Source organism: Bradyrhizobium sp. NBAIM01 (genome assembly GCF_020194115.1).
Lineage (GTDB): Bacteria > Pseudomonadota > Alphaproteobacteria > Rhizobiales > Xanthobacteraceae > Bradyrhizobium > Bradyrhizobium yuanmingense.
Window position 1 is genome coordinate 169592 of record NZ_JADYVU010000007.1, and the last position, 53772, is coordinate 223363.

At 65.0% G+C, this 53772-nt stretch carries 59 protein-coding genes and 2 tRNA genes (2 of these 61 only partly in view); 48 read left to right on the plus strand and 13 right to left on the minus strand.

What is annotated here, in order from left to right; all coding sequences use genetic code 11:
- The 5 genes from I6F31_RS23020 to I6F31_RS23040 all read left to right on the plus strand — a co-directional run.
- Window positions 1-248 carry the end of an enoyl-CoA hydratase gene (locus tag I6F31_RS23020; RefSeq protein WP_225147302.1) on the plus strand. It extends 523 nt beyond the left edge of the window, so the window shows 248 of its 771 coding nt (coding positions 524-771); the start codon falls outside the window, past its left edge; its stop codon occupies window positions 246-248.
- 110 nt (window positions 249-358) lie between these two features.
- On the plus strand, window positions 359-2440 hold the full coding sequence (locus tag I6F31_RS23025; protein WP_225186156.1) for a methyl-accepting chemotaxis protein: 2082 nt from the start codon (window positions 359-361) through the stop codon (window positions 2438-2440).
- Window positions 2441-2565: 125 nt separating this feature from the next.
- A complete protein-coding gene (locus I6F31_RS23030) occupies window positions 2566-3504 on the plus strand; it encodes a dihydrodipicolinate synthase family protein (protein WP_036026912.1) in 939 nt (312 codons plus the stop codon).
- Window positions 3505-3858: 354 nt separating this feature from the next.
- Window positions 3859-5259, plus strand: a complete 1401-nt coding sequence (locus I6F31_RS23035; protein WP_225147304.1) for a selenium-binding family protein — start codon at window positions 3859-3861, stop codon at window positions 5257-5259.
- An 83-nt stretch (window positions 5260-5342) separates the two neighbouring features.
- Window positions 5343-5936, plus strand: coding sequence for a hypothetical protein (locus tag I6F31_RS23040; RefSeq protein WP_109145408.1), 594 nt, complete (start codon window positions 5343-5345; stop codon window positions 5934-5936).
- 3 nt (window positions 5937-5939) lie between these two features.
- On the opposite strand, the gene I6F31_RS23045 is transcribed toward I6F31_RS23040, so the two are convergent.
- The 3 genes from I6F31_RS23045 to I6F31_RS23055 are packed head-to-tail and all read right to left on the minus strand — an operon-like array spanning window position 5940 to window position 8518.
- Complete coding sequence (locus I6F31_RS23045) at window positions 5940-6638, minus strand: DUF1045 domain-containing protein (RefSeq protein WP_109145407.1); 699 nt, start codon at window positions 6636-6638, stop codon at window positions 5940-5942.
- Between the two features lie 18 nt (window positions 6639-6656).
- Window positions 6657-7850 (minus strand): alpha-D-ribose 1-methylphosphonate 5-triphosphate diphosphatase, encoded by a 1194-nt coding sequence (locus I6F31_RS23050; RefSeq protein WP_225186157.1) that lies wholly within the window; start codon window positions 7848-7850, stop codon window positions 6657-6659.
- On the minus strand, window positions 7847-8518 hold the full coding sequence (locus I6F31_RS23055; RefSeq protein WP_225147306.1) for a chloramphenicol acetyltransferase: 672 nt from the start codon (window positions 8516-8518) through the stop codon (window positions 7847-7849). Before I6F31_RS23055 ends, I6F31_RS23050 begins: the two co-directional genes overlap by 4 nt.
- A gap of 174 nt (window positions 8519-8692) precedes the next feature.
- Between I6F31_RS23055 and phnC the strand changes: the two genes are divergently transcribed.
- From phnC to phnE (I6F31_RS23075), 4 genes are all read left to right on the plus strand, one after another.
- Window positions 8693-9508: a phosphonate ABC transporter ATP-binding protein gene (gene phnC / locus I6F31_RS23060; RefSeq protein WP_225144940.1), complete on the plus strand. Its 816-nt coding sequence runs from the start codon at window positions 8693-8695 to the stop codon at window positions 9506-9508.
- 75 nt (window positions 9509-9583) lie between these two features.
- Window positions 9584-10492: a phosphonate ABC transporter substrate-binding protein gene (phnD, locus tag I6F31_RS23065; RefSeq protein WP_225147307.1), complete on the plus strand. Its 909-nt coding sequence runs from the start codon at window positions 9584-9586 to the stop codon at window positions 10490-10492.
- Window positions 10493-10559: 67 nt separating this feature from the next.
- Window positions 10560-11447, plus strand: a complete 888-nt coding sequence (gene phnE / locus I6F31_RS23070) for a phosphonate ABC transporter, permease protein PhnE (RefSeq protein WP_225147383.1) — start codon at window positions 10560-10562, stop codon at window positions 11445-11447.
- The gene (gene phnE / locus I6F31_RS23075) at window positions 11444-12298 is read left to right on the plus strand and encodes a phosphonate ABC transporter, permease protein PhnE (protein WP_225186158.1); all 855 of its coding nucleotides are present in this window, start codon (window positions 11444-11446) and stop codon (window positions 12296-12298) included. The genes phnE (I6F31_RS23070) and phnE (I6F31_RS23075) overlap by 4 nt, the downstream gene beginning before the upstream one ends.
- A 136-nt stretch (window positions 12299-12434) precedes the next feature.
- Here phnE (I6F31_RS23075) and phnF read toward each other — a convergent pair whose 3' ends face one another.
- Window positions 12435-13166, minus strand: coding sequence for a phosphonate metabolism transcriptional regulator PhnF (gene phnF / locus I6F31_RS23080; protein ID WP_225151943.1), 732 nt, complete (start codon window positions 13164-13166; stop codon window positions 12435-12437).
- Between the two features lie 118 nt (window positions 13167-13284).
- Here phnF and phnG point away from each other — a divergent pair, with 118 nt between their 5' ends.
- The 9 genes from phnG to I6F31_RS23125 are packed head-to-tail and all read left to right on the plus strand — an operon-like array spanning window position 13285 to window position 20268.
- Window positions 13285-13749, plus strand: coding sequence for a phosphonate C-P lyase system protein PhnG (gene phnG / locus I6F31_RS23085; protein WP_225113388.1), 465 nt, complete (start codon window positions 13285-13287; stop codon window positions 13747-13749).
- A 4-nt stretch (window positions 13750-13753) separates the two neighbouring features.
- The gene (gene phnH, locus I6F31_RS23090) at window positions 13754-14362 is read left to right on the plus strand and encodes a phosphonate C-P lyase system protein PhnH (protein ID WP_225151941.1); all 609 of its coding nucleotides are present in this window, start codon (window positions 13754-13756) and stop codon (window positions 14360-14362) included.
- Window positions 14363-14366: 4 nt separating this feature from the next.
- Window positions 14367-15470: a carbon-phosphorus lyase complex subunit PhnI gene (locus I6F31_RS23095; protein WP_225151939.1), complete on the plus strand. Its 1104-nt coding sequence runs from the start codon at window positions 14367-14369 to the stop codon at window positions 15468-15470.
- Complete coding sequence (locus I6F31_RS23100) at window positions 15467-16363, plus strand: alpha-D-ribose 1-methylphosphonate 5-phosphate C-P-lyase PhnJ (protein ID WP_036014400.1); 897 nt, start codon at window positions 15467-15469, stop codon at window positions 16361-16363. The genes I6F31_RS23095 and I6F31_RS23100 overlap by 4 nt, the downstream gene beginning before the upstream one ends.
- Window positions 16356-17153: a phosphonate C-P lyase system protein PhnK gene (gene phnK / locus I6F31_RS23105; protein WP_036014398.1), complete on the plus strand. Its 798-nt coding sequence runs from the start codon at window positions 16356-16358 to the stop codon at window positions 17151-17153. Before I6F31_RS23100 ends, phnK begins: the two co-directional genes overlap by 8 nt.
- A 22-nt stretch (window positions 17154-17175) precedes the next feature.
- Window positions 17176-17874, plus strand: a complete 699-nt coding sequence (gene phnL / locus I6F31_RS23110; protein ID WP_057027587.1) for a phosphonate C-P lyase system protein PhnL — start codon at window positions 17176-17178, stop codon at window positions 17872-17874.
- A gap of 12 nt (window positions 17875-17886) precedes the next feature.
- Window positions 17887-19035 carry an alpha-D-ribose 1-methylphosphonate 5-triphosphate diphosphatase gene (locus tag I6F31_RS23115; protein WP_057027588.1) on the plus strand — a complete coding sequence of 383 codons (1149 nt, stop codon included), beginning with the start codon at window positions 17887-17889 and terminating at the stop codon, window positions 19033-19035.
- Window positions 19032-19628, plus strand: coding sequence for a phosphonate metabolism protein/1,5-bisphosphokinase (PRPP-forming) PhnN (phnN, locus tag I6F31_RS23120; RefSeq protein WP_225151937.1), 597 nt, complete (start codon window positions 19032-19034; stop codon window positions 19626-19628). The genes I6F31_RS23115 and phnN overlap by 4 nt, the downstream gene beginning before the upstream one ends.
- Before the next feature lie 28 nt (window positions 19629-19656).
- Complete coding sequence (locus I6F31_RS23125; protein ID WP_036026947.1) at window positions 19657-20268, plus strand: pyridoxamine 5'-phosphate oxidase family protein; 612 nt, start codon at window positions 19657-19659, stop codon at window positions 20266-20268.
- Between the two features lie 193 nt (window positions 20269-20461).
- Here the strand turns inward: I6F31_RS23125 and I6F31_RS23130 are convergent, their stop codons facing one another.
- From I6F31_RS23130 to I6F31_RS23145, 4 genes are all read right to left on the minus strand, one after another.
- Window positions 20462-20965, minus strand: coding sequence for a DUF6496 domain-containing protein (locus I6F31_RS23130; protein ID WP_036014392.1), 504 nt, complete (start codon window positions 20963-20965; stop codon window positions 20462-20464).
- A gap of 127 nt (window positions 20966-21092) precedes the next feature.
- On the minus strand, window positions 21093-21875 hold the full coding sequence (locus I6F31_RS23135; protein ID WP_036014391.1) for an alpha/beta hydrolase: 783 nt from the start codon (window positions 21873-21875) through the stop codon (window positions 21093-21095).
- Window positions 21876-21879: 4 nt separating this feature from the next.
- Complete coding sequence (locus I6F31_RS23140) at window positions 21880-23175, minus strand: O-acetylhomoserine aminocarboxypropyltransferase (RefSeq protein ID WP_036014390.1); 1296 nt, start codon at window positions 23173-23175, stop codon at window positions 21880-21882.
- Window positions 23176-23453: 278 nt separating this feature from the next.
- Window positions 23454-24254, minus strand: a complete 801-nt coding sequence (locus I6F31_RS23145) for an IclR family transcriptional regulator (RefSeq protein WP_036014389.1) — start codon at window positions 24252-24254, stop codon at window positions 23454-23456.
- A 129-nt stretch (window positions 24255-24383) separates the two neighbouring features.
- Between I6F31_RS23145 and I6F31_RS23150 the strand changes: the two genes are divergently transcribed.
- From I6F31_RS23150 to I6F31_RS23175, 6 genes are read left to right on the plus strand one after another with little or no spacing between them, the layout of a single operon-like run.
- Window positions 24384-25349, plus strand: coding sequence for a tripartite tricarboxylate transporter substrate binding protein (locus I6F31_RS23150; protein ID WP_057027821.1), 966 nt, complete (start codon window positions 24384-24386; stop codon window positions 25347-25349).
- A gap of 3 nt (window positions 25350-25352) precedes the next feature.
- Window positions 25353-25970, plus strand: coding sequence for a flavin reductase family protein (locus tag I6F31_RS23155; RefSeq protein ID WP_036026965.1), 618 nt, complete (start codon window positions 25353-25355; stop codon window positions 25968-25970).
- Between the two features lie 51 nt (window positions 25971-26021).
- Window positions 26022-26882 carry a fumarylacetoacetate hydrolase family protein gene (locus tag I6F31_RS23160; protein WP_225147314.1) on the plus strand — a complete coding sequence of 287 codons (861 nt, stop codon included), beginning with the start codon at window positions 26022-26024 and terminating at the stop codon, window positions 26880-26882.
- 4 nt (window positions 26883-26886) lie between these two features.
- Window positions 26887-27690, plus strand: a complete 804-nt coding sequence (gene hpaH / locus I6F31_RS23165; protein WP_225147315.1) for a 2-oxo-hept-4-ene-1,7-dioate hydratase — start codon at window positions 26887-26889, stop codon at window positions 27688-27690.
- Window positions 27691-27715: 25 nt separating this feature from the next.
- A complete protein-coding gene (locus I6F31_RS23170) occupies window positions 27716-28111 on the plus strand; it encodes a RidA family protein (protein ID WP_225133946.1) in 396 nt (131 codons plus the stop codon).
- 12 nt (window positions 28112-28123) lie between these two features.
- Complete coding sequence (locus I6F31_RS23175) at window positions 28124-28999, plus strand: amidohydrolase family protein (RefSeq protein ID WP_225147316.1); 876 nt, start codon at window positions 28124-28126, stop codon at window positions 28997-28999.
- 187 nt (window positions 29000-29186) lie between these two features.
- Here the strand turns inward: I6F31_RS23175 and I6F31_RS23180 are convergent, their stop codons facing one another.
- Complete coding sequence (locus I6F31_RS23180; protein WP_036026975.1) at window positions 29187-30194, minus strand: LLM class flavin-dependent oxidoreductase; 1008 nt, start codon at window positions 30192-30194, stop codon at window positions 29187-29189.
- Window positions 30195-30446: 252 nt separating this feature from the next.
- Between I6F31_RS23180 and I6F31_RS23185 the strand changes: the two genes are divergently transcribed.
- The 4 genes from I6F31_RS23185 (at window position 30447) to I6F31_RS23200 (ending at window position 33461) form a co-directional block, all read left to right on the plus strand.
- The gene (locus I6F31_RS23185) at window positions 30447-30950 is read left to right on the plus strand and encodes a twin-arginine translocation pathway signal (protein ID WP_036014379.1); all 504 of its coding nucleotides are present in this window, start codon (window positions 30447-30449) and stop codon (window positions 30948-30950) included.
- A gap of 13 nt (window positions 30951-30963) precedes the next feature.
- Window positions 30964-31602, plus strand: coding sequence for a ferric reductase-like transmembrane domain-containing protein (locus tag I6F31_RS23190; protein ID WP_225186159.1), 639 nt, complete (start codon window positions 30964-30966; stop codon window positions 31600-31602).
- 320 nt (window positions 31603-31922) lie between these two features.
- Window positions 31923-32711 carry a class I SAM-dependent methyltransferase gene (locus I6F31_RS23195; RefSeq protein WP_225186160.1) on the plus strand — a complete coding sequence of 263 codons (789 nt, stop codon included), beginning with the start codon at window positions 31923-31925 and terminating at the stop codon, window positions 32709-32711.
- A gap of 273 nt (window positions 32712-32984) precedes the next feature.
- Window positions 32985-33461: a cyclic nucleotide-binding domain-containing protein gene (locus tag I6F31_RS23200; protein WP_036014373.1), complete on the plus strand. Its 477-nt coding sequence runs from the start codon at window positions 32985-32987 to the stop codon at window positions 33459-33461.
- 126 nt (window positions 33462-33587) lie between these two features.
- On the opposite strand, the gene I6F31_RS23205 is transcribed toward I6F31_RS23200, so the two are convergent.
- The 3 genes from I6F31_RS23205 to I6F31_RS23215 all read right to left on the minus strand — a co-directional run bounded on the left by I6F31_RS23205 (window position 33588) and on the right by I6F31_RS23215 (window position 35113).
- Complete coding sequence (locus tag I6F31_RS23205; protein WP_036026980.1) at window positions 33588-33791, minus strand: hypothetical protein; 204 nt, start codon at window positions 33789-33791, stop codon at window positions 33588-33590.
- Window positions 33792-34593: 802 nt separating this feature from the next.
- Complete coding sequence (locus I6F31_RS23210; RefSeq protein WP_085969234.1) at window positions 34594-34944, minus strand: RidA family protein; 351 nt, start codon at window positions 34942-34944, stop codon at window positions 34594-34596.
- Between the two features lie 94 nt (window positions 34945-35038).
- Window positions 35039-35113, minus strand: a tRNA-Thr gene (locus I6F31_RS23215).
- 317 nt (window positions 35114-35430) lie between these two features.
- On the opposite strand from I6F31_RS23215, the gene I6F31_RS23220 reads away from it, so the two are divergent.
- The 13 genes from I6F31_RS23220 (at window position 35431) to I6F31_RS23280 (ending at window position 44818) form a co-directional block, all read left to right on the plus strand.
- Window positions 35431-35619 (plus strand): hypothetical protein, encoded by a 189-nt coding sequence (locus I6F31_RS23220; protein WP_036014369.1) that lies wholly within the window; start codon window positions 35431-35433, stop codon window positions 35617-35619.
- A 39-nt stretch (window positions 35620-35658) separates the two neighbouring features.
- Complete coding sequence (locus I6F31_RS23225; protein WP_036026983.1) at window positions 35659-37365, plus strand: FAD-dependent oxidoreductase; 1707 nt, start codon at window positions 35659-35661, stop codon at window positions 37363-37365.
- Between the two features lie 126 nt (window positions 37366-37491).
- Window positions 37492-37800: an EthD family reductase gene (locus I6F31_RS23230; RefSeq protein ID WP_036014366.1), complete on the plus strand. Its 309-nt coding sequence runs from the start codon at window positions 37492-37494 to the stop codon at window positions 37798-37800.
- 191 nt (window positions 37801-37991) lie between these two features.
- Window positions 37992-38501 carry a hypothetical protein gene (locus I6F31_RS23235; protein WP_036014365.1) on the plus strand — a complete coding sequence of 170 codons (510 nt, stop codon included), beginning with the start codon at window positions 37992-37994 and terminating at the stop codon, window positions 38499-38501.
- A gap of 150 nt (window positions 38502-38651) precedes the next feature.
- Window positions 38652-39476: an alpha/beta hydrolase gene (locus I6F31_RS23240; RefSeq protein WP_036026985.1), complete on the plus strand. Its 825-nt coding sequence runs from the start codon at window positions 38652-38654 to the stop codon at window positions 39474-39476.
- Between the two features lie 142 nt (window positions 39477-39618).
- A complete protein-coding gene (locus I6F31_RS23245) occupies window positions 39619-40062 on the plus strand; it encodes a DUF2948 family protein (RefSeq protein WP_036014359.1) in 444 nt (147 codons plus the stop codon).
- 139 nt (window positions 40063-40201) lie between these two features.
- Window positions 40202-41497: a histidinol dehydrogenase gene (hisD, locus tag I6F31_RS23250; protein ID WP_225186161.1), complete on the plus strand. Its 1296-nt coding sequence runs from the start codon at window positions 40202-40204 to the stop codon at window positions 41495-41497.
- On the plus strand, window positions 41494-41991 hold the full coding sequence (locus I6F31_RS23255; RefSeq protein ID WP_025032375.1) for a UPF0262 family protein: 498 nt from the start codon (window positions 41494-41496) through the stop codon (window positions 41989-41991). The genes hisD and I6F31_RS23255 overlap by 4 nt, the downstream gene beginning before the upstream one ends.
- A gap of 5 nt (window positions 41992-41996) precedes the next feature.
- Entirely contained in the window at window positions 41997-42464 is a 468-nt protein-coding gene (locus I6F31_RS23260; protein ID WP_225126905.1) for an arsenate reductase ArsC, read from the plus strand.
- 154 nt (window positions 42465-42618) lie between these two features.
- Window positions 42619-43248 (plus strand): Maf-like protein, encoded by a 630-nt coding sequence (locus I6F31_RS23265; RefSeq protein ID WP_057027605.1) that lies wholly within the window; start codon window positions 42619-42621, stop codon window positions 43246-43248.
- 166 nt (window positions 43249-43414) lie between these two features.
- Window positions 43415-43597 carry a DNA gyrase inhibitor YacG gene (gene yacG, locus I6F31_RS23270; protein WP_036027000.1) on the plus strand — a complete coding sequence of 61 codons (183 nt, stop codon included), beginning with the start codon at window positions 43415-43417 and terminating at the stop codon, window positions 43595-43597.
- A gap of 186 nt (window positions 43598-43783) precedes the next feature.
- A tRNA-Phe gene (locus I6F31_RS23275) sits at window positions 43784-43859 on the plus strand.
- Window positions 43860-44098: 239 nt separating this feature from the next.
- Window positions 44099-44818 (plus strand): hypothetical protein, encoded by a 720-nt coding sequence (locus I6F31_RS23280; protein ID WP_036027003.1) that lies wholly within the window; start codon window positions 44099-44101, stop codon window positions 44816-44818.
- Window positions 44819-44927: 109 nt separating this feature from the next.
- Here I6F31_RS23280 and I6F31_RS23285 read toward each other — a convergent pair whose 3' ends face one another.
- Window positions 44928-45869: a GlxA family transcriptional regulator gene (locus I6F31_RS23285; protein ID WP_225126902.1), complete on the minus strand. Its 942-nt coding sequence runs from the start codon at window positions 45867-45869 to the stop codon at window positions 44928-44930.
- A 147-nt stretch (window positions 45870-46016) separates the two neighbouring features.
- Between I6F31_RS23285 and I6F31_RS23290 the strand changes: the two genes are divergently transcribed.
- From I6F31_RS23290 to I6F31_RS23320, 7 genes are all read left to right on the plus strand, one after another.
- The gene (locus tag I6F31_RS23290; protein WP_225147319.1) at window positions 46017-47036 is read left to right on the plus strand and encodes an alcohol dehydrogenase; all 1020 of its coding nucleotides are present in this window, start codon (window positions 46017-46019) and stop codon (window positions 47034-47036) included.
- Between the two features lie 63 nt (window positions 47037-47099).
- Window positions 47100-47924, plus strand: coding sequence for an alpha/beta hydrolase (locus I6F31_RS23295; RefSeq protein WP_050996003.1), 825 nt, complete (start codon window positions 47100-47102; stop codon window positions 47922-47924).
- Between the two features lie 484 nt (window positions 47925-48408).
- Window positions 48409-49041 (plus strand): DUF1326 domain-containing protein, encoded by a 633-nt coding sequence (locus I6F31_RS23300; protein WP_036014350.1) that lies wholly within the window; start codon window positions 48409-48411, stop codon window positions 49039-49041.
- A 174-nt stretch (window positions 49042-49215) separates the two neighbouring features.
- Window positions 49216-49881, plus strand: a complete 666-nt coding sequence (locus I6F31_RS23305) for a DUF2182 domain-containing protein (RefSeq protein WP_345944114.1) — start codon at window positions 49216-49218, stop codon at window positions 49879-49881.
- 332 nt (window positions 49882-50213) lie between these two features.
- Window positions 50214-52781: an EAL domain-containing protein gene (locus I6F31_RS23310; RefSeq protein WP_225186162.1), complete on the plus strand. Its 2568-nt coding sequence runs from the start codon at window positions 50214-50216 to the stop codon at window positions 52779-52781.
- 173 nt (window positions 52782-52954) lie between these two features.
- Window positions 52955-53203, plus strand: coding sequence for a hypothetical protein (locus I6F31_RS23315; protein WP_225186163.1), 249 nt, complete (start codon window positions 52955-52957; stop codon window positions 53201-53203).
- A gap of 186 nt (window positions 53204-53389) precedes the next feature.
- Window positions 53390-53772, plus strand: partial view of a heme-binding beta-barrel domain-containing protein gene (locus I6F31_RS23320; protein ID WP_036027012.1) — the 5' portion only. It continues 280 nt past the right edge of the window; only the first 383 of its 663 coding nucleotides appear in the window; the start codon lies at window positions 53390-53392; the stop codon falls past the right edge of the window.

Here is a 53772-nt window from a genome sequence, read left to right on the forward strand (position 1 = left end):
TCGCCAACCGTGTGGTGCCGCTCGATAGGCTCGATGCCGAAGCGCTTGCGCTGGCGCAGCGTCTCGCCCGCCAGCCGGCCGGGGCTCTCATCGCGACCAAGCGGCTGATGCGCAACGGCGAGGCGCTGGTCGCGCAGATGCAGGCCGAAGGCGAGCAGTTCGCGCAGCGCCTGCGCACCGCCGAAGCGCGTGAGGCGTTTACGGCGTTTGCGGAGCGCCGCCCGCCGGATTTCACCAGAATAGGATAGTATTCCGAATGCGTGCAGGTTGGATCGTTTCGATTCAACTCAAACCTTAACGCAACATTGGCACGTGGCGGTGCAAGGTGGCCTCTCCGGAGAGTTAGGCCCCTTGACCCATGTCCATTTTTAAGAAATCGGTAAGCACGCTTCTCCTGGTCCTGATGACGCTGCTGGCGGCCGGCGCGCTGACCAGCACGGCCATCCAGATGGTCGGGGCTTTCGGCCGCTACAGCGACAGTCTGGAGACCGAGCGGCTCGCGAATGCCGACAAGTCGATCTTCCATGGCGTGGTTGCCCTGCGCAGCAATCGTGGCGATGCCCAGAGCGCCCTGCTCGGTGAGGACGATCCGCGCGCCAAGCTCGGCGTTGCCGAGAAGGCGGAACAGGCCGGCTACGATGCCATCAGCGCGGCGCTCTCTACCGTCGAATTCGCCCGCCGCGACGAACTCGCCAGCACGCTGAAGCAGCGCTGGAGCGAGGCCGCGCCAAAATTCCAGTTGTTCTACGACGAGGCCAAGCTGCCGCGCGCCGAGCGCAAGCTGGAGCGGACTGCGCCCTGGTACGATGCGGTCACCAAGGTGATCGAGACCGCCAATCTCGCATCCACTGCCGTGTCGAACCGCGCCTGGATGAACGATCCTTACATCGCCCGCATGATCCAGGCCCGCCGCCTCGCCTGGCAGGTGCGCGACCGCTACGGCATCCAGTGCTCGACCCTGCGGCCGAACGTCAACGCCAGCAAGCCGCTCGACGATGCCCAGAAGCAGACCGTGGCCGGATGGAACGGCGTCGTCGCCGCCGGCTGGACCGGCATGGAGGAGCTGCTGGCTGCGCCTGACGTGCCGGCCGACCTCGTCAACACGGCCAAGGAGGCGAGGGCCAAGACTGACGGCGCCCTCAAGCAGATCGGCGAGATCACCAAGGGCTTCGACGGCAGCGGCCGGCCCGCGATGCCCGCCGCGGAATGGAACACGTTGTGCCAGGCTCCGTTCGCGTCGATCGTCGCGGTCGCGAGCAAGGCGCTCGACCTGTCGATCGCGCACGCGGAGGCGGTTCAGGCGAAAGCCCTCACCAATCTCATCGTGCAATCCTTCGGCTTCCTGCTCGCACTGGCCGTGACTGTCGCGGGCGTGTTTGTGGTGCGCAACCGGCTGATGCGCCCGGTGCGCGCCATCCTCGACGCCATCGCCCGCATCAGCGCCCGCGACTATGCGACGCCGGTGCCGCAATCGCGGCATCCCGACGAGTTCGGCACCATGGCGGCTGCGCTCGAAAGCCTGCGCGAGAGCGCGGCGACCGCGGAGCGGCTGGGTAAGGAACGCGAATCGCAGCAGGCGCTGCAGCTCGCCCGCTCCGGCACCGTCGATGCCGCCTGCCGCACCTTCGACGACACGGTGCAGGCGGTGATCCGGAGCGTTGCGGCCTCGACGCGGGAGCTCGACGCTACCGCAAGCGGCGTGCGCTCGCTGGTCACGGAATCGAGCAGCCAGACCGCGGCGGTGTCCTCGGCAGCCGAGCAGGCCACCAATAATCTCGAGACCATCGCCGCCGCGACCGAGGAGCTCTCCGCATCCGTGGGCGAGATCTCCGCGCAGGTGCAGTCGAGCGCCCGCGAGGCCCGCGAGGCCGTGGCCCAGGCCGAGCAGACCAATGCGACGGTCGAGATCCTCGATCAGACGGCGAGCCGCATCGGCGAGATCGTGAAGATGGTCAACGCGATCGCGGCCCAGACCAATCTGCTGGCATTGAACGCCACCATCGAAGCCGCGCGCGCCGGCGAGGCCGGCCGCGGCTTCGCGGTGGTTGCAGGCGAGGTCAAGAGCCTTGCGGCGCAGACCGCGACGGCGACGGAAGAGATCTCGCGCCAGGTCGAGGAGATCCAAGGCGCGACCGGCCAGGCGGTCGCCGCGATCCGGTTGATCGGCGGCGCCATCGGCGGCATCGACGAGAAGATGACGGCGATTGCCGCCGCGGTCGAACAGCAGCGCGCGGCCACGACGGAGATCTCGCGCAACTTCCAGCAGGCGGCCCAGGGCACCCGCGAGGTCACCGATACCATCGGCAGCGTCGCCAGGCTCAACCAGGAGACCGGCAATGCCGGGACGGTGCTGTCGGAGTCCGTCAAGAAGATGTCGGCGGACGCCGATCGTCTCCGCGTCGCGGTCGAGGGTTTCCTGGGCGCCGTGAAGAGCGCCTGATTTTCGTACTCTTTCCACCTGATGTCGCGCGGGCATTGCCGCAGCTCGGCACTGCGGGTACATCTGTGCCGCCTCGCTCCCGCGGGCGCGGCGACAGACGCAAGACATCAGGGATGGAGAGTTCGATGCCGGTCACCCCACACAAGGCCCAACGCCCCTATCGCGGCGTGTTCCCGGTCGCGCCCACCATCTTCGACGAGCGCGGCGAGCTCGACCTCGAGGGTCAGCGCCGCTGCATCGATTTCATGATCGACGCCGGCTCGCACGGCATTTGCATCCTCGCCAATTTCTCCGAGCAGTTCGTGCTCACCGATGCCGAGCGCGACACGGTGATGCATGCGGTGCTGGACCATGTGGCCGGCCGGGTTCCCGTGATCGTCACCACCACCCATTTCAGCTCGGCCGTATGCGCCGCGCGCAGCAAGCAGGCCGAGGCGGCCGGCGCCGCCATGGTGATGGTGATGCCGCCCTATCACGGCGCGACCTTCCGCGTCCCCGAGAAAGGCATCGTCGAATTCTTCAAGGTGCTCTCCGGCGCGATCAACATCCCGATCATGATCCAGGACGCGCCGGTTGCCGGCACGCCGCTGTCGGTCGAGTTGCTCGCGCGGCTGTCGCGCGAGTTTTCCAACATCCGCTATTTCAAGATCGAGGTGCCGGGCGCGGCCTCGAAGCTCCGCAGCCTGATCGAGGCGGGCGGCAAGGACATCGAGGGCCCCTGGGACGGCGAGGAGGCGATCACGCTGCTCGCCGATCTCGACGCCGGCGCCACCGGCGCCATGACCGGCGGCGGCTATCCCGACGGCATCCGCCAGATCATCGATCCCTATTTCGCGGGCGATCGCGAAAAGGCGAAGGCCGCCTACGAGCGCTGGCTGCCGCTGATCAACTACGAGAACCGCCAATGCGGCCTGATCGCCTGCAAGGTGATGATGCAGGCCGGCGGCGTGATCAAGTCGGAGGCGGTGCGCCATCCGCTGCAGCCGCTGCATCCGGCGACGCGCGCCGGGCTATTGGAGCTCGCCAAGGAGCGCGACGCGTTGGCGCTCAGGTGGGGGAAGTAATTCTCTCCCCCGTCATTGCGTGAAGCTGTCGTAGGGTGGGCAAAGCGAAGCGTGCCCACCAACTTGCGCGCCCGCGGGAAGAGCGGTGGGCACGGCGCTTTGCGCCTTTGCCCACCCTACGAAGGCTGCGAGGAGCGACTTGTGCGCCCTCGCTCGAAATGAACGAGGGATGCCCATTTCGCCTGAAGGCGTCGAATTAGCGCGTGCCGGGCCGTTCCCCATAGCCCCGCGATGGCATAATGTACGCGCGCCAACCGGCCCTGCGGAGATTCTCAGGACATCGCGCAACAGCTCTTCTTTTGCCACTATCCCGAGCCAGGTTGGTGCAAACCGACAGAACAGGGAGGCAGTGCCATGACGATGAGGCCGGATCCCACCTTTCACGCATCGCCCAAGCTTGCGATGGAAGCGCCTGCGGAGAATTTTGCTTACACCTTGCTGCTCAGTCCGGATTTCTCAAAGCCGGATGCTCTCGCGGTCATCGACGTCAAGCCGGGATCGCCGACCTATAGCCAGATCGTCCACACCGTAACGATGCCCAACAAGGGTGATGAGTTTCACCATTTCGGCTGGAATGCTTGCTCCTCCGCCCTGTCGCCGCTCGCCGGACACGCCTTCATCGAGCGGCGCTATCTCATCATCCCGGGGCTGCGCTCGTCGCGGATCTACGTCATCGATACCAAGCCCGATCCGACGCAGGCCAAGATCCACAAGATCATCGAGCCTGAGGAGGTCTTCAAGAAGACCGGCTACTCGCGGCCGCACACGATCCATTGCGGGCCGGACGGCATTTACGTGAGCACGCTGGGCGGCGGCGGCAAGGACGGCACCAATGGACCTCCGGGCGTCTTCATCATGGATTGCGAGACGTTCGAAGTTCTTGGACGATGGGAGATCGACCGTGGCCCGCAGACGCTGCATTATGATTTCTGGTGGAATCTGCCGCGCGATTACATGGTGACGAGCGAATGGGCGTTACCGCCGCAGTTCGAGAACGGGATCGTCCCGGAAGATCTGCTTGCGAACAAATATGGCCATCGTCTCCACTTCTGGGACCTTCGCGCGCGTCGCAACGTCCAGACCATCGACCTCGGCGCCAATCATCAGATGGCGCTGGAGGTGCGCCCCGCGCACGATCCGGTTCGCGAGTACGGCTTCGTTGGCGTCGTGGTCGACACCACCAACCTCGAAGCGTCGATCTGGACCTGGTGGCGCGAGGACGGAAGATTCCATGCCGAGAAGACGGCGACGATCCCTCCCGAACCCGCGCCCAAGGAGAAGCTGCCGCCGCTGCTGCAGGGATTTGGCGCCGTGCCGCCGCTGGTGACGGACATCGACCTGTCGATGGACGACCGGTTTCTCTATGTCTCGTGCTGGGGCACGGGTGAGATGCGCCAGTACGACGTCAGCGATCCCAGAAAGCCGAAGCTTGCGGGCTCAGTCCACATCGGCGGCATCGCGCGCCGCACGCCCCATCCGAACGGCAAGCCCTTTGCGGCGGGTCCGCAGATGGTCGAGATCAGCCGCGACGGCCGGCGCGTGTACTGGACCAATTCGCTTTATTCCACCTGGGACGACCAGTTCTATCCCGACGGGGTTCCGGGCGTGGAAGTCATGGCCAATGTCGGTCGCAACGGCGGCCTCGAGCTCGACAAGGACTATTTCGTGAGCTTCCCCGACGGATATCGTGCGCACCAGATCAGGCTCGAGGGCGGCGACTGTTCGACGGACTCATTTTGCTACCCGTCGGTCTAGATGGCACGCAGGCGAGCCCGGCCCTTGGCTGGCTGTGGCTCGCGCTTGTTGCGAGCGGTCTCTACCACGGGGTCAATCCGGGAATGGGATGGCCGCTCGCCGTTTCGGCCGGGCTCATGGACAAGAGCCCCCTCGCGCTCTTCCGTGCATTGTGGGCTCTGGCGGCCGGTCACCTCCTGGCAACACTTCTCGTGCTGCTGCCGTTCGCCTTCCTGCTCGTACTGGCCGAATGGCAGCGTCCAATCCAGATCGTCGCGAGTCTTCTCGTCATCGGCTTTGGCGTCTACCGGCTGATCGACCGGCGTCATCCGCGCGCGCTGGCACGAATTCCGCCGACGCAATTGGTGCTCTGGTCATTTGCCGTCGCCATCGCTCACGGCGCTGCCCTGATGCTCGTGCCGATCTATCTCGGGCTCTGCCAGGCCTTCGAGCTCGATGCCGGCCATCAGGCGGCGGGCGCGCTGATGACGGCAAATCTCGGGATGGCGGTGCTGGTGTCGCTGGTGCACGTTGCCGCCATGGTCGGCGCCGGCGGATGTCTGGCGTGGCTGGTCTACCGCCATCTGGGACTGAGGTTCGTCTCGCGAAGCTGGTTCAACCTGGATGCAGTCTGGGCGATCAGCCTCGTTCTGGTTGGCGCGGTGGCGCTCGCTTTCAATCTTGCGACCTCGCGCTGAGGTCTACCGCACCAAAGCCCACTCGCCGATGATGCGAAACCGCGCCTTGGCATCATCCTGCTTGAACAGGGCAATGCGATCGATCGCGAGCGTCTCGATCCCCAGCGCCGCAAACCGTGTTCGCAGCATCTGAAGGATCGGCCCGCGCCGCTCCGCATCCAGCCGCCCCGTCAGCGTCATGTGGAAGCGGAATTCTTCCATCACGTAAGGATAGCCCCAGCGGTCGAGATAATCGCGCTGCCGCTCGCTGAGCTTCTCCGGCTTGCGCCGAGCGCGATCTTCCGCCGTCAGCGCGGCGCGAAACGGGTCGAACTCGCGAACGCAATCAGCGGCAAGTTGCTGGAGCGTTTCCATCGGCTCGGCCGGAATAACGGCAATGAAGCCGCTGATGGCATCGACCACTGGTCGGATCGCCGGGATCGGACGTGTCCTGCCCGCGAAGGCCGCGCAGGCGGCCAGCAGCTCGGCTTCGGTATTGCCAGGCGCCAGCGCCATCGGCGCCTTCAGCGTGGCGTGAAAGCCGTATTTGCGAGGATCGGCGCTGACCTCGCGCCAGTCGGGCGCGGCGTGCAGCGCCTGCTCTGGAAACGAAATCTCGCCGCCGCTGTAGGCGTCATAGCCGAGCAGCTCGGCGCCGAAGCGGGAGAGGGCGCTGTCGCGGCCTGCGGCATAATAGATCGCGTAGCGGGGGAAACCTGTCATTGCCTCAGCATAACCAATTTACGCCGCGACGACAGTCTCGCGCGGGGCCGCCACTGCGGTGAGCAGCCGCGTCGCGTCGGTGAGATGCACGAGCCTGCCGCCTGAGATCACCGCGATCAGCCGCGGCCGCAGCTTCACGTTGTCGTCGACGAGGAGAATGTCAGCGCGGCGTCCCTCCGCGAGCAGGCCGCGATCGGTGAGGCCGGTCGCGCGCGCCGGGCCGGCGGAGACCAGATCCCAGGCCTGAGCCAGAGGCACCACGCCATCGGCGGCCAGGCGGAACGCGGCGAGCAGCTGCGCGGGATAATAATAGTCAGACGCCAGCACCGAGCAGAGCCCCTTGGCGATCATGTCGGAGGCCCTGGTCCAGCCGGTGTGGCTGCCGCCGCGCACGACGTTCGGCGCGCCGTAGACGATGGCATCGCCGTGGCTGGCCGCTGCGCGCGCCGTCTCCTCGTTGATCGGAAACTCCGCGATCAAGGCGCCGAGCTCGCGAAAGTCCCGGCGCATCGCCGGGCTCGAATCGTCGTGCGAGAGCATCCGCACCTCGGCGGTGCGGGCCGCGGCGGCCAGGCGTGACACCGAGGTGGGCACCTCGTCGGCGCGCGAGACCACGCGCTCGACCAGCCGGTCGAATTCGTCGCTCGACAGACCGGTGCGCTCCATCATGCGGTTGCGCTTGCGTGGGTTGGAGATGTCGGCAACGACGCCGTCCATATGATCGTTAAAGGCGAACAGGTCGACGCGGCCCTCGCTGAGCCACTGTGCGATCTCCGCTTCGGCATCGAGATTGAAGGTCTCGTGCCGCAGGTGGAAGCGGGTGTCGGCGGCGAATTGAGGACGCTGCCGCTCGATCGCCTCCATCAGACCGCGCGCATTGTCGGCGCTGCGCAGGCCCGGCTCCCACGAGCAGGTTGTGGCGTGAAACACGGTAGTGATGCCGTTGCTGATCGCCTGGCGGTCGCTGTCGGCGAGCGCGACGTCGATCGGAAAGTCGACGCCGGCGCGCGGCATCATCTGGCGCTCGAAGGCATCGCCATGCAGATCAACGATGCCGGGCAGCACCAGCAGGTCACGGGCATCCAGCGCCAGCCGCGCCCGGCCGCGAGAGGCGTCGACCTCTGCAATGTCTGTTCCGGAGACGAGAAGGGAGGTTTCGACGAGCTCGGCGCCGATCAGGGCCCGGCCGCCTTCGATGAATATGTCTGTCACGCGACCGCGCTTCGTTTGCTGGCAGGAGAATTGGCGAGTGAGCTCGCTTTTGCTTCGTATGACGAGAGGAAATCTTCAATCCCGAGCTTGCGGAAATTGGGCAGCGCCTCGCGCAACTTGTCGTGATCCCAGTCCCACCAAGCAAGCCTTGCGAGCCGTCCGGCGATCTCCTCCGAGAATCGCCGCCGCACGATGCGGGCCGGATTGCCGGCGACGATGCTGTAGGCCGGCACGTCCTTGGTGACGATCGCGCCGGCGGCGATCACCGCGCCGGTGCCGATGTTGCGGCCCGGCAGCACGATCGCGCCATGGCCGATCCAGACGTCATGGCCGATATGAACGTGATGCCGGCGGCGCCAGTCGAAGAACTCGAGATCGTCGCTCTCACCTTCGAAATAGGCGCTGGATCGGTAAGTGAAATGCGCCTGAGTGGCGCGATGCATCGGATGGTTGCCGGGATTGATGCGGGTCATCGCCGCGATCGAGCAGAACTTTCCGATGGTGGCGTAGGTGATCTGCGCATCGTTCACGACATAGGAATAATCGCCCATCGCGACTTCATGCAGGATCGTGCGCGCGCCGACTTCGGTGTAGGCGCCAAGCCTGGTCTCATGCAGCTTGGCCGAGGGATCGACGGTCGGCTGAACCGAAAGAGCTTTGGCGGCCATGTTGCATCCGAAGTGCGAGGGCGGGCGTCTTTCTTCGAGCGGCCGGATGACGGTGTCGTGACAATGAGATGACAGGGGATGACGTGCGTAGGATGGCCGCACTGCAGCAGCCTTGTCACACAAGTGTTAACCACGGGCGTTAGCGGTTGGCTCCAGCTACTCTGGAGCCCCTCGATGCTGGTGGTTGAAGGCCTGACGTGTCGCTTCGGCGCGAAGGCCGCTGTGGACGATGCTTCGTTTCAAGTTTCCCCTGGCGGCTTCGTCGGGGTGATCGGGCGATCCGGCGCCGGCAAGTCGACATTGCTGCGGTCCATCAACCGCCTCATCGAGCCCTCCGAAGGCCGCATCCTGTTCGAAGGCGTCGACGTCACCGCGCTGCGCGGCAAGGAGCTGCGGCAGTGGCGTGCGCGGTCGGCGATGATTTTTCAGCAGTTCAACCTCGTCGGCCGGCTCGACGTCCTCACCAATGTGCTGATGGGGCGGCTGTCGACGGTGCCGACATGGCGGTCGCTGCTGCAGCTTTGGCCCGAAGAAGACAAGGCCATCGCGATGTCGGCGCTCGAGCAGTTCGACATGGCTGCCATCGCGGCCCAGCGCGCCGACCAGCTCTCGGGCGGTCAGCAGCAGCGCGTGGCGATCGCGCGGGCGCTGGTTCAGCAGCCCGACATTATCCTTGCCGACGAGCCGATCGCCTCGCTCGATCCCCGCAACACCAAGATCGTGATGGATGCGCTTCTGCGCATCAACAAGCATTTCGGTATCACCGTGCTCTGCAACCTGCATTCGCTCGATCTCGCCCGCAGCTATTGCGACCGCCTGATCGGGATGGCCGCGGGGCGGGTGGTGTTCGACGGCGCGCCGGCGGCCTTGACCGATCATATCGCGCGCGAGCTGTACGATCTCGAGGCGAATGAAGTCATGGATGTTGCGCCCGCGGATGCATCGGTCGGCACGGCAGTTCCTGCCCTCCGCACGGTTGCCGTGGCCTGATCGCTGCTTCTTTAAATCGAGCCTGGTCGTAGAGCCGGAACTCGACAGTTTCATAACCTTGAAATGGGAGACGTCATGATAGACCGTCGTACGATCGTTGCCGCTGCGGCGGCCCTGGCATTTTCAGTTTCAGCCGCTGCGGCGCAGGACTGGAAGGCAAAATATCCTGAGTTGATCTTCGCAAAAGTCCCCGACGAGAATGCCTCCGGCACCACCAACCGCTGGACGCCTCTGACGGAGTACCTGTCCCGCGAGCTTGGAACCAAGGTCACGCTGCGCATCGCCAACGACTACGCCGCGGTGATCGAAGGTCAGCGTGCAGGAAACATTCACATTGCGATGTACGGCCCGGCGTCCTACGCGCGTGCCTACATCATTGGCGCGAAGGTCGAACCGTTCGCGATCGAGGTGAACGGCGACGGCACCAAAGGCTATTACTCGGTTCTCTATGTCAAAAGCGATTCGAGCTACAAGGACATTAAGGACCTGCAAGGCAAGAACCTCTGCCTCGTCGATCCCAATTCGACTTCCGGCAACAACGTGCCGCGTTTCGCGATGAACAAGATGGGCATCGACCCGGAAAAGTTCTTCGCCAAGGTGGTCTATTCGGGGAGCCATGAAAACGCGGTGATCGGGCTTTCCCAGGGCACCTGCGACGCGGCGTTCAACTGGTGGAACGACGAGAAGGAATCGAACCTGCTCCGGATGGAACGGAAGGGCATGGCGAAGGCCGCTGATTTCAAGATCATCATGAAGTCCGAGCAGATCGTGAACTCGCCGATGGCCTATCTCAGCAGCCTGCCTGACGACCTCAAGGCGGCGATCAAGAAAGCAGTGCTGGAAATTGCGGTGAAGGACAAGGCGGCTTTCGACAAGATTTACGAGGGGAAGCAATTGCCCTACGTCGAGGTCGGCCACAAGGCGTATGACGCCGTGATCGAACTGACCAAGTTTGTCGACAGCATTCGCAAGCAGAAATCCTGAGGGAAACGAAGGGTTGGACAAGTCGGGCAGATCGCAAGATCTGCCCGTCGGCTCTCGCGAACATCCCATGCGAACAGCAGTTCCCGAATTTCCGGAAGCCAGGCTGCGTGAGCTTGGCGATCGCTATGCGGCCGCAATTGCCGCCAAGCGCCGCCGCGTATGGCTCGGTGCCGCCGTCCTGATCGCCGTTGCCATTGCCGCGGGCTGGATGGGCGAGGTCAGTCTCGGGAATTTTGTCGAGAACTTCTGGCGCTTCCCGGCCTATTTCGTCAGCATCGCACCCAAATTTTCGTTCGCGACCGCATGGAGCGATTTGGCGGACTGGCTGTGGGGATTGCCGCGCTGGGCACGGCTTCTCGGGGATACGTTGCTGATCGCCTATATGGGCACCCTCTCGGGTGCGCTGTGCGGTTTCGCACTTTGCTTCCTCGCCTCGGCCAATCTCGTGAAATCAGGAACGACTGTTTTCGTCACCCGGCGCGTTCTGGAGTTTTTCAGGACCGTGCCGGAGATCGTGTTTGCCCTGATCTTCGTGCTGGCCTTTGGTCTCGGGCCGCTGCCGGGCGTTCTGGCGATTGCAATCCATACCGCCGGAGCGTTGGGCAAGCAATTCGCCGAGGTTGTCGAGAACATCGACAGCAAGCCGGTCGAAGGGGTGGCGGCAAGCGGGGGCAGCTGGGTTCAGGTCGTTCGGTTCGGCGCGTTGCCTCAGGTCCTCTCGAACTTCGTGAGCTATGCCTTGCTCAGGTTCGAGATCAACGTGCGGGGCGCCGCCGTGATGGGCTTCGTCGGCGCCGGCGGGATCGGTCAGGATCTGATCGAGGCGGTTCGCAAGTTCTACTTCACCGACGTCAGCGCCATCCTGCTGCTCATCGTCCTTACCGTCATGTTGATCGACTTCCTGACGGAACGGTTGCGACACCGCCTGCTCGGGCTGGAGGGAAGCACCCGATGAGCTCCTTCAGTTTTGAAAACCGGGCCGGCATTGCCGAACGGTATCCCGACGTCTTCCGGACCGATTGGTGGCAGCGGGGAAGGATCGCAATACTCGTCGGCGGGACGGTCGGGCTGTTCCTGTTCGGGATCGTCCAGCTCGATATTCCCTTTAATCGGCTCTCCCAGGGCATGGTCAGGCTGGGCGAATTCGTCCAGCTCATGTTGCCGCCCAGCCCGGGTTCTTGGGCGGAGGTTCTGAAATATCTGCATGCGCTCGGAGAGACGGTGTCGATCGCGTTTCTCGGCACCCTTGGCGGCGCGCTGCTCGCGCTGCCGGTATCCCTGCTGGCGGCGCGCAACGTGGTTGCAAACCGGATCATCCGCCTATTGACCCGTCGTGGCCTCGATACCATCCGTGGAGTCGACACTTTGATCTGGGCACTGATCTGGGTCGGCGTCGTGGGGCTGGGGCCGTTTGCCGGCATCCTGGCCGTGATCTGCAGCGATTTCGGAACGTTCGGCAAGCTGTTCTCGGAAGCGATCGAGGTCGCCGAGAAGAACCCCGCGGAAGGCGTTCGGTCATCGGGCGGCAACCATCTCCACAGCGTCCGCTTCGGATTGCTGCCGCAGGTGTTCCCGGTCTTGCTGAGCCAGGTGCTCTACTATTTCGAGTCGAATACGCGATCGGCGACGATCATCGGAATCGTTGGCGCTGGCGGCATTGGCCTTCAGCTTGCCGAACAGATCCGGGTGCTGGAATGGCAGAAGGTAACGTTTCTGATCCTGCTGATCCTGGTAACTGTATCGTCGATCGACTGGATTTCCGGCAAGCTGCGCTTCGCGATCATCGGCAAGCGGACGGTCGCCTAACGTCGTGCTGCAGTCTTATCCGTTCCGATTGGATCGGAACGGAGCTCTGATTTTTGTTTTGACGCGTTTTCTCGACGCAAATCGTTTCCACCCCGGATCAAGTCCGAGGGCACGCTTCGCTGGAAAACGCTCTGATCTAAGCGTTCTCCACCAAAAACTCCACCCGCTCTGCCGCAAAGCGCGAGTGCTTCGTCACCAGCGGCTTGCCCGTGAGATCGTGGTCGGTGGCGTCGACCACCAGGATCGGCCGCCCCAGCGCCAGGTCGAGCCGTGCGGCGTCGCTCGCGTCGACAATCCCCGCGGTGATTCTCGTTGCGCCACGGCGATAATCGCGGACGCCGAAATGCTCCAGCAGCTTCGTCATCGAGCGCGTTGCCGCGAACACGGCGCCTGCATCCGGGAACAGCTCAGCCGAGAGCCAGGTGGTGGAAACACAGATCGGCGTGCGGTCGGCGAGGCGAATCGCCTCGATCCGCACCAGGGGCGCGCCGGTCTTAAGGCCCAGCTCCCGTGCGAGCTCGCGCGTCGCGACGTCATCGGTCGCCTCGATCAGCCGGCCATGCGGCTCGCGGCCATCGGCGCCGACGATCTCGGAGAAGCGCGTGCGCGAGCGCAGGGGATAAGCGAGCTTCTGCGCCTCGACATAGGTTCCGCTGCCGCGCTCGGCGCGCACCAGGCCGCGCTCGGCAAGCGCTGCCAGCGCGCGCCGCACGGTGTGGCGGTTGACGCGATAGGTTTCGGCGATCTCCATCTCGCCCGGCAATTTGTCGCCGGCCGCAAAGCGGCCGTCGGCGATGCCGCGCTCGATGCCATCGGCCACGAGGCGCCATAGCGCGACGCCCGAGGAGGCTGTGTCCTGCATGCTCATGTCGCGGGAAACCTACTCCAGAAATCACAGCATTGTCACGAAACAGTCATGGCGCGTCCGTATGAAGTTGTCTATTATTATAGACAACTTCGGTGCGGCAAGTTCTGTAGAAGGTTCGATGGACCAGGTGACCCAGCACAACGACCAGCAAGCCCAGCGCAAGGCCGCAATGGCGGTGCTGGCGCACGCGGAGGCGGGCGAGATCGCCGCTCGCCTCCGCAACTTGGCCCTCCCGGACCATCAGGATCTGCGCACGCCCGAGAACGGCCTCGTCATGCTGCGCGGCCGGGTCGGCGGCGACGGCGCGCCGTTCAATCTCGGCGAAGCCACGGTGTCGCGCGCCGCGGTGCGGCTTGCGAGCGGCGAGGTCGGGTTCGGCTACACGCTCGGCCGCGACGGTGAGAAGGCGCGTCTGATCGCGCTGTGCGATGCGCTGGTGCAGTCCCGCGATTTCGGCGGAGCGGTGGAGCGCGACGTTATCGCGCCGTTGCGCGAGCAGCTTATGGTCAGGCGCAAGCAGGCGGCGGCAGCGGCCGCCGCAACGAAGGTTGATTTCTACACCATGGTGCGCGGTGAGGGGTGAGATCATGACCACGATTGCGGAACTGCCGCCGGGTTTCGCCGACAAGGTGCTGTCGGCGCAATCGACATTTCGCTCGGTCATGGACGCCATGGCGCGGCCGGGCTCGGTCCAGCGCATCGTGCCGATGGCGGGGGCGCCAGGGCCGATGATGCGAGGCACCGCCGCGATCGCGCTGACGCTGTTCGACCACGACACGCCGCTCTGGCTCGACGCACGGATGGCGGAAAGCGCGGACGTGACGAAGTGGCTGAAGTTCCACACCGGAGCGCCGGTTGTGCAGGATTCGTCGGTTGCTTCGTTCGCGCTCATCAGTGACGGCGGCGCCTTGCCTTCGTTCGAATCCTTCGCGCTCGGCACCAGCGAGTATCCGGACCGGTCGACCACGGTCATCATCCAGGTCGACAGCCTCGCCTCCGGGCGCAGCTTCGAGCTGCGCGGCCCCGGCATCGACGGGGTCGCCACGCTGCAAGCGTCGATCAAGCCGTTCGACCTGTTCGAGCGCCTGAATATGAACGAAGCGCTGTTTCCGCGCGGCATCGATGTGGTGCTGGTCGCCGATGACGCCGTGGTCGCGATCCCCCGCACCACGCGCGTCGTGAGCAAGGGAAGCTAGAAGCATGTATGTCGCAGTCAAAGGCGGCGAACGCGCCATCGAGAACGCCCATCGCCTGCTCGCGCATAAGCGGCGCGGCGACCAGAGCGTTGCGGAAATCACGCTCGACCAGATCTCGGAGCAGCTCGGCCTGGCCGTCGATCGCGTCATGAGCGAAGGCTCGCTCTATGACCGCGAGCTCGCGTCGCTTGCGATCAAGCAGGCGCGCGGCGATTTGATCGAGGCGATCTTCCTGGTTCGCGCCTTCCGCGCCACGCTGCCGCGCTTCGGTGCCAGCGAGCCGGTCGACACCGGCACCATGCGGGTGCAGCGGCGGGTGTCGGCGACCTTCAAGGACATTCCCGGCGGCCAGATCCTGGGGCCGACCTTCGACTACACGCACCGCCTGCTCGATCCATCGCTCGCCCAAGGTTTTGTGCCGGAGAGGCCAGCTGCGGCCGAAGCCTCCACCGCGCCGACGCCGCGCGTGACAGACATTCTCGGGCGCGACGGGCTAATCGAATCATCGCCGGAAGCCGAGGACGGTGCCAGCGTCGGCGATCTCACCCGCGAGCCGCTGAATTTCCCCGCGGACCGTGATTTGCGCCTGCAAAACCTCGCGCGCGGTGACGAAGGCTTTCTGCTCGCGATGGGCTATTCCACCCAGCGCGGCTACGGCCGCAACCATCCCTTCGTCGGCGAGATCCGCTTCGGCGAGGTCGAGGTCGAATTCGTCGCGGAAGACGTCGGCTTCGCCGTGCCGCTCGGTGCGATCGAGCTGACCGAGTGCCAGATGGTCAACCAGTTCAAGGGCTCGGCGACCGAGGCGCCGTGCTTCACCCGCGGCTATGGCCTCGCCTTCGGCCAGAGCGAACGCAAGACCATGTCGATGGCGCTGGTCGACCGCGCATTGCGCGCCCGTGAGCTCGGCGAGGAGGCGCTCGCACCGGCGCAGGACGAGGAGTTCGTGATGTCGCATTCGGACAATGTGCAGGCGACCGGCTTCGTCGAGCACCTAAAGCTGCCGCACTATGTCGACTTCCAGTCCGAGCTCGGCCTGCTCCGAAAGTTGCGGCAAGAGTTTGCCGATGCCAATGCGCCCGATGCCATGAAGGAGGCCGCGGAATGAACGCGCCCGCCTACAATTTCGCCTATCTCGACGAGCAGACCAAGCGCATGATCCGCCGCGCGATCCTGAAGGCGATCGCCATCCCCGGCTATCAGGTGCCGTTCGCCAGCCGGGAAATGCCGATGCCCTATGGCTGGGGCACCGGCGGCGTGCAGGTCACGGCCGCGATCCTGGGGCCGCAGGACGTGCTGAAGGTGATCGACCAGGGCTCCGACGACACCACCAACGCGATCTCGATCCGCAAATTCTTCGCCAAGACCGCGGGCGTTGCGACCACGACGGCGACGGACGAGGCTACCGTGATCCAGACCCGTCACCGCATCCCCGAGACGGCGCTGAACGAGAACCAGGTGCTGGTCTATCAGGTGCCGATCCCCGAGCCGTTGCGCTTCCTCGAGCCGCGCGAGACCGAGACGCGGCGCATGCACGCGCTCGCCGAATACGGCCTGATGCATGTGAAGCTCTACGAGGACATCGCACGCTTCGGCCACATCGCCACGGCCTATGCCTACCCGGTGAAGGTCAACGCGCGCTATGTGATGGACCCGTCACCGACGCCGAAATTCGACAATCCCAAGATGGACAATTCCCCGGCGCTGCAATTGTTCGGCGCCGGCCGCGAGAAGCGCATCTACGCCATCCCGCCCTACACGCAAGTGGTGTCGCTCGATTTCGAGGATCACCCGTTCGAGCCCTACCGCTTCAACGCGCCCTGCGCGCTCTGTGGCGCGGAGAATTCCTATCTCGACGAGATCGTGACCGACGACAAGGGCGGGCGCATGTTCGTGTGCTCGGATACCGATTATTGCGAGGGCCGCCAGGCCGCCGGCCATCACGGCAGCCTCAGTGCCGCGCCGTACAAGGATAAGGCGCAGGAGGCCGCGAATGGCTGATCAGAATCTGGTCGAGAACGACGAGCCGCTGCTGGTCGCAAAATCCCTCAGCAAGTCGTTCGGCCGCATCAATGCCTGTCGCGACGTGTCGTTCTCGCTCTATCCCGGCGAGGTGTTGGCGATCGTCGGCGAATCCGGCTCGGGCAAGTCGACGCTGCTGCAAATGCTGTCGGGCCAGCTCGCGCCGAGTGCAGGCCATGTGTCCTATCGGATGCGTGATGGCGTCACCCGCGATCTCACGACGCTCGGCGAGGCCGAGCGCCGCTTCCTGTTCCGCACCGATTGGGGCTTTGTGCATCAAGACCCCGCGCAGGGCCTGCGCATGGCAGTCTCGGCCGGCGCCAATGTCGGCGAGCGGCTGATGGCGGTCGGGTGGAATCACTACGGCCGCATCCGTGAGACCGCGTCGGATTGGCTGACGCGCGTCGAGATCGACGTCGCGCGCATCGACGATGCGCCGCGCACCTATTCCGGCGGCATGCGCCAGCGCCTCCAGATCGCCCGCAACCTCGTTACCGAGCCGCGGCTCGTGTTCATGGACGAGCCGACCGGCGGCCTTGACGTATCGGTGCAGGCGCGCCTGCTCGATCTCTTGCGCAGCCTCGTCGCCGAGCTGAACCTCGCCGTCATCATCGTCACCCACGATCTCGCGGTGGCGCGCCTCTTGTCGCACCGCGTGATGGTGATGAAAGGCGGCCGCGTCATCGAGACCGGTCTCACGGACCAGGTGCTCGACGACCCGCGCGAGCCCTATACCCAGCTCCTCGTCTCCTCGATCCTGCCGCCATGAACTTTACGATATGAGCTTTCCAATGACCGCCATGATCGACATCACTGACGCCGGCAAGACCTTTACGATGCACCTGCAGGGCGGCATCGAGCTGCCTGTCGTGCGTGGCGTGACCTTCCAGGTCAATCCAGGCGAGTGCGTCGTGCTGTCGGGGCCGTCGGGCGCCGGCAAGTCGTCCATCCTGAAGATGATCTTCGGCAATTATCGCTGCGATAGCGGCTGCATCGGCATCCGCCATCGCGGCAAAGTGGTCGATCTTGCCACCGCCGAGCCACGCCAGGTGCTCAACATCCGCCGCTCCACCATCGGCTATGTCAGCCAGTTCCTGCGCGCGGTGCCGCGCGTCGCCACCATCGACGTCGTCGCGGAGCCGCTGATCGCGAATGGCATGAGCCGGGCAGACGCACAGGCGCGCGCCGGCGAGCTGCTGCATCGTCTCAACATCCCCGAACGGCTCTGGCAGCTTCCCCCCGCGACCTTCTCCGGCGGCGAGCAGCAGCGCGTGAACATCGCCCGTGGCTTCATCTCCGACCTGCCGATCCTTCTGCTGGACGAGCCGACCGCCTCGCTCGATGCGGCCAATCGCGCCGTGGTGGTCGAGCTGGTCGCTGAAAAGAAACGTCAGGGCGTCGCCATGGTCGCCATTGTCCATGACGACGAAATCCGTCATTTGATTGCCGACCGCATCGTCGACGTCACCGGCTTTGCCGCCGCGGCCTGAAGGAATGGGGAAATGAAGAAGGAATCCGTGATCGCCAACGCCAGGATCGTGCTGGCTGACCGGGTGATCGAGCAGGGCTGGCTCGCGCTTGCCGACGGCCGCATTGCGGAGATCGGCGAGGGGAGGGCGCCCGCGGGTGCCGAGGATGCCGGCGGCGATCTGATCATGCCCGGCCTGATCGAACTCCACACCGACCATCTCGAGGCGCATTACGTGCCGCGGCCAAAAGTGTTCTGGAATCCTGTCGCCGCCGTCATCTCCTATGACGGCCAGCTTGCGACCTCGGGCATCACCACCGTGTTCGATTCGCTCCGGGTCTGGCGCGAGGACGGCGCTGAGGAGGTCGATGGCCGCGCCGGCGTGCTCGCCGCCGCGATCACCACCGCGCGCGAGGCCAACCTGCTGCGCGCCGATCACTTCCTGCATCTGCGCTGCGAGATCCCGATGCCGAGCGTGGTCGAGGAGGCCAAGGAGCTGATCGACCGTCCCGACGTCAAGCTGATGTCGCTGATGGACCACACGCCGGGCCAACGCCAGTTTCGCGACGAGGTCAAGCTGCGCGACTATTACCGCGGCAAGGGCGGCGGCAAGACCGATGCCGAGCTCGACGAGCTGTTCGCAAAGCGGTTCGAATATCAAAGGCTCTACGCCGCGGCCAACATGCGCGAGATCGTGGCGCTGGCGCATCAGTACAACATTCCGCTGGCGAGCCACGACGACACCACCGAGGAGAACGTCGCGGACGCCGTGCGCGACCGCGTCTCGGTCGCGGAATTCCCGACCACGCTGGAGGCCGCGCGCGGCCTGCACCAGGCCGGCATCGACATCCTGATGGGCGCGCCGAACGTGGTGCGCGGCGGCTCGCACTCCGGCAACATCGCCGCGGTCGATCTCGCCCGCGAGGGCCTGCTCGACATCCTGTCGTCGGATTACATTCCGTCGAGCCTTTTGATGGCCGCGTTGCAATTGCCCGAGCATGTGCCCGCGATCAGCCTTCCGGCCGCGGTCCGCACCGTGACGAAAGCGCCCGCCGAAGCGGTCGGCCTCACCGACCGCGGCGAGGTCGCGACCGGCAAGCGCGCCGATCTGATCCGCGTCCATGTCGCAGGCCACGTTCCCGTGGTCCGCAGCGTCTGGCGCGAAGGACACCGCGTCGCATGAGCGAGATGGCGGCCACGGGCGAAGGCGAGACGGGTGCGATCGGCCCCGGCCGGCTCGTGCTCGTGGTCGGCCCCAGCGGCGCCGGCAAGGATACCTTGCTGCGGCTAGCCCAGGCGGCTTGCAGCGACGATCCCGACATCGTCTTCCCGCGCCGCATCGTGACGCGTGCGTCCTCGGTCGATGAAGACAATATCGCGGTCAGTCCCGACGAATTCCGCCGCGCGTGCGAGCACGGCGACTTTGCCGTGCACTGGGAGGCGCATGGGCATTCCTATGCACTGCCGCTCGAGATCAACGACGACGTCCGCGCGGGCCGCACCATCGTTGCCAACGTCTCACGCACCGTGATCGCTGCCTTGCGCCGGGCCTATGCCAACGTCGTGGTGGTCGCGATCACGGCGCCGCCGGACGTATTGGCGCAGCGGCTTGCCGCGCGCGCCCGGAAAAGCGATGGCGACATCGCCGAGCGGCTGTCGCGCAGCGTCGATGACGCCTCGGCACACGCCGATGTCACCATCCTCAATGCCGGCAGCGCCGACTATCACAGCCGCCAGCTCGTGCGCGTGATCAGGAAGCAAGGCTGGCAAGATTAGTTGCGGGCAATAACACGGAGAGAGTGGAATGACGGTGATTGAAACGGTCGAGCAGCTGGAGGCCATCTACGGCGTCACGAACGATGCCTCGACCGTCAAAGTTGCCGACCACGTCACCCCGCTCTACCGCATCTTCATCGAGAAGGCGCCGTTCGCCGCGCTCGCCACCATCGGGCCCGAAGGCATCGACTGCTCGCCGCGCGGCGATCTGCCCGGCTTTGTCCGCATCCACGACCCCAAGACGCTGATGCTGCCCGACCGCCGCGGCAACAACCGGGTCGATTCCTTGCGCAATATCGTGCGCGACCCGCGCGTGTCGCTGATGTTCCTGATCCCCGGCTCGGGCAATGCGGTGCGGGCCAACGGCCGCGCGCATCTGTCGATCGATCCGGAGCTGCTGGCCTCGTTCAAGGTCGAGGGTAAGGCGCCGCGTAGCGTCATGGTGATGAACGTGGACGAGATCTACTTCCAGTGCGCCCGCGCCATCGTCCGCGCCGATCTCTGGAATCCCGACAAGCGCGTCGATCCGAAGACGCTGCCGACACCGGGGCAGATTCTTGCGGAGATGAGCGACAACAAAGTCGGCGGCGCGGAATACGACCGCATCTGGCCGGAGCGCGCCGCCGCGACGATGTGGTGAGTGAGCCGTCTCTTTCCACGATCGACGGAATCGTAGGGTGGGCAAAGGCGCATTTGCGCCGTGCCCACGACCTGCCCAACGCGGCGAAGAATCGTGGGCACGCCTCGCTTTGCCCACCCCACAGACGCCCGCGATGTGGTGCCGACCACTTCTGACCGCGCCAGATGAATCCGCCTGACGCCGCCTGAGCTGATCAGCTCTGGCGGCGCGCCCTGGTGCGCGCCGCCTTCTTCGCGGCGGCGGAGCGCACCTTGGCACCCTTGGTGTGGCTTGCCTTGCGCGCGGCGGCTGAACGGGACGCTGCGCTTCGGCGGCTTGCGGCTCGCTTGGCCTGTTTCGACAGCGCACTGCGCGATGCGGTCGATCGCGGTTCCTTCTTCAGAGCGTTCGTGGCGGCGCGCGATACTTTTGGCCTCCGCTTCGGCGTGCGTTTGCCCTGGCCGACCTCGTAAGCGTACTTGGCACTACGGCGCGTCGACTTCTTAGTGCTTCCCTTGCGCGGTGGCGGCAGATCGACACCGGCGCGACGCGCTTCGGAGAGGCCGATCGCGATGGCCTGCTTGGTCGAGCGTGCGCCGTGCTTGCCTTTCCGGATCCTGTCGATCTCGTCCTTGACGAATTCGCCGGCCTGCGTGCTGGCCGACTTGCCGGCGCGCTTGTCTTGCCTGGCTTTGCGAATGACTTCCTGTCTCGGCATGGTCCAGTTCCCTTCTTGAGTGAGAGGGATGTCTGACCGCAACGCGCAAGACGGAAGATTGATCCGCCTAAAGCATGATCCGGAAAAGTGCGAAGCGGTTTTCCGGAAAGATCATGCGTAGACAACTTTAGTTCCTCAGCGCCGCCAGCAGCTCGTCCGGCCGCTCGGCCATGATCATGTGGCCGGCGCCGGGCACCACGACGGTCTTTGCATGCGGGATCGCCGCGGCGAGCGCCTTGCCGGCCTTCGCCGGCGTCATCATGTCCCGCTCGCCGAGGATGAGCGTCGTCGGCACCTTCACGGTCGCCGCAGCGGCAAGCGCATTCGTATAGGAGTTGCAGGCCGACAGATCCCTGAACAGCACGCCCGGCTCGCATGCCCTGAGCACCGCCTGCGCGCCGCCATGCATCCACAGGCCCGGCGCCAGGCTGCCGCCGAGCTCCGCGTTGAAGCCGAGGCCCCAGATCGAGACCATGTCGTTGGCATCCTGCGAGTTGGCTTCGGCGGCTTTCAACAGATCCGGACCCACCGTCATGGTCGCGGCGGTGCCGATCAGGCTCAGCGCTGACACCTTGTCGGGATGTCGCGCGGCGGTCTCCAGCGAGATCAGCGAGCCCATGGAGTGACCGATCAGATGCGCCTTTGCGGCGCCCGCCGCATCGAGCAGCGCCGCCGTCCAGTCGGCCATCTCGGCGATGCTGCCGAGCGAAGGCCCAGTAGAGCGGCCGTGGCCGGGCAGGTCGGGCGCCAGCACGGCAAAGCCGTGATGGGCGAACCAGCGCGTATGCAACGCCCAGGTCGCATGGTCGAAGCCGGCGCCGTGGATGAAGACGACCGCGGGCAGGGACTTGTCGAAGTCGCGGCCACCGGTTGCGACAAGCACATCGGTGCCGTTGACGGAGAGCTTCATGGTGTCAGGCCTTTTGCGAGATGCGCAGCGCTTGGTTGAGGTCGTCGATGATGTCGCTTGCGGTCTCGATGCCGACCGAGAGCCGCACCAGCTCTTCGCCGATGCCGGCCGCCTTGAGCTGCTCGGCGTCCATCTGCTGATGCGTGGTCGAGGCCGGATGGATCACCAGCGTCTTGGCGTCGCCGACATTGGCGAGATGGCTGATCATGCGTAAGCTCTCGATGAACTTGCGTCCGGCAGGCCGGCCGCCCTTGATGCCGAAGGAGACGATCGAGCCGGCACCGCGCGGCAGCAGCGTCTTGGCAAGCTGGTAGTCCGTATGATCCTCGAGCGACGGGTGCAGCACCCAGTCCACGGCCTTGTTGGACTTCAGCGCCTCCAGCACCAGATGCGTGTTCTGCATATGCCGGTCCATGCGCACGCCGAGCGTCTCGACGCCCTGGAGCAGCTGGAACGCGTTGGTCGGCGACAGGCAGGCGCCGAAATCGCGCAGGCCTTCCGTGCGGGCGCGCATGATGAAAGCGGCGGTGCCGAACTGCTCGTCGAAGACGATGCCGTGATAGCCGCCATAGGGCTCGGTCAGCACGCCGAACTTGCCGGAGGAGCGCCAGTCGAAGCGGCCGCCGTCGACGATGGCGCCGCCGATCGCGATGCCGTGGCCGCCGATCCATTTGGTCGCCGAATGCATCACGATGTCGGCGCCGAGCTCGATCGGACGGCTGAGATAGGGCGTGGCGAAGGTGTTGTCGATCAGAAGCGGAATCTTGGCCTCATGCGCGATCGCCGCAACCTTCGGGATGTCGAGCACCTCGAGGCCGGGGTTGCCGATGGTCTCGCCGATCACGAGCTTCGTGTTCGGTTTGATCGCCGCCCGGAATGCGTCGAGATCGCGTGGTTTCACAAACGTCGTGGTGATGCCGAAGCGGGGCAGCGTGTGCGCCAACAAATTGATGGTGCCGCCATAGAGCGAGCTCGACGCCACGATGTGGTCGCCGGCATTGAGCAGCGTGGCGATGGCGAGGTGCAGCGCCGCCTGGCCGCTCGCCGTGCAGATCGCGCCGACGCCGCCTTCCAGCGCCGCAAGCCGCTCCTCCAGCACGCCGGTGGTCGGATTGGAGATGCGCGTATAGATGTGGCCGGCGCGCTCCAGATTGAACAGCGCGGCGGCGTGATCGGAATCCTGGAACACGTAGGACGTGGTCTGGTAGATCGGCACCGCCCGGGCGCCGGTCGTGGGATCCGGATGCTGGCCCGCATGCAGGCTCAGGGTCTCGAAGGCAGGCGGTTTCGGCGCGGGCATGCGTGGCCTCGTTGATCGGTCGGCGATGGCGGCCGTTGTGCCACAAAACGGAGCGGTACGTCAGCCCATTGACAGCGCTGGGTTTGAAGCGAGCTCCAGCCGCGCCGGCGGTGCGCTCCCTCGCCCCGTTCTTACGGGGAGAGGGTTGGGGTGAGGGGCTCTCTCCACGAAGATGATGGCAGCTGGACTCGCGGAGGCTCCCCCTCACCCGGAATTTGCTGCGCAAATTTCCGGCCTCTCCCCGCAAGCGGGAGAGGCGAAGAGGCGCCGTCCGCGCTTCACCCCCCGATCGCCTGCTCGATCACCCGCGCCTCCCGCAGCAGGATCTCCGCGACCTCCTGCTCGCGCCTTGGCCCGAGCCTCGTGCGAACGGCGGAGACGGTCATCGCTGCTGCCGGTTGCCCGTCCGGCGTCTTGATCCAGGTCGAGATCGATTTCGTCCCCTGCACCAGTCCGATCTCTCTCATGCCATATCCCAGCCGCCTGGCGGCGGTGACCTCGCCGAGCACGGTCGCGACGTCGGTCCGGTAGGCCTCGAACCGCTTCTCGTTCGCCGCGACGATCTTTCGCGCCTCCTGCGCCGGCATTGCGGCGAGAATGGCAACGCCGGCGCTGGAGACGCCGAGCGGCCGGCGCGCGCCGACCTCGATCGACAGCACCTGGATCGGGTAGACGCCGATCCGGCGATCGACGCAGAGCGTGTCGTTGCCGGTGCGCACCGTCAGGAACAGCGTGTCGCCGATCGCGGCGGACGCGCGCTGCAGCGACGGATTTGCGGCGACCAAGAGCCGCGATGGCCGCGGACGCGCCAGCGCCAGTTCCGGTACCTGGTTGCCGATCGCGTAGCGGCCGCTCCGGCCGTGCCGCTCGACGATGCCTTCCTCGATCAGCACGTGGACGATGCGATGCACGGTGGGGCGGGTGAGCCCGGTCGTGCGGACCACCTCGGCCAATGGCACACCGTCCTCGCGCCCTGCGGCCAGGATGCGCAGCACCGCGAGCGCGCGCCGGATCGCCTGCGCGCCATGTCGCGGCTCCACGGCGCTGCGGGTGGATTTCGTTGCGCGTCGTTTGTCCATAATATGGACAAGAACGCCACAATTCGCTCGACAGGGCAAGCGCGCATCTGGAGATTGCGCTCCGATCGGGATGCCATGCACGAAAGTCTGCGCCCGATATGGAATTGGAAGCGCCGCCGGGAGGTTAACATGAGATTAATCTGGATTGCCATCGCTGCAGCAGCCGCAATGTTGGCGGGACCCGCCTCCGGCCAGCAATGGCCGGCGCGCAACGTCAAGCTGATCGTGCCCTATCCCGCCGGCGGCAATGTCGACAGCGCCGCGCGCATCGTCGCCGACAAGCTCCAGGAGAAGCTCGGCCAACCCTTCGTCATCGAGAACAAGGCCGGCGCCGGCGGCATGATCGCGGGCGAAGCCTTCGCCAAGTCGGCGCCCGACGGCTACACGCTGTTCGTCGGCGCCAACGGCCCGGTGCTGTTCGCGACCGAGATCAACAAGCGCGACGCCTATAATTGGAAGAAGGACTTTCTCCCGATCTCGACGATCTCGATGACGCCGCTGGTGCTCGAGGTTCATCCCTCGGTGCAGGCGACCACGCTCAAGGAGTTTCTCGACCTCGCCAAGCGCGAGCCCGGCAAGCTGACCATGGCCTCGCCCGGCCCCGGCACCACCAACCATCTGCTTAGCGAGCTGATGCAGTCGAATCTCGGCCTGCAATGGGTCACCGCGCATTATCGCGGCAATGCGCCGGCCATCAACGATCTCCTGGGCGGTCAGGTGCAGTTCGCCTTCGACCAGCTCACGGTCAGCCTCCAGCACATCAAGGCCGGCCTGTTCCGCGCGCTCGCCGTCACCTCACCGCATCGATTGAAATCGCTGCCCGACGTGCCGACCTTCGCCGAGCTCGGCTACAAGGACTTCGACGGCCAGACCTTCACCGGCCTGTTCGCGCCCGCTGGCACGCCTGCGCCCATCGTCGAGAAGCTGCACGAGACGCTGGTCGCGATCCTCAAGGACCCTGCCATTGCGGACAAGTTCGAGAAGCTCGGCGGCGAAGCCACGCCGATGACGCCGGCCGAGTTCAAGGCTTATCTCGAGCGCGAGGACGCCAAGTGGATTCCGGTGGTGCGCAAGGCCAATATCAGGGCGGATTGATCGATGCGGATCGATCCGACCGAGCTCGGCGCCGAGCGCATCTACCGCCTGATGACCGGCATCGTGGTGCCGCGCCCGATCGCCTGGGTGACGAGCCTGTCAGCTACGGGCGTGCTCAATCTCGCTCCGTTCAGCGCCTTCACCTTCGTCTCGCAGAAGCCGCCGATGCTCGCCATCAGCGTCGGCCGCAAGGGCGCTGACTACAAGGACACCGCGCACAACATCCTCGACACCGAGGAATATGTGATCCACATCGCGGATACGCCGCTGATGAATGCCGTGCACGACTCATCGGTCGAGCATCCGCCTGAAATCAGCGAGGTGGAGCATCTCGGCCTGGAGACGCTCGCGAGCGAGCGCATCAAGGTGCCGCGGCTCGCTGCCGCCCCGGTCGCGATGGAGTGCCGCTTCCGGCAGTGCCTCGAATTCGGTGACGCCAAGAGCCGGCTCATCGTCGGCGAGGTCGTGCTGTTCCATTTGCGCGACGGTCTCGTCAACGACGGCAAGGTCGAGACCAGGGCGCTCGATCCGATCGCGCGCATCGGCGGCCCGCGCTACGCCCGCCTCGGCGAGATCGTGACGCTGGGCAGCGTCTTCCAGACTCCCAAGTCGAAAGACTGAGCGCGCGGGCCTCATCGCCGGCCGCCGCCCCAAGATCATCGGAGGAATACAATGCGACTGCTGAGCTATCTCCTGGACGGCGAGGCGCGCTACGGCGCGGCCGTGGACGGCGGCGTGGTCGATCTGACCAGGCGCATCGGCCGCGACTATTCGGACGTGAAGGCGCTGATCGCGGCCAACGCACTCGCCGATGCGCAGGAGGCCGTCGCGGGGCAAAAGCCGGATCATGCGCTGGACAAGCTCGTCCTGTTGCCGCCGGTGCTGGCGCCGGAGAAGCTCTGGTGCATCGGCGTCAATTACGCCGAGCGCAATGCGGAGTATAAAGACGATTCCGACCTGCCCAAATATCCCAGCCTGTTCGTGCGCAGCATGTCCTCGATGACGGGCTCCGGCCAGCCGATCGAGAAGCCGAAGGTTTCGGACCAGCTCGACTATGAAGGCGAGCTCGTCATCGTGGTCGGGCAGGGCGGCCGCCACATTCCGCGCGAAAAAGCGTGGTCGCACATCTTCGGCATGACACTGTGCAATGAGGGCACGATCCGCGACTGGCTGCGCCACGGCAAGTTCAACGTCACGCAGGGCAAGAATTTTGATCGCTCCGGCAGCATCGGCCCGTGGATCGTGACGTCTGACGAGCTCGACCCGCGCGGGCCTCACGACATCGTCACACGCGTGAACGGCGAAGTGCGGCAGCAGGACACCACCGAGCGGTTGATGTTCCCGTTCGACTTCCTGATCTCCTATCTCTCGACCTTCGCCACCCTCAAGCCCGGCGACATGATTGTGACAGGCACGCCGACCGGCGCGGGTGCGCGGTTCGATCCGCCACGCTGGCTCAGGGACGGCGACGTCGTCGAGGTCGAGTCCAGCGGCATCGGCGTGCTGCGCAACACCGTGGCGGCGGAGCAGTAAAACGATGCTGGATTCCGCCACGATCGAACGCCTCGCCGCCCGGCTCGATGAAGCCGAGCGAACCAAGACGCTGATCCCGATGTTCACCAAGGACTATCCGGAGTTCAGCATCGAGGATGCCTACGCGGTCCAGCGCGCCTGGACGAAACTCCAGCTCGGCCGCGGCCGAATCATCAAGGGCCACAAAATCGGTCTGACCTCGAAGGCGATGCAGAACGCGGTCGGCATCAACGAGCCCGATTACGGCGTGCTGTTCGCCGACATGTTTTACCCCGATGCCACGCCTGTTCCGTTCGACCGCTTCCACGCGCCGCGCATCGAGGTCGAGCTCGCCTTCGTGCTGAAGGCGCCGCTGCGCGGGCCCGATTGCACCATTTTCGACGTGCTCAACGCCACCGACTACGTCACGCCTGCGCTGGAGATTCTGGAGACACGCATGCACCGCGTCGACCCCGAGACGGGCAGGACCCGCAAGGTGATGGACACGATCTCGGACAACGCGGCCAATGCCGCGCTGGTGCTCGGCGGCCGGCCGATCCGCCCGATGGATGCGGACCTGCGCTGGATCGGCGCATTGCTGTTCCGCAACGGCGAGGTCGAGGAAACCGGCCTTGCCGCCGGCGTGCTCAATCACCCCGCCAACGGCATCGCCTGGCTCGCCAACCGCCTCGCACCGCATGACGAGCATCTCAAAGCCGGCGAGGTCGTGCTGGCGGGATCGTTCACGCGTCCCGTCGACATCCGCCGCGGCGACACCTTCCATGCCGATTACGGCGCCTTCGGCTCGGTGTCATGCCAGTTCGTCTGAAGCAATAACAAGCAGGGAGCGCACCATGAGTGGTCAAACGCGGCGCAGGAGCATCCACATCGGCGGCTTCAAGCACGTCAACCCGATTCCGAACGCCTGCCGCATCGGCAATCTCGTGATGTCCGGCGTCATCCTCGGCCGCGATCCCGCGACCAATGCGATGCCCGAAAGCCTGGATGCCCAATGCGCCAACATGTTCGCGCATATGAAGGCGACGGTGGAGGCCGCCGGCGGCTCGACCTCCGACATCATCAAGATGACGGTGTGGCTGAAGGACCGCTCGCAGCGCGGCCCTGTGAATGTCGAGTGGTTGAAGATGTTTCCGGACGAGCATTCGCGCCCCGCGCGCCACGCGCTGCCGATGGACAACATGGATGGCGGCGCCCTGGTCCAATGCGATTTCACCGCTGTGATCGACTGAGGGAGCGCTTGCATGCCGACCTATCTGCCGTTCGACCCCAACCCGCGCCGCCCGATCAAGGCGCCGCCGCCAAAGACCATCGACAGCCAGTTCCACGTGCTGGGGCCGATCGACAAATATCCGGAGCGTCCCGGCGCCGCCTATCGGATGCCGACCGCGACCTGGGAAGCGGCGCTGCGCATGCACAAGACGCTCGGCATCGAGCGCGGCATCATCGTGCAGACCACGACCTACGGCGCGGATCATGCCGTCGTGCTCGACGGCCTTGCCGCGATGGGCCCGAACTATCGCGGCTGCGCCAATGCGCTGGTGTTCGCGGAAGCCAGCGACGCCTATCTCGCAAAACTGCATGATGCCGGCGTGCGCGGCGCGCGCTTCAGCTTCCGCCAGGAGCTCGGCGCCGTGCTGTCGGACGCCGATTTCGCCCGCGCCATCGCCCGCATCCGCGAGCTCGGCTGGTACGTCAAGATCCAGCCGGAGAAGGACGGCATCGTCTCGAGCGTCGCCAAATACGAGAACCTCGACGTGCCCGTGCTGATCGACCACATGGCGCGGCCTGACCCCGAGGCCGGCAGGAACGATCCGAATCTGCGCAAGATGCTGGAGCTGCTCGCCAAGGGCAATTTCTGGGTCATGCTCTCGCTCGGCGAGAAGACCTCGAAGACCGGCGCGCCTTACGACGACGTGATCCCGATCGCGCGCGCCTATATCGAGGCCGCTCCCGACCGCTGCGTCTGGGCCAGCGACTGGCCGCATCCGGTCTCGGTGAAGCAGCCGCCGAACGATGCCGATCTGTTAGAGCTGATGTACCGTTACGCGCCCGACCAGGCGGAGCTGGAGAAGATCCTGGTGCACAATCCGGCCAAGCTGTTCGGCTTTGCGGATTAGGGCATGAGAGGATTGGGCTGAGCAGCTCGCCACGCGCGCGGTGCGCTCCCTCTCCCGCGTGCGGGAGAGGGTCGGGGTGAGGACTCTTTCCTCTAGGGGATTGTCCCATTGCGGAGACACCCTCTCCCCAACCCTCCCCCGCAAGCGGGGGAGGGAGCGCACCTTCATCGCCGCGACAATCGGGCCCTCACCCCACCGGCTGCTTCGCGAGCCTATCCCGCACCTCCGCTGCGATCTCGAACGAGCGCAGCCGTGCCGTGTGGTCGTAGATCTGCCCCGTCGTCATCAATTCGTCCGCGCCGGTTTCAGTGATCAGCGCCTTCAGCTTCGCTTCGACCACATCGGGCGACCCGACCGCTGAGCATGACAGCGCTTGCGCAACGCCGGCCTTCTCCGCCGGCGACCACAACGCGTCCATGTCCTCCACCGGCGGCGGCAGCGGCCCCGGCGTGCCGCGGCGCAGGTTGATGAATTGCTGCTGCAGCGAGGAGAACATCCGCTGTGCCTCTTCATCGCTGTCGGCCGCGAACACGTTGACGCCGATCATCGCATAGGGCTTGTCGAGCTGCGCCGAGGGCTCGAAGCGCGCACGATATTCGCGCAGCGCCGGCATCATCATCTGCGGTGCGAAATGCGAGGCGAACGCGAAGGGCAGGCCGAGCATTGCCGCCAGCTGCGCGCCAAAGGTGCTCGATCCCAAGATCCACAACGGTACCTTGGTCCCCATGCCGGGCACGGCGCGGATCGCCTGGTTCGGCTGCACGTCGCCGAGCAGCGCCTGCAGCTCCAGCACGTCATGCGGAAAGTTCTCGGACGTGGTGGCGAGGTCGCGCCGCAGCGCCCGCGCGGTGAACTGGTCGGTGCCCGGCGCCCGGCCGAGCCCGAGATCGATCCGCCCGGGATAGAGCGATTCCAGCGTGCCGAACTGCTCGGCGATGACGAGCGGCGAGTGGTTCGGCAGCATGATCCCGCCGGAGCCGACGCGGATCGTTTTCGTTCCGCCCGCGATGTGGCCGATCACTACCGACGTCGCCGCGCTGGCGATGCCCGTCATGTTGTGATGCTCGGCCAGCCAGAACCGCTTGAAGCCCCACGTCTCGGCATGCCGGGCCAGATCGAGCGAATTGCGGAACGCCTGCGACGCGTCGCCGCCCTGGCAGATGGGGGCGAGGTCGAGCACGGAGAAGGGGATCATGGGAGGGCTGCCGGTGTGGAGGGGCCGCGTGACGGTGCGCGCTTGCAGGACACACATGTAGTGGCAGCGCGCCGAATAGGTAGAGCACTTGCGGGCCCCTCTTGTCAGTTCATCTGAGAGATGCACGCCGCGAAGACGGCCGTTCACAACACTGTTATTGCAGGCCCTGGCGCCCCTCGCGCCAACTGGGCGTTTTACACCTGGTATTGTAGCTTGCGGGAAGCAGCTGCGCTGCTGCCAGGAGGAACTGACATGACCACGGTCGTCTTCACCCGCCGCAACCTCCTCGCTGCCGGCGGCTCCGTCCTCGCAACGGGCCTTCTGGCAACCGGCGCTTCCGGCGTCCTGCTGCCCGCCCGTGCGAGCGGCCTCGCACCGACCGAGTCGATGTCGGGCGGCGCGAACAATTACCGCAAGGGCGCGGCGATCGTGGAGCGGATCGGCAAGGGCGGTTTCTGGATGAGCGGCACCGTGCGCCGCGCCGGCGACGGGGCTCCGCTGGCCGGGCAGCGCATCCAGATCTGGGCGCACACCGTCGAAGGGCGGGAGCACGAGCCGCAGAGCCACGGCGCAACGCTCACCGACAAGGACGGCAGGTTCCGGCTGGAGATGCCGCAGATCATTCCGATCTTCGGCCAGCCGCACGGCCACCTCGCCTATGACAGCGGCGAGTTCAAGACCGTCTTCCTGCGGCCGGTGATGCGGAGCGCCAAGGAGACCAGCCTGGAGGCGCACTTCGTGCTGCAGCCGGCTTGAACCCGACTTGCAGATGACGCGATGGAGATCGGCCCGGGCGCCCCTGATCTGGGGCGCCCTTGGCTTGGCGATCGGCGTGCCGGTTGCGCTTGCTGCGGCCAGCGAGCAGCTGGCATGGCGCGATCCTGTCTACATTATCGCCGGCTTCGCCGGGATCATCGCCCTCGGTCTCCTGCTCGTGCAGCCCTTGCTGATCGGCGGCTACCTGCCGCGATTGTCGGCCTATCGCGGCAGGCGCGCCCATCACTGGATCGGCGGCGCGCTTGCTCTCGCGATTCTGATCCACGTCGCCGGCCTCTGGATCACCAGCCCGCCCGACATGGTGGACGCACTGACCTTCTCATCGCCGACGCCGTTCTCTCCCTTCGGCGTGATCGCGATGTGGGCCATCTTCGCGGTTGCGTTCCTGGCTCTGCTGCGAAGGCGGTTGGGATTGCGGCCGCGAACCTGGCGCATCATCCATATTCCCCTCGCCATCGTCATCGTCGCAGGTAGCGTGGTCCATTGCCTGCTGATCGAGGGGACGATGGAGACGATCTCCAAGGTGGCACTCTGTGCGCTCGTCCTCGCGGCGGCCGTGAAAGTCATGATTGACCTGCAGGTGTGGCGGAAGCGACAGGCGCCGCGCGGGGAGAATGTCGCACGGCAATAATCCGGCGGATCTGGTCAGCTCCAGGACTTCCCCAGGGGCTATCGCATTTGGGAGTTTTCCCTGCGGCCATCCTTCGAGACGCCCGCTTTGGGCGGGCTCCTCAGGATGAGGGTGGAGTGCGCGGCAGCAAATTTCAACGAGCACTGATGCTGATTAGCCTCATCCTGAGGAGGCGCGTCAGCGCCGTCTCGAAGGACGAGGCGTGCGCGCTGGCCGCTGGTACGAGTCATCTGCGATAACCTGGGGACTTCCCCAGTCCCATCTCTTGTGCGCAGAATGGCGCGCGCCAAGCATCGTCATCGGGCCGGGAGGATCTCGACATGGCAGAGCAGACCATTCGCTTCGACGATGGTGCCGCCTACGAGCAGATGATGGGAATCTGGAGCCGGTTCGCAGGCGAGATATTCCTTGATTGGCTGGCACCTCCTACCGGCTTGCGGTGGATCGACATCGGCTGCGGCAACGGCGCCTTCACTGAACTCCTGGTCGAGCGCTGCAACCCCGCCGAGGTCCAGGGCATTGACCCCTCGGCCGAGCAGCTTGCTTTTGCGCGCACACGACCTGCGGCGCGCGTGGCAAAGTTTCACCAGGGCGATGCGATGGCACTTCCTTTCGCCGACGCCAGCTTCGACGCGGCCGTGATGGCGTTGGTTCTCGTATTCGTTCCGGATCCCGCCAGGGGCGTCAGCGAAATGGTGCGGGTCGTTGTCCCCGGCGGTGCGGTCATGACGTATATGTGGGACATGTTGGGCGGCGGCTTTCCGCTCGACCCGATCTACGACGAGATGAAGGCGATGGGCATTCCGGCAACGCGCCCGCCGCGGATGGACGCCTCTCGCATGGAAGCGTTGCGAGACCTGTGGCGAGGAGCAGGTCTCGAGGACGTGCAAACGCGAGAGATTACGGTGCAACGGACGTTTTCAGGTTTCGATGACTTCTGGGCAATCAGTCTGAAGTCCCCCGCGCTCCGGCCTTCCGTTGCCGCCATGAGGCCCGCGGACGTCGAGACCCTCATCGCGCGGGTGCGTGCGGGCCTGCCGGCGCATGCGGACGGCCGCATCACCTGCACTGCGCGCGCGCACGCGATCACGGGGCGCCGGCCCAAATAGCTCGCACTGTGCGGCCCGTAGGATGGATAGAGCACTTGCGAAACCCATCATCTTCGCCACCGCACGAGTCTGATGGGTTTCGCTGCGCGCGGCAGTGGTCCAGAGTCGAGAGGTGAAATCTCTCGCCGCGTCATTGCGAGGAGCCCTTGCGACGAAGCAATCCAGACTGTTTCCGCGGACACATTCCTGGATTGCTTCGCTACGCTCGCAATGACGGAACCTGGCTGCACCGCTTAGCTTGCCGCAGCCTTCGACCGGGCGTAACCTCGCGCAATGCTCGTCACGTCCCCCGATCTGAAAGCGTTCCTGCTGGCGACGCCGTTCTTCGGCGGGCTTTCGGAGGCAGGCCTCGACCTCTTGATCTCGATGCTGGTCGAGCGCCGCTTCGAGGCCGACGCGACCGTTGTGGCCGAGGGCGAGCCGGGACGTTCGATGTTCATCGTCAAGTCCGGCCGGCTGGCGGTGAGCAAACGCACGCATGCGGGCAGGGTCATCCCGATATCGCGTTTGGAGCCTGGCGATTTCTTCGGCGAGATGACGCTGATCGAAATGCAGAACCGCTCCGCCACTGTTATCGCGGAGGCGCCGACCGTGCTGTACGAGCTGACGGCCCAAAAGCTCTATGCCTGCTACAAGGCCGACATCCACGCCTACGTGATCGTTCTGCAGAACATCAATCGCGAGCTATGCCGGCGGTTGCGCCGTTCGGACGACCGCTTCGCAGCACTGCAAATGAATGGCGACCATTGATGGTGCGCAGTGCGCAGGATGGGTAGAGCCCTTGCGAAACCCATCATGTTTCGTGGCTCGACAAGGAGCAGATGGGTTTCGTTTCGCTCTACCCATCCTACGGGCTACTGAGATCCTCGACGCGCATCACGACTTGTCGTGCGCGTACTTCTCCAGGACCAGCCGATTATACTCGTCCCTGACGGCTCTGCGGGAAACATGTCCCTTCCGGTCCTTGGCGATTTTCAAAAGATCAGGATCGGTCGGTGCTTTTGATTTCCGCCGAAATCTCGCAAGAAGAGGAATCGTCGGCTCCGACATCCTTCCAAACAGGCGGTCGAACCATCCCATCGTGTCCTCCCGGACAGGTCGCGAGCGAAAAGACTAGCACCATGAAATGAGGGGTCAACGTGCCGTGTGGCCGCAACCTTTCGAAGAGGCGCAACCGGAAGGACACCGATCGCAACGCTTCTGGCCCGTCGGGCAAAACACCGCCTCTCCCGCGCAGCCCCCGTCAATCCCTTCCCGCAAATATATTCCACTTTACCGAAATTCGGAATTGCAGTATCCATCGCTCATCCCGGCCCAGGGAGAGGGGCGATCGTACGTCGTCACGAACGAGGGCCAGGGTGCGGTGGACGCGGCTGCGTCGGGCACGCGGGGCGGGACCAGGGCGAGATGAACCTCGTGAGGTCTCACAGCGTGCGGAACGGACGGCGCCAACATCCGGCGAAGCCTCTTGGCGGAGCCGGAAGCTGCGTACGGCAAAACCGTGTGGTCCTGACCGTCGTTGCTACGGTCAAGCCTTGCGGAGATGCATCTGGGCTCAACCGGGCCTTGAGGCATCGTCAATTCGCGAGGTGACGGAGGCCAGAAGGAACTCGGCTCCGGGGAGAGCAGGCATAAGCCGTCAAACCACTGCGCAGGGAAGGCCGTGTGTTGGGCTTCACCTGTATGCCGCTGTGCAGTTTTCTGCGTGTGCTGTCGCACAGCGGACCGTGGGTGCCAGCCGGCACCCGGCCTTCCCTGCGCCCTCTTCATAGAAGAGGGACAAGGAAACGAGCAAAACTCGGGCGTTTCGGGCCGCGAGAATGCCAAGCCATGTATGGAAGACTGACGAAACGACCGAGCTTGCTCTTCTCGCCCGTGAGGATCAGCGGCGCGCGGCGATCGCCGTCAGCTCCAGCTTGACGCCCGGGCCGAGATCCGCAACGCCGATCGCGGCACGCGCCGGCAGATGCTCCGCGGTGAAATAGCGCTTCCACACCTGGTTGAACGCGGCCTTCTCAGTGAGGTCGGCCACGAAGATCGTCACCTGCAGAACGCAGGACAGATCGGAGCCGGCCCCCTCGAGCAGGGTCTTCAACTGGCGCAGCACATCCTCGGCCTGGCCGGCCATGTCGAGCCCGGCATCTTCAGGGACGATGCCGCCGAGATAGAGCACGCCATTATGCTCGACGATCTCGTGGAGCAGTCCTTCATAGGGCAGGGAGCGTGTGATCACGATCGCATCCATGGGTGTTGCGGGCGCGCTGGCCAGGCACAAGGCTTGGTTCAACAAGGCTTGGTTCAACACGGCTCGCGTCGGTGAGGAAAGCTGGTGCTGCCAGACAGGATTGAACTGTCGACCTCTCCATTACCAATGGAGTGCTCTACCACTGAGCTACGGCAGCATGTGCTGGGACAAGAATCGGCCGCCCGAGGGGCCTACCAAGCGGGCCGATATCTGCCACAAGCCCCCCTCCTGCGCAAGCTTGCTAGCCCCGCCAAAACGAGAAAATCGGGCCGATATCGGCGCCAAAATGCCCGTTTTCGTCCGGACTGACCGCCTTCATGCCGATTCGGGGTCTGATGTCCCTGCCCAACTGGTCAGTTGGCCGGGGAGCCGGATTCGATCCATCTCGCGTTTCGCAAGGGTCCTATCGCCTCACCCTCTTGAGCTGCCACACTTCGATGGCATCCTGTGGCCGGTTGTTGTGATGGAGCCGCGATGGGCGACGAGACTGACAAGAGCGCGAGGCAGCCGAGGGCGTCCCGGGACGACCGGCTGAAATCGGCGCTGCGCGAAAACCTGAAGCGGCGGAAGTTGCAGGCGCGCGAACGCGCCGCAAGCACCGACCCCTCGCAGAACGACGATGGTTCCCTAAATGAGGGGGCCGCCGGCAAGACCTCTCGTTGAACGCCGGCGGCTGGAGATTTTGGAGTGCATGCAGTGGCCATGGGGCAGGACGAAACACAACGAACCGACCGTGATGCGCAGCTGTTGCGGTTCACGCGCCCCGAGCAGACCTTTCCGGCGCTGACGCCCGCCGAGATCGAACGGATCAGGCACTTCGGCGAAATCCGCACCTACGCGGACGGCGAATTGCTGTTCGAGACCGGCAAGCCCGGGCCCGGCATGTTCGTGGTGCTGGCGGGCCACGTCGCCATCACCCAGCGCGATGGTCTCGGCCACGTCACGCCCGTGATCGATCAGGGGCCGGGGCAATTCCTGGCCGAGCTTGGCCAGCTCTCGGGCAGGCCGGCGCTGGTCGACGGCCGCGCCGAAGGCAATGTCGAGGTGCTGCTCGTCCCGCCGGACCGGCTGCGCGCGCTGCTGGTGGCCGAAGCCGAGCTTGGCGAGCGCATCATGCGCGCGCTGATCCTGCGCCGGGTCAATCTGATCCAGGGCGGCATCGGCGGCCCCGTGCTGATCGGGCCGTCGAACTCCGCCGGCGTGGTGCGCCTGCAGGGCTTTCTCACCCGCAATGGCCAGCCGCATCATCTGCTCGATCCCGAGAGCGAGCATGACGCCGCCGAACTGATCGCGCGCTATTCGCCGAAGCCGGAGGATTGGCCGCTCGTCGTCACGGCCGGCGGCACGGTGCTGCGCAATCCCAGCGAGACCGAGCTCGGCCGCGCCATCGGCATGATCGGCGGGGCCAAGGACGACCGTATCTACGATGTCGCCATCGTCGGCTGCGGGCCGGCGGGGCTCGCGACTGCGGTCTACGCTGCGTCCGAAGGTCTCTCGGTCGCGGTCGTCGACACCCGCGCCTTCGGCGGCCAAGCCGGCGCCAGTGCGCGCATCGAGAACTATCTGGGCTTCCCGACCGGCATCTCCGGCCAGGCGCTGGCGGGCCGCGCCTTCACCCAGGCGCAGAAGTTCGGCGCCGACATCATGATTCCGATGTCGGTGAGCTCGCTGGATTGCTCGCGCGTCAATGGCACCTTCGCGCTGGCGCTGGATTGCGGCGAAACCTTGCGCTCCCGTTCGGTGGTGGTCGCCAGCGGCGCGCGCTATCGCCGTCCCGATATCGCCAACCTCGAGAAGTTCGAGGGCCGCGGCGTCTGGTACTGGGCATCGCCCGTGGAGGCGCGGCTCTGCGCCGGCGAGGAGGTGGCTCTGGTCGGCGCCGGCAATTCGGCTGGCCAGGCCGCCGTGTTCCTGTCGGGCCATGCGAAAAAAGTGCTGATGATCATCCGCGGCGGCGGCTTGGGCGCCAGCATGTCGCGCTATCTCATCGAGCGCATCGAAGCGACCCCGAACATCGAACTGATGTTCAACACCGAGATCACCGCGCTCGAGGGCGACGAGGCCTCGCTGCTGCGGCGCATCCGCTGGAAGAGCCGGCTGTCGGATGACGAGGATTCCGCCGACATCCGCAATCTCTTCCTGTTCGTCGGCGCCGATCCCGCCACGTCCTGGCTCGACGGTTGCGGCGTGACGCTCGATCGCGGCGGCTTCGTCGTCACGGGCGCGCAGTCGGAGCAGAACCAGGGCAAGCTGGTGGCGCCGCTGGAGACCTCCGTGCCCGGCGTCTACGCCGTTGGCGACGTCCGCTCCGGCTCGGTCAAGCGCGTCGGCGGCGCCATCGGCGAAGGCGCGCAGGTCGTTGCGTCCCTGCACGGCTATCTCGGCGACGCCGCAAAACCGGCGCTTTAGTCAAGGACAAGGCAAGGCAATGGCAAGCCGCAAGGGACTTGCCATTGCGCTGCGTCCCGCGAGACTATCGCCTCGTCGCGAGGTCAATCGCGCGTGGAAAAACAAAGATTCCCCAGGGAGGACCAAATGGCTGAAGTCGTCGTGCTCTACAAGACACCCAAGGATGCTGCCGCCTTCGACAAATACTATGCCGAGACGCACATCCCGCTCGCCAAGAAGCTTCCCGGCCTGAAGAACTACGCCGTCAGCAAGGGGCCGGTCGCATCTCCCGCAGGTCCTTCCGGAATCCACCTCGTCGCCATCCTCACCTTCGACAGCGTGGCCGACGTTCAGGCCGCCTTTGCCAGCCCGGAAGGCAAGGCGACCGGCGCCGACGTGCCGAAATTCGCCAGCGGCGGTGCCGACATCCTGATCTTCGATACCAAGAACGTGTGAGTTCGATTCAACTTTCGTCGAAAGCCTGCCGTCGTTTGTGACAGCGCTGCAAAAAGTTCAGCCATGCGTTTTTCGATTTCGCACGATGACGCATGGCTGCGCTCATGCATGTGACGACAACGCAGGTGGTAATCCGATGAGGACCGTAATACTATTCTCGTCACCTCAACGCCGAGAGTAGGAGAGATGTCATGGTGCTTGGCCTAAGCCTGCCCGCCCTTACGCTGATCCATGTCATCATCAGCCTGATTGCCATCGTCGCCGGGCTTGTCGTGATGTTCGGCCTGCTTGGCTCGAAGTCGATGCCGGGCCTGACTGCGATCTTCCTGCTGTTCACCATTCTCACCAGTGCGACTGGTTTCCTGTTTCCATTCAAGGAGCTGCTGCCCTCGCACATCATCGGCATCATCTCGCTGGTGCTGCTCGCGATTGCCTGTTTCGCGCTCTACGGCATGAAGCTCGGCGGCGTCTGGCGCCCGGTCTACATCGTCACCGCGATGATCTCGCTCTATTTCAACGTCTTCGTGCTGGTGATCCAGTCGTTCCTCAAGGTGCCCGCACTTGCCGCGCTCGCGCCCGCCGTGCCCCCGGCGCCGCCATCGGGGCCGGTCTTCGCCGTGGTGCAGGGCATCGTGCTGGTGTTCTTCGTCGTGCTGACCATCGGCGCCTGGCGCCGCTACAAGCCCCTGGCGTTTGCCTGATTGGCCCCTCTCGTCATTCCGGCCATCGCACAGCGATAAACTCTGGTGCGCAATCGCGCACCTGAGAATCCCGATTTAACAATCTCCAGATTCCGGGTTCGCGCTGACGCGCGTCCCGGAATGACGTCTCTCATTGAAAGGAGCCCCACCATGCCCACCATCACCACCAAAGACGGCGTCGAGATCTTCTACAAGGACTGGGGCTCGGGCCAGCCGATCGTGTTCAGCCATGGCTGGCCGCTGTCCTCGGACGATTGGGACGCGCAGATGATGTACTTCGTCACGCGCGGCTATCGCGTCATCGCCCATGACCGCCGCGGCCACGGCCGCTCGGCGCAGGTCGCCGACGGCCACGACATGGATCATTATGCCGACGATCTCGCCGCGCTCACCGCGCATCTCGACCTCAAGAACGCCCTCCATGTCGGCCATTCCACCGGCGGCGGCGAGGTCGTGCACTACATCGCCCGTCACGGCGAGAGCCGCGTCGCGAAGGCCGCGATCCTCTCCGCGGTGCCGCCGCTGATGGTGCAGACCGCAGCCAATCCCGGAGGCCTGCCGAAGAGCGTGTTCGACGATTTCCAGGCCCAGCTTGCCGCCGGCCGCTCGGCCTTCTACCGCGACATCGCCGCCGGCCCGTTCTACGGCTACAACCGCCCCGGCGCAAAACCGCTGGAAGCGGTGATCGAGAACTGGTGGCGCCAGGGCATGATGGGTGGCGCGAAAGCGCATTACGACGGCATCGTCGCGTTCTCGCAAACCGATTTCACTGAGGATCTGAAGAAGATCAACGTGCCGGTTCTGGTGATGCATGGCGACGACGACCAGATCGTGCCATACGCGGACTCGGCGCCGCTCTCGGCCAAGCTGCTCAAGAAAGGCGTCCTGAAGACCTACAAGGGATTCCCCCACGGCATGCCGACCACGCATGCCGAGACGATCAACGCGGATCTCCTGGCGTTCTTCAGGGAGTGAGGTTTCACGACTCTCACCCTCCCTTGTTGTGGGAATGGGTGGCTCGCCGTGTAGCGGCGAGCCGGACGAGGGCTTAACTTGTGTGTGGAAATTTCGGGGCTCGTGCGCGTTGAGCCCCGTCCACTCCAGGAGAGGCGCGGCGATGTCGCCCCAGCTCAAACTGATCGCTCTCGACGCCGACGACCTCGCCGTGATCTCGACCCATGTCCAGGACGCCCGCGTCCAGGCTTCCGATATCATTTGGCGGCAGGGCGAGAAACGGCTTGTGGTCGGAATGAGCCGGCTGGACTGGGAGCAGACCTTGGAGGGCGAGACCGAGCCGCGCCGGCTGGTCGCAGCGCTCCGTTTCGACCGTGTGCTCGCCTGCAAGTCGCGCAACATTGACCTCGCCGCGCCGGACAAGATCCTGGATCTCGTCGGCATTGAATTTCACCCCCGGGACGGCCGCGCCGAGGAGCCCGGCGGCAGCGCCCTGCTTTTGTTCGCCCAGGGCGGCGCCATCCGCCTGGACGTCGAGTGTCTGGAATGCGAGCTGACCGATCTCGGGGCCGACACGCTGGGCACTGGAGTCCAGGGGGAGGGCTGAAGAGGCCGTATACCAGCCGAATGGGCCCTGGCTGGGATGGCATCTGCCGAGGGTTGACGCAGCTTTCCCGCCGCGCCATTGAGCAGGGGACCTGGTGCGCCGACCCGCCCCTCAAGACCAGCCGGAAGCCAAGCGAAACATGCCCGTTCGCCTCGACCGCAGCAGCGCCGATTTCGACCAGCGATTCGCCGCCTTCCTCGCCGCCAAGCGCGAGGCGTCGGCCGACGTCGAGGCCGCCGCGCGCGCGATCGTCGACGACGTGGCCAAGCGTGGCGACGCCGCCCTGCTCGAGGCGACGGCCAAGTTCGACCGCTTGAGGCTGGACGCATCCTCCTTGCGCGTCTCCGCCGCCGAGATCGAGGCCGCCGTGAAGGCCTGCGAGCCTGCGACGCTGGATGCACTCAAGCTCGCGCGCGACCGCATCGAGACCTATCACCGCCGCCAACTGCCGAAAGACGAGCGCTTCACCGACCCGCTCGGCGTCGAGCTTGGTTGGCGCTACACCGCGATCGAATCCGCCGGCCTCTACGTCCCCGGCGGCACGGCGGCCTATCCGTCCTCGGTGCTGATGAATGCCGTGCCGGCGAAAGTCGCCGGCGTGTCGCGCCTCGTGATGGTGGTGCCCTCGCCGGACGGCAAGCTCAATCCGCTGGTCCTGGCGGCCGCCCATCTCGGCGGCGTCACCGAGATCTACCGTGTCGGTGGTGCGCAGGCGGTGGCCGCGCTCGCGCACGGCACCGCGACCATCGCGCCGGTCGCCAAGATCGTCGGGCCCGGCAACGCGTATGTCGCCGCCGCCAAGCGGCTGGTGTTCGGCAAGGTCGGTATCGACATGATCGCCGGCCCCTCGGAGGTGCTCGTCATCGCCGACGACACCGGCAACGCCGATTGGATCGCCGCCGACCTGCTGGCACAGGCCGAGCACGACGCCAGCGCGCAGTCGATCCTGATCACGGACTCGGCGCGCCTTGCCGCCGACGTCGAGAAGGCGGTCGAAGCGCAGCTGAAGACGCTGCCGCGCGCCGCGATCGCCAGTGCGTCCTGGGCCGATTTCGGCGCCGTGATCATGGTGAAGAACCTGGGCGAGGCCATCCCGCTCGCGGACGCCATCGCGGCCGAGCATCTCGAGATCATGACCGTCGATCCCGACGCGCTCGCTGCGAAAATCCGCAATGCCGGCGCGGTGTTCCTCGGGCCGCACACGCCCGAAGCGATCGGCGATTACGTCGGCGGCTCCAATCACGTGCTGCCGACGGCGCGCTCGGCGCGGTTTTCCTCCGGCCTCTCGGTGCACGACTTCACGAAGCGCACCTCGATCCTGAAATGCGGGCCCGACCAATTGCGTGCGCTGGGACCTGCCGCGATGACGCTCGGCAAGGCGGAGGGGCTGGACGCCCATTCCCGCTCGATTGGATTGCGCCTCAATCTGTCATGACAAAGCCGCCCGCACAGGACGACTCGACCAATCGCATCGTCGGCGTCACGCTGGACGAGGAATCCATCGGCCGTTCCGGGCCCGACATCGAGCACGAGCGCGCGATCGCGATCTACGATCTGATCGAGCAGAACCTGTTTGCGCCCGAGGGTGCGGACGGCAAGGGCCCGTTCACGCTGCATATCGGCATCACCGGCAACCGGCTGATGTTCGACATCCGCCGCGAGGACGGCACGCCCGTGGTCGCGCATCTGTTGTCGCTGACGCCGTTCCGGCGGATCGTGAAGGATTATTTCATGATCTGCGACAGCTATTACCAGGCGATCCGCACCGCGACCCCCGACAAGATCGAGGCCATCGACATGGGCCGCCGCGGCATCCATGACGAAGGATCGCGCACGCTGCAGGAGCGGCTGAAAGGCAAGGTGCGGGTCGACTTCGAGACCTCGCGCCGGCTGTTCACGCTCATTACTGTCCTGCACTGGAAGGGCTGAGCGCGATGGCGGATCCGCCACGCGCACGCGATCCTCAGTCGGTGCTGTTCGCCTGTGCGATGAACAGCGTGCGCTCGCCGATGGCCGCGAGCCTGTTGCAGCACATGTTTCCGCAAGGGCTCTATGTGAAGTCGGCCGGCACCAAGAAGGGCGAGCTCGATCCCTTCGCCGTCGCCGTGATGGGCGAGCTCGGCCAGGACATCTCCGGCCACAAGCCGCAGACCTTCGAGGAGCTGGAGGATTGGGAGGGACTGAATTTCGACCTCATCATCACGCTCTCGCCCGAGGCGCATCACAAGGCGCTGGAGCTGACGCGAACGCTCGCGGCCGAGGTCGAATACTGGCCGACGCAGGATCCCACCACCATCGAAGGCAGCCGCGACCAGAAGTTAGCTGCCTATCGCGAGGTCTGCGATCAGCTTCTGATGCGCATCCGGCGGCGCTTCGCCAAGGTCGGCGCGGCGAACGGGTAGCATCAGCCCTCCGTAACACCCGCGTCACAGAGAGCAGGCACAGCCGTGGCGGATACCTCGAATCACCAAACTCCGGTTCCCGGGTTGTGAAATCGGCCCCCTTCCGATAGGTTCCGCGCGCAATTCACCCCTGCCTCATCTTCCAAATCACCTGATGCTTGGCCGCCCCAAATTCGTACTTGCCTCCGGCTCGCCGCGTCGGCTGTCGCTGCTCAACCAGGCCGGCATCGAGCCGGATGCGCTCCGGCCGGCCGACGTCGACGAGACGCCGAAGCGGGGCGAGCTGCCGCGCGCCTGCGCCAACCGGCTGGCCAGGGCCAAGGCCGACGCTGCGCTGAAGTCGGTGCAGCTCGACGACGAGCTGCGCGGCGCCTTCATCCTCGCCGCCGACACGGTGGTGGCGGTCGGCCGCCGCATCCTGCCGAAGGCCAATCTGGTCGACGAGGCCGCGCAGTGCCTGCGGCTGCTGTCGGGCCGCAACCACCGCGTCTACACCGCGATCTGCCTGGTCACGCCGCGCGAGGCTTTCCGCCAGCGTCTGGTCGAGACGCGCGTGCGCTTCAAGCGCCTGTCCGAGGACGACATCCAGGCCTATATCGGCTCCGGCGAATGGCGCGGCAAAGCCGGCGGCTACGCCGTGCAGGGCATCGCCGGATCCTTCGTGGTCAAGATGGTGGGGTCCTACACCAACGTCGTCGGCCTGCCGCTGTACGAGACCACGACGCTGCTCGGCGGCGAGGGCTTTCCGATCCGCTTCGGCTGGCTCAATACCACCGCGGTGTGAGCCCAAGTGAGCCCAAGGGCCGCGCCGACAAAAACCTCGAAAACAACCCCATGCACAGTAGAATGGCCCTGCCGGGTCCGCGCCGCGGCGCATGCGCGGCTGCGCCAGGAACCCGTTTCCGGGCAGGCTCTTGAACCCCGTCACCCCGTGTAAGCTGCCGACATCCATGGACGACCAGGTCAACAAGCCCACCGGCCCGCTCAAAACCTGCCCGATCTGCGGCAAGCCGCAGACGCAGGCCACCCGTCCGTTCTGCTCCTCGCGCTGTCGCGACGTCGACCTGAACCGCTGGCTGAAGGGCTCCTACGTCATCCCCGGCCGCGACGACGAAACCGACGACGTCGAATAATCGAGCTATTTCAATGTACTAAGAGCGTCACTGAGGTGCCGAGCACCAGCCGCAGCAACCCCGCTCGATCTTGTGCACAGAGGGGCCGCGCCCGGCGCAGCCACTTGGCGAAGCCGGGTGGACAGGCCGCCTCGAGCCCACTATAAACCGCCCGCTCGATGGGCTTTGGCCCCTCTCTTGGAGCACGCCCAGGTAGCTCAGTTGGTAGAGCATGCGACTGAAAATCGCAGTGTCGGTGGTTCGATTCCGCCCCTGGGCACCAATCTACGCTTTTCCACACTGAAGCACGATCTCGTACGATAGCGCTTGCCAGATGACCGGCGCGAAGCGCGCTCGCGTTTTTCTTTTCTCTTCCTGGAGCTTGCCAAGAGGCATCTGGAAAACCCGGCGCGCGGCGGCGTCTGGAATCAAGGCATCTAAGTCGTTCGGCAGGCTTGGCCGACCGCCTAGGCTCCCGCTAAAGGCTGCGCGATCCCGCGCGGCTTCCGCAGGAGCCCAACCATGAAGCAACTCAAGGATATAGCCATCGAAGCCCATGGAGGCCTCGATCGGTGGCGGCAGTTCGAGCAGGTGTCGGCCGATCTTGTGCAGGGCGGCGTCCTGTGGTCCTTGAAGGGACAGGCAGTCACCCTCGAGCGGACCAACGTCACCGTGGGTCTGAAGAGGCAGTGGGCGTCACACGCTCCGTTCGGCGCTGACCATCGCCGCTCGCGCTTTGAGCCGAGCCGGGTGGCTCTGGAAGCAGACAACGGAACGGTTCTCGAAGAGCTGCTTGAGCCGCGCGCGAGCTTTGCCGGCCATGAGTTGCAAACGCCGTGGACTGAACTGCAACTCGCCTACTTCGCCGGCTGCGCGATGTGGACCTATCTGAACATGCCGTTCCTGCTTGCCTGGCCGAGACTTGAGACCGAGGAACTGGAGCCCTGGCCGACCGACAGCGGAGACTGGCGCCGCCTTGCGGTGCGATTTCCGGCAGAGATCGCGACGCACAGCACCGTGCAGACGCTCTATTTCGACGGTGAGGGGCTGCTGAAGCGCCACGACTACAACGTCGAGATCTCCGGCAACACGCCCGGCGCGCATATCATCGAAGACTACACGGAAGTCTCGGGCATCAAATTCCCGACGAAACGCCGGATCTATTCCCGCCAGCCAGACGGCAGCTTCAGCACCGAGCCCCTCGTCGTTTCGATCGATCTTTCCAACATCCGGCTCAGCTAGCGATGAGCCTTTGGAATCCAAACTCGACGGCGTGAGAAGCCGGTGGCCTTATGACGATTGATCCGACATGGGCCGCCTTCTCACACGCATTGCCGCGGTCGCGCGTCGATCATAGTGCGGCCAGCGGTCCGGCATCATTGCGGATGGCTCTAGGGACCTCCCCAAGCACGCGCGCAAACGCCAGACGCATCCGCTCTCGGTTCGCGAACCCCACCTCGCGAGCGATGACCTCGATCGGCAACCGACTTTGTTCCAGCATCAACTTCGCGGCTTCGACACGCAACGCTTCGACCGCCTTTGCGGGCGTGGTGCCGGTTTCCGCCCGAAACAGCCGCGTGAACTGCCGGGGGCTGAGGCACGCGGCCTCGGCAAGCTCGTCAACGGTGAGGTTTTCGGCAAGGTTCTGACGAGCGTAGTTCAGCACGCGCTGGACCCGATCTTCATTCGCGCCGAGGTCCAGCAAAGTGGAATGCTGGGACTGTCCGCCTGAGCGGCGATGGTACATGACCATGCCCTTCGCGACCGAACGGGCAATATCGGAGCCGTGGTCGCGCTCGATCATGCCCACGACCAGGTCCGTTCCCGCGGTCATGCCGGCTGACGTCCATATCGGTCCGTCCGCGATGAAGATCTTGTCCATGTCGACCTCGCAGCTGGGGAAACGGTCCTGCAGCGCCTGCGCGTAACGCCAATGCGTGGTGGCGCGCCGGCCGTTCAGCAAGCCCGCATCTCCCAGGACGAACGAGCCCAGGCAGATGGCGGCGACGCGGCGCGCGTCGCGAGCAGCAGCGCGAAGCAGCCGAACCAATCCCGGCGACGAGGTCGGTATCTCCAGGCCCGCGGCGACGATCAGCGTGTCATAGCGAGCATCGTCGATTGGGTCCGTCATGACCTGCATGCCGGATGACGAGGCGACCAGTCCTCCTTCCTCCGAGAGGACGCGCACGTCATAGACCTTCTCGCCGGCCTGCTTGTTGGCCACGTCGAACGCTGCGACGGCTCCGAAGCAGACGGGTTGGAAACTCGGGCAAAGGACGAGGCCGATCTTCATGCTTTCTCCGCGACGGTTGCTAATCGCCTAGATGGTCGTTCCAGCGATGTTTCGCCATGCATGGCCGGAATGATGGCATCTACGTCCTGTCGGCTTGGGCAGGCCGCTGGTAGCGCTCCGACAGGTTTTTCAGACCTTGGAGCTTTCATGTCGAGCGATCCGACGACATACAGCGCTGTTCAGGCCGTCGCGCCGGGACAGCTCGAACTGACGCAAAAGCCGCTTGTCGATCCCGGCCCCGGGCAGGTCCGCCTTCGCGTCGAGGCCTGCGGTGTCTGCCACTCCGACGCCGCGACCGTCGAAGGGGCTTTTCCGATCCAATGGCCGCGCGTGCCGGGCCACGAGGCTGTAGGCGTGATCGACGCGGTCGGCAGCAACGTCGAGGGTTGGACGCTCGGGCAGCGCGTCGGCATCGGCTTCCTCGGAGGTAGTTGCGGACACTGTGCAGAGTGCCGCGGCGGCGATCTCGTCAATTGCCGGAACCAGGAGTTCACCGGCGTTCATCATGACGGGGGCTACGCGCAGTACATGCTCGCGCGCTCAAGTGGCCTCGTGTCGATTCCCGATGGGCTCGCCTCGGAAGACGCCGCTCCGCTGCTCTGCGCCGGACTGACGACCTTCAGCGCGCTCCGCAACTCTCCCGCTCGCGCCGGCGATCTGGTCGCCGTGATCGGCATTGGCGGCCTCGGGCACCTCGCCGTGCAGTTCGCCCGGCGCATGGGCTTCGAGGTCGTGGCGATTGGGCGCGGACCGGACAAAGGTGGTCTCGCCGGAAAGCTTGGCGCCCACCATTATGTCGACAGCTCGAGCGTCGCGGTTGCTTCCGCGCTGCAGGATCTGGGCGGCGCGCAGCTCGTCGTCATCACCGCGTCAGGTGGTAGCGCTGTGGCAGACGCGGTGAAGGGGCTTCGGCCGCGCGGCCGGATCATCGCGCTCGGCGCATCTCCCGAACCTGCGGAGATCGCGACGTCCGACCTCCTGTTCGGCGAGCGTTCGATCGAAGGCGCCTTGACCGGCGATCCAGCGACCGCCGATGCCACCTTGCGGTTCAGCTCGCTCGCTGGCGTTGCCGCCATGATCGAGACGATGCCGCTAGAACGCGCGCCGGAAGCGTATCGCAAGATGATGGCGGGCGAAGCCCGCTTTCGCATCGTCCTCACCATGTAGATGCGCTGCCAATCATCAGGATCGACTCCGCATCAAGCAAATGCAACTCACAAAGGAGCAACCATGTCGCTCGAAACCGCTAGAACAGAATCTTTGAACGTCGGCGATGTGCGCTTCGCCTTCCGGCGGCTCGGCCCGACGGCCGGGACGCCGCTCATCCTGCTGCAGCACTTCACCGGGACGATGGATGCCTGGGATCCGGCAGTGGTGAATAGCCTTGCTGAAACGCGGCCGGTCATTGCGTTCAACAATCTCGGCATAGGCACCTCCACCGGCCGGACGCCCGACACGGTGGAGCAGATGGCCTCTGATGCCGAGACATTCATACGAGGCCTTGATCTGCCAAAGGTTGACCTCCTCGGCTTCTCCCTCGGCGGCATGCTCACCCAAGTGCTTGCCGTGCAGCACCCCGGCTTGATCCGCAAGCTCATCATCGCCGGCGCTGCACCGCGCGGGGGCGAGGAACATCTGCTCGCCGTAGTCGACGAAGCCTTCGCTCAAAGCGGGACGGATGTGCGGTTGCCCCTGTTCTTCACACCCTCCGAAGAAAGTCAGCGCGCCGGCCGCGCTTTCGTCGCCCGCGCAACCATGCGCAAGGAGGATCGTGATCCGGACAGCGGCGAGGATGTCAGCAACGCGCAGGCGAAGGCAATCATTGGCTGGTGCGCCAGGAAGCATGAAGGCGAAGCGACGCTCGGCGCCATCGCGCAGCCTACGCTCATCGTGCACGGCAGCGACGACACGATGTTTCCGAGCATCAACGCCTACAACATGTTCAAGGCTATGAAGAACGCCCAGCTCGTTCTCTATCCGGACTCCGGCCACGGCGCGCTGTTCCAGTATCCAGCGAGGTTCGTCGCCCATTGCCGAACCTTCCTGGACGAGTGAGGGAAGAGATCGATGCCAATCTTCAGCAACTGGCGATCGAAGCCCATGGCGGCCTCGATCGGTTTCGGCAGTTCTCGTTCCTCACGGCGCGGCTTCACCAATTTGGCATCCTCTGGAATCCGAAGGGAAAGCCGGACGTGCTCACTCATGCCAATACGTTCTTGTTGCTTGCTAGAAATTCTCTCGATATTTCAATTACAAGAGCGTCGGAGAGCGCATCCCGCCCCTGCGCACCACGCCCCGGACGTCGGACATCCCCCGAGCTGTAGCTGCCCCCGAGCCACGACCCTCGTCCGCTATACGCAGCCGGCCGCCGCTGATATGATCCTCCGACAGTAAACGGCAGCTCGCCACCAGACTATTTCTGCGATGCCGGCCTTCTGATCGGATCTCGATCCCGCTCGCGCCTTTTCGCATTGCTTCGACAAGAACGCTGAACAAATCCAACGGCTGCCGCGTCCCCGCTCACATCAGGAGATGTGCCATGGCTGCATCGGACTGGCGTCTCGAAGGCGAATGGATGAAGAACTGCACCTGTGCGTTCGGCTGCCCCTGCGATTTCAACGCACGGCCGACCCAAGGCTATTGCAAGGGATTGGTCGCCATGCGGATCGCCAAGGGACATTTCGAAGGGACCAGGCTCGATGGTCTCTGCTTTGCGATCACGGTCGATTTCCCCGGGCCGCTGCATGAGGGCAACGGGACAATCCAGCCCATCATCGACGAACGCGCCACGGCGGAGCAGCGACAGGCGTTGTTCGATATCTTCTCCGGTAAGCATTCGGCCGAAGGCACGCTGTTCCAGATCGTCAGCATGATCGTCACCAAGATCCATGATCCCGTGTTTGTGCCGTTCGAGTTCTCCTTCGACAAGGACGGACGCGTCGCAAGACTCGTCGCCAAGGGCGTGCTCGAGACCGATGTCGAGCCGATCAAGAATCCGGTGACCGGTGATCCGCACCGCATCCAGGTGGTCATGCCCGAAGGGTTCGAACATCGGGCGGCCGAGGTCGCATCCGCCGACATCCGCTCGACCGGCGCGATCCGGTTCGAGACCCGCGCTACGCATAGCTCGCTCGCCAATGTCGTGCAGACGCCCAAGGGCGTTGCGGCATGATGCGGCGCTGACACCGACACGAGATCTCGGTGTCAGCTCCTCGTCGCCATGGACAAGTCGATGCAGGAGCGCTCGATACTCGAACACTTGCTCCACCGCGACCGGCTGATCGTCGCGATCGGGACCGCCGCAGTGGTCGCGCTCGCCTGGGCCTATCTCGCTGCGGGCGCCGGCATGGACACCGAGATGATGGCCGACATGCCGGACATGGCGCCGATGCCGTGGACGCCGTTCTATGGCGCGCTGCTGTTCGTGATGTGGTGGGTGATGATGATCGCGATGATGGCGCCGAGCGCGGTGCCCACCGTTCTCCTGTATGCGACCGTCAAGCGAAGGCAGGAGGCTGCCTCCCGCGCCGCAATCGATAGCTGGATCTTTCTCGCCGGTTATCTCGTGACGTGGGCCGGGTTCAGTCTCGCTGCGGTCCTGGTGCAAGGAGCATTCGAACGCTTCGGGTTGTTGTCGATGGCGATGGCAAGCACCAGCGCGATTCTGGGCGGCGGCGTGCTGATTGCAGCAGGGCTCTATCAGTTCACGCCGCTCAAACAGGCCTGCCTGCGCTACTGCGACAGTCCGCTGTTGTTTCTCAGTCGATATTGGCGGCCCGGCACGCGCGGCGCATTCCGGATGGGACTTCGCCACGGCAGCTACTGCGTCGGCTGCTGCTGGTTTCTGATGGTATTGCTGTTCGTCGGCGGCGTGATGAACCTGGCCTGGATCATCGGCATCGCGCTCTATGTCGCCGCCGAGAAGCTGCTGCCGTTCGGCCAACGGTTGAGTTATGCGGCAGGCGCGCTCCTCATCCTGTCCGGCACGATCGTCCTTGCGCGCGCGATGTGAAAAACGGTCCAAAGACGGTTAAAATGTGCCGCTTGCGACATGGCGATGTGCCTGAATACCAGCCGACCTCCGTGATGATACGGAGGCTTTGAGCTGAAGAATTGAGCTTCCTCCAAACAAAAACTTAAGGCTGTTTCGGCTACCTTCGCGCTATGAACGGCACCCGCGCGGGTGTCCCTGTGCAGTCGAGGCGGAGACAAGGCGATGCCAATACTGCGGGCGAGCGCAGTTCTGCCCTGGCGGCCGAAGCGGGGGTGCGCGTCGTGATTCCCGCAGGGGCAGTCCGCAAAGCCGGAAGAGCGATCCTGCGGAATGCTCCGCTGCAGATCGCATTGTTCTTTCTCCCCCTGGTCTGGATCGGCTATTTCGCAATCACCGCCTCCGAGCGGATGGACGCGATCCAGCAAGCGCGGTCGCACGGCAACAGCGTCGCCGAATTGTTCGAGGAGAACACCGAGCGCATCTTCGAGCGCGTGGATCAGTCGTTGCTGGTGGTACAGGCACTCTACGCCCAGGATCCGCAGGCCTTCAGCCTGAAGTTCTGGTCCGACAAGGCCCGCCTCGCCACCGGCGACGTGGTCCAGTTCGCTCTGATCGGATCGGACGGATACATGACCGAGACGACGGCGGGCTATTCCGGTCCGCCGCTTTATCTCGGTGATCGCGAGCACTTCATTCATACCATGTCGCAGGTCGACGATCGCCTTTACGTGGCGAAGCCGGTGCTGGGCCGCGCGTCCAAAAAGTGGACGATACAGCTCGCGAGAAAGCTGTTCGATCTCGCCGGCAATCGGGTCGGCGTGGTTGTCGGCTCGATCAGCGTCGACGTCGTCGGCAGGTTCTACGACACCGCAAAGCTCGGCGTCGGAGGAACGCTGGTGCTCAGGAATGCGAGCCACGTCGTGCTCGCCGCCCGGGGCGTGGACCAGGGGTCAGTGCTGGGACAAAGCGCGCCGAGCCGCGTCGCGGGCGAACTGGGCGACGGCTTCTATGCGCAATATTGGAACGAGAACCGACCGGACCGCAGCGACCGACTGATCACGGCGCGCAGGTCGCGTGCGTTTCCGCTCATCTTCACCGTCGGCATTTCGGAGCAGGAGATCTATTCCCGCTCCGCCTTCAGGCAGAAGGTCTATCTCGGCGGCGCGGTGCTGCTCACGTTCATCATCCTCGCCGCGACGACATTTCATTGGCGACGGCAGCAGGCGCTGGATCGCGCCCACCGCGAGCGGCGCGACTTCGCCAGCAAGTTCGAGGATGCGCTCAGGAACCTCCCCCAGGGCTTGAGCATGTTCGATGGCCGTGACCGCCTGATCGCGTTCAACCGGCAATGGCTCGAACTTTACGACCTCGTGCCGGAAGACATCCGGATCGGCATGGACTTCCGGGAGGTGTTCGCGAAGCAGACCGCCGTGCTCGACGTCGAGGCGTACCTCGTCGATTTGAAGAACCGGCTCGCCCAGTCGGAGCAGATCTCGAACACCGTGCAGTTTCCGGACGGCCGGGTCGTCTACATCTCCTATGGCCGGCGCGAGGACGGCGGCTGGGTTGCCACGCATGAGGACATCACCGAGCGCAAGGCGTCGGCGGACCGCATCGAGCGGCTCGCGCATTACGACAGCCTGACCGGCCTTGCCAATCGCAACCTGTTCAAGGAGCGCATCGACGAGGCGCTGGCCCGCCCGCGCCGGTCGGAGCCCGCGTTCGCCGTACTCCTGCTCGATCTCGACAAGTTCAAGTCGGTCAATGATGCGCTCGGCCACCAATGCGGCGACGCGTTGCTGAAGCAGGTTGCCGACCGGATCAAGGCGCAGATCCGTGATGCCGATACGGCGGCGCGAATCGGCGGCGACGAATTTGCCGTCATCGTGGCACCCGGCGGGGCCGCGATGCGCGAGGGCGCTGAAAGCCTGGCCGCGCGGCTGGTCGAGGCCATTGCCGAACCCTTTCACATCGATGGCCACCCCGTCGTGAGCGGCTGTAGCATTGGCCTTGCGCTCGTGCCCGAGCACGGCACGCGGGTCGACGAGATCCTTCGCAACGCCGATCTTGCGCTCTACAGGTCGAAGAATGCCGGCAGAAACTGCTTCCACGTCTATTCACCGGAGCTCAAGGCGGAAGCGGATCAACGCAACGTGCTCGAGATCGAGCTGCGTGAAGCGATCTGGCGCGAGGAGATAGAGCTGTTTTATCAGCCTGTGATCGAGCTCGGCACTGGTCGGGTAAAATCGGTCGAGGCCCTGGCGCGCTGGCATCACGCCACCAGGGGCTACGTCCCTCCGGCGGAGTTCATTGCGGTTGCCGAGGCGGGGGGACTGATCGTCGAGCTCGGCCACCAGGTGCTCGCCAGGGCCTGCCGCGATGCGATGAGCATGCCGAGCGACATCAAGGTCGCTGTCAATCTCTCCGCCCTGCAATTTGCCAGCGCCAATCTCGTCGACACCGTGACCTTTGCGTTGACGCAGAGCGGGCTTCCGCAGACCCGGCTCGAGCTCGAGATCACCGAAAGCGTATTTCTCGCCGACACCGAGGAGAACCTCAGGACGCTCCAGCGCCTCAAGGCGCTCGGCGTCTCCATTGCCCTCGACGATTTCGGTGTCGGATACTCGTCGTTGTCCTATTTGACGGCCTTTCCTTTCGACAAGGTCAAGATCGACAAATCCTTCATCGACAGGATCGATCGCTGCGAGACCGTCGCCGTGCTGAAATCCATCGTGCAGCTGGCAAAGACGCTGAAGCTGTCGATCGTCGCCGAGGGGGTCGAGTCCTCCGAACAGGTCAGACGGCTCCAATCACTCGGCATCCCGCTCGGCCAGGGATTTCACTTCAGCAAGCCCGTGCCGCTTGCAAGCCTCTCCTGGCAAGCCCCCACGGCGCGCCGGAAACGGCGGGTGGCGTGAGGTCAATGCCTCAGGCGTTTTCATCATGCCCGCCACTGCAGCCCCTTGGGCCGAAGAGCGTTCCTTAATTGCCGGTTCGGAAGCCTGCGCCCGCCCGTCCTGGCACTCCCCTTGCTCAGTCCTGACCCAAGCCCGGGCCTCGGTGGAGAGGCCGTTTCAGGTTGAGGCAAGTGATGCAGGAAGTGTCCCGTTCTGGTGCTGTTGACGAACTCCGGCTCGACGCGTTGATCGCCGATTTATGGTGGCGCGTTCGGCTGATTAATACCGACCTTCTCGAGGAAGAGGCGCGCGCCGGGGTGTTCGACCCGGCTCAGCCGACCTATCCGCTTCTCGCGGCCAACCTTCGCGCCCGACGCGACAATCTGGTCGCGACAATCGGCGTGCTCGAGCAGCGTGCGAGATCGGTGTCGGAAGCGGCCTGAAGCGGTCGCGGGGCGCGCCAGCCTCGACGACTTCCTCAACCGGCCGACTGCAGCGCCAGAGGCGGGCGGGATGCAATGCGCATCCTCGCATGGCTCGAATGCCTTCGGCGCTGTGCCGCTAACAGTTGAATTCAGGCCGCCGCCTGCCCGTGTTATGGCTGGTCTCTGCACCCCCGCGAGGCCGCCATGCTCCCCATTCCCGCCGATATCTTCACCGAACCCGAGGACGTCTCGCCCGACGGCCTGACCAATCTCGGCCCGCTTCGGCGTCTTGCCGGCACCTGGCAGGCGGACAAGGGCATCGACATCAATCCGAAGGCCGAAGGGCCGGAGCGGCGGACCTTCATCGAGCACATCCGCATGGATCCGATCGATCCGCAGGCCAACGGGCCGCAGCTGCTGTACGGGCTGCGGTACCACATCCACATCAACACGCCCGAGGAAGACATTACCTTCCACGACCAGGTCGGCTACTGGCTGTGGGAGCCGGCGACCGGGCTGATCATGCAGACCCTGGCGATCCCGCGCGGGCAGGTGCTGCTGGCCTCGGGCAAGGCCGGGCCCGACGA

Excerpts from the sequence above, each read along its gene's own strand:
- I6F31_RS23235 (WP_036014365.1), top strand. The coding sequence starts at position 37,992 with ATGGTGCTTGGCCTAAGCCTGCCCGCCCTTACGCTGATCCATGTCATC.
- I6F31_RS23265 (WP_057027605.1), top strand. The coding sequence starts at position 42,619 with ATGCTTGGCCGCCCCAAATTCGTACTTGCCTCCGGCTCGCCGCGTCGG.
- hisD (WP_225186161.1), top strand. The coding sequence starts at position 40,202 with ATGCCCGTTCGCCTCGACCGCAGCAGCGCCGATTTCGACCAGCGATTC.
- phnD (WP_225147307.1), top strand. The coding sequence starts at position 9,584 with ATGATAGACCGTCGTACGATCGTTGCCGCTGCGGCGGCCCTGGCATTT.
- phnE (WP_225147383.1), top strand. The coding sequence starts at position 10,560 with ATGCGAACAGCAGTTCCCGAATTTCCGGAAGCCAGGCTGCGTGAGCTT.
- yacG (WP_036027000.1), top strand. The coding sequence starts at position 43,415 with ATGGACGACCAGGTCAACAAGCCCACCGGCCCGCTCAAAACCTGCCCG.
- phnG (WP_225113388.1), top strand. The coding sequence starts at position 13,285 with ATGGACCAGGTGACCCAGCACAACGACCAGCAAGCCCAGCGCAAGGCC.
- I6F31_RS23230 (WP_036014366.1), top strand. The coding sequence starts at position 37,492 with ATGGCTGAAGTCGTCGTGCTCTACAAGACACCCAAGGATGCTGCCGCC.
- I6F31_RS23145 (WP_036014389.1), bottom strand. The coding sequence starts at position 24,254 with ATGGACAAACGACGCGCAACGAAATCCACCCGCAGCGCCGTGGAGCCG.
- phnC (WP_225144940.1), top strand. The coding sequence starts at position 8,693 with ATGCTGGTGGTTGAAGGCCTGACGTGTCGCTTCGGCGCGAAGGCCGCT.
- I6F31_RS23200 (WP_036014373.1), top strand. The coding sequence starts at position 32,985 with ATGCTCGTCACGTCCCCCGATCTGAAAGCGTTCCTGCTGGCGACGCCG.
- I6F31_RS23205 (WP_036026980.1), bottom strand. The coding sequence starts at position 33,791 with ATGGGATGGTTCGACCGCCTGTTTGGAAGGATGTCGGAGCCGACGATT.
- I6F31_RS23100 (WP_036014400.1), top strand. The coding sequence starts at position 15,467 with ATGAACGCGCCCGCCTACAATTTCGCCTATCTCGACGAGCAGACCAAG.
- I6F31_RS23030 (WP_036026912.1), top strand. The coding sequence starts at position 2,566 with ATGCCGGTCACCCCACACAAGGCCCAACGCCCCTATCGCGGCGTGTTC.
- I6F31_RS23240 (WP_036026985.1), top strand. The coding sequence starts at position 38,652 with ATGCCCACCATCACCACCAAAGACGGCGTCGAGATCTTCTACAAGGAC.
- phnH (WP_225151941.1), top strand. The coding sequence starts at position 13,754 with ATGACCACGATTGCGGAACTGCCGCCGGGTTTCGCCGACAAGGTGCTG.
- phnN (WP_225151937.1), top strand. The coding sequence starts at position 19,032 with ATGAGCGAGATGGCGGCCACGGGCGAAGGCGAGACGGGTGCGATCGGC.
- I6F31_RS23290 (WP_225147319.1), top strand. The coding sequence starts at position 46,017 with ATGTCGAGCGATCCGACGACATACAGCGCTGTTCAGGCCGTCGCGCCG.
- I6F31_RS23115 (WP_057027588.1), top strand. The coding sequence starts at position 17,887 with ATGAAGAAGGAATCCGTGATCGCCAACGCCAGGATCGTGCTGGCTGAC.
- I6F31_RS23285 (WP_225126902.1), bottom strand. The coding sequence starts at position 45,869 with ATGAAGATCGGCCTCGTCCTTTGCCCGAGTTTCCAACCCGTCTGCTTC.
- I6F31_RS23300 (WP_036014350.1), top strand. The coding sequence starts at position 48,409 with ATGGCTGCATCGGACTGGCGTCTCGAAGGCGAATGGATGAAGAACTGC.
- I6F31_RS23170 (WP_225133946.1), top strand. The coding sequence starts at position 27,716 with ATGAGTGGTCAAACGCGGCGCAGGAGCATCCACATCGGCGGCTTCAAG.
- I6F31_RS23095 (WP_225151939.1), top strand. The coding sequence starts at position 14,367 with ATGTATGTCGCAGTCAAAGGCGGCGAACGCGCCATCGAGAACGCCCAT.
- phnK (WP_036014398.1), top strand. The coding sequence starts at position 16,356 with ATGGCTGATCAGAATCTGGTCGAGAACGACGAGCCGCTGCTGGTCGCA.
- I6F31_RS23315 (WP_225186163.1), top strand. The coding sequence starts at position 52,955 with ATGCAGGAAGTGTCCCGTTCTGGTGCTGTTGACGAACTCCGGCTCGAC.
- I6F31_RS23255 (WP_025032375.1), top strand. The coding sequence starts at position 41,494 with ATGACAAAGCCGCCCGCACAGGACGACTCGACCAATCGCATCGTCGGC.
- I6F31_RS23125 (WP_036026947.1), top strand. The coding sequence starts at position 19,657 with ATGACGGTGATTGAAACGGTCGAGCAGCTGGAGGCCATCTACGGCGTC.
- I6F31_RS23185 (WP_036014379.1), top strand. The coding sequence starts at position 30,447 with ATGACCACGGTCGTCTTCACCCGCCGCAACCTCCTCGCTGCCGGCGGC.
- I6F31_RS23150 (WP_057027821.1), top strand. The coding sequence starts at position 24,384 with ATGAGATTAATCTGGATTGCCATCGCTGCAGCAGCCGCAATGTTGGCG.
- I6F31_RS23225 (WP_036026983.1), top strand. The coding sequence starts at position 35,659 with ATGGGGCAGGACGAAACACAACGAACCGACCGTGATGCGCAGCTGTTG.
- I6F31_RS23130 (WP_036014392.1), bottom strand. The coding sequence starts at position 20,965 with ATGCCGAGACAGGAAGTCATTCGCAAAGCCAGGCAAGACAAGCGCGCC.
- I6F31_RS23305 (WP_345944114.1), top strand. The coding sequence starts at position 49,216 with ATGGACACCGAGATGATGGCCGACATGCCGGACATGGCGCCGATGCCG.
- I6F31_RS23160 (WP_225147314.1), top strand. The coding sequence starts at position 26,022 with ATGCGACTGCTGAGCTATCTCCTGGACGGCGAGGCGCGCTACGGCGCG.
- I6F31_RS23180 (WP_036026975.1), bottom strand. The coding sequence starts at position 30,194 with ATGATCCCCTTCTCCGTGCTCGACCTCGCCCCCATCTGCCAGGGCGGC.
- I6F31_RS23155 (WP_036026965.1), top strand. The coding sequence starts at position 25,353 with ATGCGGATCGATCCGACCGAGCTCGGCGCCGAGCGCATCTACCGCCTG.
- I6F31_RS23245 (WP_036014359.1), top strand. The coding sequence starts at position 39,619 with ATGTCGCCCCAGCTCAAACTGATCGCTCTCGACGCCGACGACCTCGCC.
- I6F31_RS23055 (WP_225147306.1), bottom strand. The coding sequence starts at position 8,518 with ATGGCCGCCAAAGCTCTTTCGGTTCAGCCGACCGTCGATCCCTCGGCC.
- phnL (WP_057027587.1), top strand. The coding sequence starts at position 17,176 with ATGACCGCCATGATCGACATCACTGACGCCGGCAAGACCTTTACGATG.
- I6F31_RS23025 (WP_225186156.1), top strand. The coding sequence starts at position 359 with ATGTCCATTTTTAAGAAATCGGTAAGCACGCTTCTCCTGGTCCTGATG.
- I6F31_RS23260 (WP_225126905.1), top strand. The coding sequence starts at position 41,997 with ATGGCGGATCCGCCACGCGCACGCGATCCTCAGTCGGTGCTGTTCGCC.
- I6F31_RS23035 (WP_225147304.1), top strand. The coding sequence starts at position 3,859 with ATGACGATGAGGCCGGATCCCACCTTTCACGCATCGCCCAAGCTTGCG.
- I6F31_RS23140 (WP_036014390.1), bottom strand. The coding sequence starts at position 23,175 with ATGCCCGCGCCGAAACCGCCTGCCTTCGAGACCCTGAGCCTGCATGCG.
- phnE (WP_225186158.1), top strand. The coding sequence starts at position 11,444 with ATGAGCTCCTTCAGTTTTGAAAACCGGGCCGGCATTGCCGAACGGTAT.
- phnF (WP_225151943.1), bottom strand. The coding sequence starts at position 13,166 with ATGAGCATGCAGGACACAGCCTCCTCGGGCGTCGCGCTATGGCGCCTC.
- I6F31_RS23135 (WP_036014391.1), bottom strand. The coding sequence starts at position 21,875 with ATGAAGCTCTCCGTCAACGGCACCGATGTGCTTGTCGCAACCGGTGGC.
- I6F31_RS23040 (WP_109145408.1), top strand. The coding sequence starts at position 5,343 with ATGGGATGGCCGCTCGCCGTTTCGGCCGGGCTCATGGACAAGAGCCCC.
- I6F31_RS23280 (WP_036027003.1), top strand. The coding sequence starts at position 44,099 with ATGAAGCAACTCAAGGATATAGCCATCGAAGCCCATGGAGGCCTCGAT.
- I6F31_RS23045 (WP_109145407.1), bottom strand. The coding sequence starts at position 6,638 with ATGACAGGTTTCCCCCGCTACGCGATCTATTATGCCGCAGGCCGCGAC.
- I6F31_RS23295 (WP_050996003.1), top strand. The coding sequence starts at position 47,100 with ATGTCGCTCGAAACCGCTAGAACAGAATCTTTGAACGTCGGCGATGTG.
- I6F31_RS23220 (WP_036014369.1), top strand. The coding sequence starts at position 35,431 with ATGGGCGACGAGACTGACAAGAGCGCGAGGCAGCCGAGGGCGTCCCGG.
- hpaH (WP_225147315.1), top strand. The coding sequence starts at position 26,887 with ATGCTGGATTCCGCCACGATCGAACGCCTCGCCGCCCGGCTCGATGAA.
- I6F31_RS23195 (WP_225186160.1), top strand. The coding sequence starts at position 31,923 with ATGGCAGAGCAGACCATTCGCTTCGACGATGGTGCCGCCTACGAGCAG.
- I6F31_RS23175 (WP_225147316.1), top strand. The coding sequence starts at position 28,124 with ATGCCGACCTATCTGCCGTTCGACCCCAACCCGCGCCGCCCGATCAAG.
- I6F31_RS23190 (WP_225186159.1), top strand. The coding sequence starts at position 30,964 with ATGACGCGATGGAGATCGGCCCGGGCGCCCCTGATCTGGGGCGCCCTT.